Origin of the sequence: Rhodococcus sp. SB1D (genome assembly GCF_048573875.1) — a bacterium.
GTDB lineage: Bacteria > Actinomycetota > Actinomycetes > Mycobacteriales > Mycobacteriaceae > Rhodococcus_F > Rhodococcus_F qingshengii.
This window is the reverse complement of the sequence record NZ_JBMAIQ010000009.1, coordinates 112070-169740: the sequence shown is the minus strand read 5'-3', so window position 1 is coordinate 169740 and position 57671 is coordinate 112070. Positions and strand designations below refer to the sequence as shown.

The window sequence follows — 57671 nt, the reverse complement described above, 5'->3', positions numbered from 1 at the left end:
GTGCTTCCGCTGCGGGATCCGGAATCTCGCCCTCGACTCGCAAGCGTGGTGCATAGTGCAGGGCCGCGTCCGCGAGGTGCGGCAAGGGATCCCGGTGCAGGTCCAACGTCACCGTCGTGTGATCCGGGCTGTTCTTCGACCACTGCTGAGCGAACAGTGCGGTCAGATCACGTGAGGTCGAGTGGTGGAGTTCGGCGGACGAATCGATGAGAAGTAGCTGTGGCATCCCTCATCACTACCAGAGCGCGCTCAACTCTTCTCCGCGGCTAGATCGGATTCCGCCGCGTACTGCGCCAGCAGGACTCGTTCGCGCTCGCGACGCGGATAGAAGAACGTCACCACCGCGGCACCGGCACACACGATGATGATCGCCGCGATGTAGGCGTTTGTATCCCCGTCCAGGAAGGCGTTTTTGGCGGCGGTCATGATTTGCTCCGCGTATTGCGGGTAGCGTTCCGCCAGAACTTCGGCGCTGGAGAAGGATTTGGTGAGCGCGGCCTGAGTTTCGGGAGTCACTTCGGATGCGTTCGGCGAGGACGAGATCGCATTTCCCAACGATTTTGCGTACCCGGCCGTGAGTATTCCGCCGAGAATCGACTGCATGATGGCGCCGCCCAGGTCGCGTTGCAGGTCCGAGGTTCCCGACGCCATACCAGCGCGGTGCACGGGAACGGATCCGGTCAGCGAACGCGATGCCGGTGTGCCGGCCAGACCGACGCCGATGCCGACAAGCGCATAGGCCAACGCGACCTGCCAATACTGTGTGCTTTCGTTCCACAGGAACAGCGCGACGAACAACCCGAGAACCACGAACAGGTAGCCGGCGAGCAGCGTGACGCGGGCGCCGTACCTTTCGATCATGGTCGCCGAGCGCGGCGCAACGATCACCATCGCCAGCGCAGCCGGAATGATCGCCGCACCGGCTGCCAGCGTCGAGTACCCGAGGACGTTCTGCAGGAACTGCTGGCCGATGAACATCGCGCCCATGAGCGAACCGAACACGACCAACCCACCCACCGCCGCGACCCAGAAGGTCGGGCGCGCAGCTACGTGAAGATCGAACAGCGGATTGACCGCGCGTCGCTGTTGCAGGAAGAACCCGATACCCGCGACAACTGCTATCGCCCCGAGCACCAGAGCCAACGTGCCCGAACCCTTCACCGGCGCAAAGTTGATGGACAATACCAGCGCCCCGATGAAGACGATCGACACTATGCCGCCGAGGTGATCGACTCGCTCGGTCGTCTCGTTGACGTGAGCGGGAACCAACACCAGGGAACAGATCAGTGCCACAAGGGCCAAGGGAAGGGTGACGAAGAAGACCGAACCCCAGTGAAACTGCTCGAGCAGCGCCCCCGAGACGATCGGACCGAGTGCTGAAATCGCGCCACCGATTGCCGACCACATGGCAATCGCCTTGGTTCGTGCCGGTCCGGCCCACAACGCCGTGATGATTGCCAGCGTGGTCGGGAACGCCAGACCTGCCGAGACGCCTCCGACTATCCGAGCGAGGAACAGCACTTCGAAGTTCCCGGCGAATCCCGCCACGATCGACGCCGGAATGGACAGCGCCATGCCGGTGACCAGCAACATCTTGCGGCCGTATCGGTCTCCCAAGGCCCCCAGGTAGAGCACCGTTCCGGCCAGGCCCAGCGAGTAGCCGACCGCGATCAGGTTCAGTTGCGTCTGACTGGCGTCGAAAGCCCGCCCGATATCGGGCAAAGCGACATTCGCGACCGAGAGATTGAGGTTCGCGACCGCAGCGACCAGGATGAGCGTCCCCAGGACGAGGGTGGCTCGATCCGGTGAAGCGGACTTGATGTCACTCGCCATGCGCGTGCTCCCATCGAGGTGGGACCCGAACCTGGGAGTTATGTCCGGATCATCCCGAACTCAAGATAGAACCCTCGTCCGGCGCTCGCATAGTGAACGGGTCCCTATTCGGGCACAATTTCAGCCAGGACGCCCTCGGCGCTGCGGGCGGCGACCAGGCAGGCCCGCGAGGTGAACCTGTCGAAGAGCGGATGTCTGGACAACTCGCGCCATCTGCGGACAGCCGCCGTGGCCCGCGCACGCTGCACCTCCGGCGATTCTTCCGGTTCGCAGCCCAACCGGTCACTTGCCCGGATTCCGTAGCCGCCGATCAGTCTTTGCAGTTGTGCCAGGTCGTCGGGTGGCAGATCCGTGTGTACCGAACGAAGACGCCCGAGCAGGCGAAGTTCGTGAAAGCCGTGAACATCGGCAAGCAACCGTTGCGCCTCCGCCGCGATCTGATCGCCTTCCTCGCTCGGATCGGCTTCGAGGATTCTTCCCAGCGTCACCAGCGCCGTGTGCGATTTGAGCTGATCTGCCCGCTGCCCGAATTGAACGTCGATCACCTGACGCAGTTCGTCCAGGCCGCTACGCTCCAACAATTCGGCCGCCAGGGACGGTGAATCGGTCGCCCCCAACTTGATCGACGTCACGGCGAGGCGAATTCCGAAGAGCCCGAACCGATCGGCCAATTGCGCCCGCATCGCCGCGTCGACCGGCAGCGGACTGTCCTGCCTGGCAAAGCGATCCGCGGAGAGCAGTGCAAGGCTCAGATCCTCGGCCGGAACCTGCGCGAGCGCCGAGAAGGCCGCGAACTCGCTCTGCCTCATCGTCCGAGCAGCGAGCGCGAGTAGACCTGCCACCGGAACCACCGACTGGCACAGGCCGGTTCGCTCCAACTCCTCGGCGAATCGCGCCGCGACGTCCTTCGCCGAAGACAACGCGTCGAGCCTGCCTGCGCCGACCTCATCGGCACGCGAGAGCACTCCGATCACTCCGAGTGGCCCGGATTCTCCGCCCACGTGATCCGCGATCTTCCCGAGGAACTGCATGTCACTGGCGTTGAGAGCCCGCAAGAGGTAGACCACTGCATCCGCGCCCGGTGCCTCACCGTCGGGAACGAGCATGTCCCAGGTGCGGGCCGAGACCTCGGTCGAGAGCGACGAGGTGCCCGGTGTGTCGATGATCGTCGTACGAGCCAATGCCGAAGACGGCCAGTCGACGTCGATGCGGTCCACCGAGTCTGCGGTGTACTCGCCCAGATCGAACGTGAGCCTGCCGTCGCGGCGCGTCACCGGCACGTTGAACTCGGCACCGTTCTCGGCCGTCGCGGTCACCTGCGGCGTCGTCCCGTTCCGATACCAGGTGACGACGCGTGTGCATTCCGTCGCGTCGGTAGGCGCTATATCCTGTCCGACAAGCGAATTGAGCAGCGTCGACTTACCCGCTTTGAGGGAGCCGGCGAGCGCCACCCGGAGTGGCTCGTCGAGCCTGGCCGCACATTCTTCCAACTGGGCGCGCGTCTGCGGCTGATCGGCGTAGGCACGTCTGGCGTGGTCGATCAGGGCGTGTGCCGACTCCACTGCGGTCACGGTGGTCGTGGCATTCATGCGTTGGTCACCTTTGCCGAGGCAGGAGCGGGAGTTTCGCCGATCAGCGTTCCGGCAACGGCGTCGAGCTCCGCGACGACGCGCATGTCGGTCTCCAGACGCTTGATCCGAGCGGCATGTTCACTCGATTCCAACTGCGCGGCTTCCTGAGTGGCGCGGAGGGATTCGTTGATCGAGCGCAACGCCTGCTCGGCGATGTCGGTGAAGTGATCACGCAACAGCCGCTGCACCAGGCGTAGGCGATCCTTCGACTCCTTGCCCACCTGGAAGCTGACGTCGTCGGCAAACCGTCGGATGGCCGCTTTCGCCTCAGCGCGACGCTTGAGTACCTGAGCCTGCTTGTCTTCACGATAAGCCTTGGTGCCCAGCAGAACCCCGGCGCCGATGGAGATCGGGTTGACCAGAGCCATGCCCATCATCGTGGTGATCAAGCCGAACATGAGCACGCCGCCGTACGAGCCGCGCATGCCGACCAGGACTTTCTGAGTGATGCCGATACGGCCGGATTCGAGGTCCGCCAATGCACCGACCGGTTCCAGGAAACCGTCGGTGTCGGCGACGTCGAGATGCGGGAGCGCGACGTCACCGGTCTCCGCAAAGTGCTGCGCCACAACTTCTGCCAGCCACTGTGCGCGATCATGCGCCCACACGAAGTTGTCACCGATCGCGGTGGCGATCTCCTGTTCGAGCCACTCCCCCACGACGTCCCAGTCCTTACCGGGATCGCCTTCGTCGACCGTCTCCTCGGCCTGGCGGGTCACCCGGCGCAACCGGTCCCGGAGGTCGTGATCGATGTCGGCGGCGAGGTCTGCGATGCCGTCACCGAGGCTCTGCTGCCACAGTGAGGTCTTCTTGTGCAGTTCCTCGGCCGCTGCCCGGGCACGCTGCAGTCCCGCGACCGCTGCCTGAGCGGTCGACGGATCCTTCAGCGCCGCAAGCTCACTGCCCATCTCCAACGTCAGATGCGCTGCCGCAGAACGCACATCCATCGCAACTGCGCGTCGAGTATTCGATTCGGCACGCGCAACGACGTTGTCCCGCAAGAACTGATAGAGGTCCAAAAATCCGGATTCCGCTTCGAGTTCCTTGTCCCCCAGCCTCAGCGCGTGCGAGCGCAGTACCGAGGAGATCGGAATGAGCGGCAGATCCAACCCGGCACGCTGGAGATGTCCGCGATCGGCGTCGAGGATCTGCCGCCAGTGCGGGTACAGATCGGTCTTGCTGATCAGCCCGGCTACCGCAGGACACAGATTGACGACCTGGCGGATGAATCCCAGCTCCGGTTCGGTGAACTCCTGGCTGGAGTCCGACAGAACCAACACTGCATCGGCCGCAGTGATCAATCCCAATGTTCCTGCAGCATGAGGATTTCCATGACCGCCGACACCAGGGGTGTCGATCAGAACCAAACCGTCGGCCAACAGCGGACTGGGAACACCCACTTCCACACGCAGAACCTCACGCCCTTCGGCGCGAGGCGTGGCCGGGGTGATCCCCATCAGTTCCTCGAGCGGGAGGGGCACCCGAATGGGCGCCGCACCCGGATCGGCGAGAATCAGTTCGGCGACCGCGGTCTCCGCGTACTGAACTACCGTCGCCACGGCAGTGGTCTCGTCGTCACCGACCGAGCACACGTCGATGCCGAGCAGAGAATTGACGAACTGGCTCTTGCCTTGCTTGAGGGGTCCGACCACCACGATGCGAATACGCGGGTCGTTGACTCTCACCTGAGCGTTCTCGAGTCGGCGCACCAGATCCGTGCGCCCGAAATCCTTCGCCACGACGGCTGTTCGTTCGAGCAACGACGCCGTCGACGACGCGACGCGCGCCTTCCGACTGCTTACCTGACTCGCTGAATCACTCATGAGCTACGTTGACCCGCAATTCTTCCCGACTCGAATATCCGGCCCTGCGAACGCATAGCGCACGCAGGGCCGGATTTGTTACATCAGGTCATTTTGACCGATTTCAGTTCCTGCGTCAGCAGATCAGGGATGCAGGTGATCGACAACCGCAACCGGGTCGATGTGATCGACCGGCGCTGCAACCGAATCCTCGGCGAAGAGCGAGTGTTCGGTATCGGCGCTCAGACCCGAAGTGGAACCCGAACCGAAAGCATCGGTCGCATCGATCGACGACCACGGGTTCAGCGCACCGGTCAACGAACTCGTCAGGTCGGACACTCCGCTCACTGCTCCACCGAGGGATCCGCCCAGGTCAGCGACTCCGCCGCCGCCAACGGTACCGCCGCCGTCGACTGTGCCACCGGCAGCTGCGGCTGCGTCGGCACCGATCGAACCCGTCACGTCGGTGACTGCTCCGACAGCCCCGCCGAGCGATCCACCGAGATCGGTGACGCCGTTCAGTGCGCCGCCGAGCGACCCACCCAAACCAGCCGCAGCGTTCGTGGCCGCGTCGAGACCTGCTGTTGCGTCGAGACCTGCGGTTGCGTCCAGCGCGCCGCCCACAGTTGCTCCGAGGTCGCCGGTCACACCGCCGAGGTTCAGGCCTTCTGCCGCGATGCTTCCGAGGTCGACGGAAGGCAGTTCAGCGGAGATCGGGCCGAGGTTCACAGCGCCGAGGTCGACGGAGGGCAAGTCGGCACCGATCGAACCGGTGTCGATTCCGCCGAGGTTCAGTGCCGTGTCCAGCGCTCCACCGAGTGCACCTTCGGCACCGAGAACGCTGTCGAGAGAGCCCCCCAGCCCGAGGCCCGCGCCCAGCGCACCGTCCAGCGCGCCGGTCAGGTCCGTGCCCACGGAACCGACAGCACCCAAGCCGCCTGCACCTGCGAGGGCGGTGTCGAGAGCCGCAGCGACACCGGCTGCCAAGCCTGCTTCACCGCCCAGACCGAGTGCACCACCGAGGTCGATTCCGGTAAGTCCGCCTGCGCCCAGCGCTGCGTCGAGAGCGCCGCCGAGACCGCCCGCGAGCCCGGCATCGACGCCGAGTGCCGAACCGAGAACACCCTCGAGGGCCGTCGACAGATTCGCGCCTCCGCCCAGAGCTGCCGCGAGGTCTGCGCCGAGACCACCTTCGAGGTCGAGTGCTCCCCCGAGCAGTCCACCGAGTGCGCCACCCAGGTCGGCTCCGACCGTTCCGCCGGCACCGAGGGCGCCGGAGAGTGCCGCGCTGAGCTGCGCGCCGAGGTCTGCGCCGCCGCCGAGTACGGCGTCGAGGTCGAGTCCGCCGCCGAGACCCAGTGCTGCGTCGAGTGCGCCGCCCAATGCAGTTTCCAGACCGCCGCCGACGCCGAGTGCTCCGCCGAGGGCGCCACTCAGGGCAGCACCGAGATCGAGGCCGCCCGCGATATCGGTGAGAACGCTGACATCCGTGATCGCGCCGAGGACGCCGCCGAGCGATGCACCCAGATCGGCGCCGATCGTGCCGCCGGCTCCCAGGACGCCCGAGAGCGCGCCGGACAATGCCGTGCTGAGGTCGCCTGTCAGAGCGCCGGCGAGATCCAGGCCGCCGCCGAGTGCAAGAGCGGATTCCAGTGCGCCGGTCAGGCTCGCGCCCAGTTCGCCGCCGATGTCAAGGAGACCGCTGAGGTCTGCTGCGCCGCCGAGGAGTCCACCGAGAGCCAGGCCGAGATCGGCTCCGAGGTCACCACCGATGGCGAAGACGGGTGCGAGAGCTCCGCTGAGCCCTGCCGTCAGGTCGAGTCCGCCGACTGCGCCGATCGCGGCGTCGAGGGCTGCTCCCAGCTCCGCAGTCAGGCCGCCGGTCACACCGAGGGCGCCGCCCAGAGCCGCGCTGAGCTGTGCGCCCAGATCGAGAGCTCCTTCGAGATCGAGTGCGCCGCCCAAACCGAGACCGGCTTCGATCACAGCGCCGAAGGCTGCGCCGAGTTCGGCACTGATCTCGCCACCGATGGCAAGCGCAGCGCTGAGGGCTGCTGCGAAGTCGCCGACCAGGTCGAACTGGCCGCCGAGGGCGCCTCCGACTCCGATTCCTGCACCTGCGCCGAGACCCAGGCTGCCGCCGAGGCCACCACCGAGACCACCGGTGAGTCCACCACCGAGACCACCGCCGAGTCCGAGACCGCCGCCGATTGCACCGGCAGCGGACGCACCGGCGTTGACGATCGCGGACAGGTCGGCGCCGCCACCGGCAAAGAGTCCGGACTCGGCGACCAGCGGAGCGACCGCGACGATGTCGGCGGGGCTGACGTCGCACAGACCGGCAGCATCGAGTGCCGCGGTCGGGTTGGCGCAGTAGTTGGCAGCTGCCTCGTCGTCACGAAGTAGCCCGAGGATGAATTCGAGTACGGCGTTCGTTGCCATGGCGGGTTCTCCTGAAGTTCGTTGACCGGGTTGTTGCCGGTGGGTAGTTGCCGGTGGTCCGGAAACTGGTGCGCTGCCAGAGGTAGCGAGTGGAATCAACGCTAAGAACTTTTGCGACTGGGGCCAACGGGGAGCACCCCCCTCTTCTCCAGGGACAGGTGGGGAAGCCCCCCATTGGGCTACGCCCGGTCGGAATAGGGGATTTGCCCCGATTAGGGGATCGGTCCCCTACTTCGTCGCGACGCCTCCGATCCGGTAACGATCTAGGTCCTGAAACCGACATCGCAGACAACCGCGACAGTCCTTCTGTCGCCCACGACCAGGGGAGTTCGTTCATGGCGGCAGGGCTCGGCATCAGCATCGGTTCGGCCACTCTCGTAGCTGTCACCGACGGCTCGACCGGTGAAACGCAACAGGTCCGCTTACCCAGTGCGCTGCAATTGGACGACGGATCCGTCATCACCGGATTTGTCGAGCGCGTCGGGGACCCGATTCCGATACTTGCCGCCGACGGTACCGAGTACCGCGGCGAGGCTCTCGCGGCGACAGCGGTCGGCGCACTGGTAGACCAGGCAGGCGGTAACGAAGGGCCAACTGTCGTCCTGGCTCACCCGGTGGGGTGGAACCGCCACACAGCACGCACCATGGAGTCCGCTCTGGACGACGCCGGAATTCACGGGGCGACTCTCGTCGCCGAACCCGCAGCCGTCATGGCGTGGCTCGCCGCTTCCGGAACTGTCGTCAGCGACGGTCTGACCGTCGTCTACGACCTCGGTGCTCGCTCGCTCGACGTCACGATGATGTCCACGACCGACGGACGAAGCGAGATATTCGGTAAGCCGCTGCGCAGCGAGGACATCGGCGGCGACGAATTCGATCACCTCGTCACCGTTCACCTGCTCGATGCGGTTTCCGACCAGTTCGCAACCCTTGATCCCTTTGCACCCGAGACGATTGCAGCGCTGGAAACTCTGCGCGAGCATGCCCGCGCAGCCAAGGAGGAACTTTCCACCGAGACGGAAACCGTTGCCCGCGTGGCGCTTCCCGGTGCCGTCAGCGACGTTCGACTCGTTCGTTCCGAACTCGAAGATCTGATCCGGCCCGCCCTCACCGAATCGGTGGCATTGGTTCGCGAAAGCCTGCGATCTGCCGGCGTCGAGTCCAGTGACGTCAATCAGGTTGTCCTGGCCGGCGGAAGCTCGTCCATTCCCCTTGTCGCCGAACTACTGTCGGCGGAGCTTCGTGTCCCGGTGATCGCCGACGCCGATCCAGCGTCGTGCGCGGCGTCCGGCGCCGCGGCCCTCGCACTCGACGCCAGAGACTCGCAAGTACCGGCCGCCGCCACTGCAGTGATTCCCGCCGAGCCGTCTCGCAAGCCCGCACCAGTTCCCGCCTTCTCCACTCCGTTGCTTGCCGAGCCGACCGAAGAAGAGAACACGGCGACTCGACGCTCGTCGAGGGTCGGCGTCGTTGCTGCAGTGGTGGGAGCATTCATCGTGCTCGCCGCAGGCGGGCTCGGAATCGGAACTGCCATGGACAAGATCAACGTTCCGTCCAGTTCGGCGAACACCACCAGCGAGTCCACCTCCTCGACCGCTTCGACCACCGCGGGCTCTACTCCCGGCAGCACCACGGCAGCGGAAGCGGCAGGCACCGGATCCACGACTGCGAACAACGGCACTCAAAGCAATCAGCCCGGTTCTCCTGCTGCCGCAGGCGGCTCGACGACGGCGCCGGGGGCAGTTCCGGTTGCCGGCGCACCGGCGGGATCCTCGCCCGCACCGGGCGAGACCGCTCCGTCGGCGCCTGCACCTGCCGCACCCGGCGCCCCGGCGCCCGCACCTGCTCCCGCCCCGGCACCAGCACCAGCACCCGCACCCGCGCCTGGAGCCGGCGTCGGGACCGGTGTCGGTGACGCTGCGACCGGCATCGGAAACGGAGTCGGCGGTCTGGTCGACGGTGTCGGCAACGGAGTCGGCGGCGTGGTCGGAGGTCTCGGTAACGTCGTCGGTGGTGTCGGAAACGTGGTCGGTGGTGTCGTCGGCGGCGTCACCGCACCGATCCGCTGACCGGCGGTCTTTCGATGAACCGTGACAACGGCACCGAATCGTCGTTCATCGCAGGACTTTTGCGCGACGTCGACCTGACTGCATCGCCACTGCGCCTGTTCGTCACCGGGACCGATGCCAGCGCTCGGCCCCAAGTGACGAGGGTTGTACGGAAGCGAATCGAATCGGGTGACAAGCCCGTGGTCACCGCAGTCACGCATGACGTCCCCGCCGACGCGATTGTGGTGATCGCGGACGCGCAAGCTCTGACCTCCGATGAAATCCGTGCCCTGAAAGAGCTTGTCCAACGTGACGACCTCGGAGTTGTCGTAGCCTCCGATCGGATCGATCCACCACTCGCACCGATCTACTCGAACATCTCGAGTTTCGGCACCGTGTTGCATCTGAACCCGTTGAACCGAAACGATATTCGGAAGATCGCGGCCGAGCGAAGAGTCCCGCTCGACGACCGCGCCGTGGTGGCGCTCGAGCATCTGTCCGGTGGTTCCTTCGGGGCGATCGAAGCGTACTTCGCCGCCGCCTCGGCAGGCCGCCTGGAAATGCCGAACGCCATACGCACACACATCCTCCACCAGGTCACCGCTCTGCATCCGATCGAGCGCGAGATCCTCGAAGTTTCACTCGCCGTCCCGGACATCGACGCCTTCGAGCTCGATCTGGGACAGGAGAAGTTCAGCCTCACAGCTGCATTCGACCGGGCACTGGCGACCGGACTGTTCGGTTCGCGATCACCACTCGTCGCGAGCGTGCTCGCCGAGTCGACGAGCACCGGGCGTATCCGCAGCGAGCTGATCAGAATCGTCGAATCACGCGCACACACGAGAACCCTCGATATCGACACAGCACGAAGACTTTTCGACTCCGGAATCCGCCACCGCGATCTCACGGGTGTACTACGAGACGCCGTCGAGGCGAGCACGCCGGCGGTCGCGGCAGATCTCTTTCGCCGCGTGAATTCGATCGAGCCTCTCGGCGTGGCCGACACGCTGCTGTACGCCCAGGTCTCGGCTCGCAGTGGTGACCTCGACACTGCCTGCCGTCTGGCCGATTCCGTCATCGCCGCACCCGATCTCGACGACGCGAGATTGGCTGCGGCGGTGCGAATCCGCGCAGCTTCGTCCGCAGCATGCGGCCAACTCGGCGCCGCTGCAGATCTCTACACCTGGCTGGGGCCAGGGCGCACCGGAAACGAATCCCCCTTCGCCGCAATCACTTTCCTCGGCATCGGCAAGGTCGATGACGCGAACGCCGCGCTCACCGGGCACACCGGATCACCGTCGAGCTCGACGGTCGGCGCTACCACACTGGCCAACGGACTGATGCAATCGGTCACCGGGAGCGCGCCGAGTGCGCTCAACACGATGTCGCGCGCACTCTCGCTCCCCGGCGGAGCCGACACATCTGAATTCCAGCCTGATTCCGCCCCGGCGCTGGTAGCTCTCGCACTCCTGCACAACGGCGCCCATGAACGGGCCGCCGCTGTCGTCACGGCCGCGATCGCCGCCGACGACGCAAGCAGTCACACGTGGGCACGACTTCACCTTCTCGGCGCCTGGATCGCGATGGTCCGCGGGCAGGACGCGATTCTCGAAGACCTACCGCAGGAGGTAGTCCGCGGCCCCCTCCGCGAGCGTGACGCACTGTTTCTGCATGCTCTGATCGTGGGTCTCGCTCGGCGTTCCGGCGATCTCGCCCAGCTGCGTCGAGCTTGGTCGGGCGCGGCAGGCACCCTCTCGTCCTGCAGCGTTGATCTGTTCAATCTGCTTCCCATCGGCGAACTGTGGCTTGCGGCAGTACGGCTCGAGGAGACCGAGCAGGTCGAGCATCTCGTCGACGACGCGCGCTCACTCCTCCGCGCGCTCGGCGAGCCGCCGCTGTGGTCGTCGCCGCTGCATTGGTACGGCGTCCAGGCGTCGATCCTCTCGCAGTCGCCGGCCGATCTCCTCCCACACGCCCATACACTCGCCGAATCAGCCAAAACTCACACTTACGCAGCCGGTTTGGCGATCGCCGGACGCCAGTGGCTCCTACTCATGCAAGGCAACGTCGACGCAGACGATGTCGAAGCCGCCGCACGAACGCTCAGTCGGATCGGACTCCCGTGGGACGCCGCTCGCCTCGCCGGCGAAGCAGCGCTGCGCACCCCGGACACCAAATCGGCCACGGCACTGCTCCACGTTGCGCGCTCGCTACGCACAACGTCGACGGCCGAGACAAGTGCAACCGATACCGCCACAAGTGCGGCGCCACCGTCGGTGTTGACCGAGCGCGAACAAGAAGTTGCCGAACTCGTCGTCGCCGGACTGACGTATCGGGAAATCGGCGAACGACTCTACATCTCCGCTAAAACCGTCGAGCACCATGTCGCACGCATCAAGCGGCGCGTCGGGGCGCAGTCTCGTTCGGAACTGCTCACCATCCTTCGCAGCATGACACCGTCGAACAAGTAGTTAGCTGCATATTGTCCAGAGGGTTGCGTATATCCGTTTAAGTGATAGTTTTCACAGCAATCAGGACATGCCTGCCGAGCAAAGTTCGGTAACTGTGAAACGGGGATCGCTATGAAGTGGGGAGTCGGACTCGCCGTCGGCAACAAACGAAGCATTGCTGCGATCGCGAGACCTGACTCGGAGCTGGTGACCATCGAACGCGAATCGGTTCTGCACCACGCCCCCGACGGCACCGTGCAGCTAGGCGGAACCGCGGCGGGGTCCACCGGGTTGCGCGGGTTCCTCGGCAGGGTCGGCACCGACGATACCGACAACTTCTCCGAGCACATGACGCGAGGGGAGGAACTGGTAGCGACAGCAATGTATTGCCTGGTCAAGGAAGTCCGAACACTCACCGATCAGAACCTGAACATCTCTGCGGTGATCCCCGCGGGTTGGTCGAGCGATTCCGTCGACGTACTGCGCGGCGCACTCGACAGCATGAATCTCGACGGCGTCGAACTGATTTCAGAAGATGAAGCCTCTGCGGCTTGGCTCGCGGATCCGGACGCCGACGACCGTGCTGCTCGCGGAGCCGCAGCGTTGGCCGCACCCTTCTCGATCACCTCTACCTGTCCCGAACCCCAGCCAACCGAATTTGCCGAGCCAGAGAACACCCCCGAAGAGTTTCCGCCGTTCGTTCTGATCGAACCGGAGCCGGAATCCGGCGTGGAGGCACCGGTCACGAAAGAACCGAGCATCGACGGTTGGCTGAATCGCCAGTGGCGCTCGGAGCGCCGACCGATCATCGCCGCAGCAGCCGCCGCAGTCTTTCTGACGGTGTCTGGTTGCGCGGCAGCGGTCATCATCGGACACACTCCGACCATTTCAGCACCCAGGATTCTCGACGCACAATCTTCCCTGTCCCCCGGGACGGACACAGCTGCCACCCCGACGAGTTCATCCGGGACAGGCACGCAATCAGCGACCTCACCCCCACCGGAAGTACCCGCTCTCGGCGCGCAGCCGACGGCGCAGTCGTGGGCATCCGAAGCGGAATCGACCTCATCCGAATCCCAGCCCATCCCGGTGAGTCCGGGCACCGGTACAGAGAAATCCACTACGGCGAACGTCCCCGCGCAACAGGGATCGCCGATCACCATCCAGATCGATCCCCTTCGGATCGAGAACCTGCCGCCGGTCGTCGGACCGCTGGATCCGGTCGATCCGGATACCCCGGACACTCCCGCCGTGACCGACCCCACTGATACACAGACAACGCCGACGCAGCCGTCCAACCCGACCGACACAACCGATCCGGTGGTTCCGAATCCCGACATGCCCGTCATGCCATTGGCCCCGAGACCCGGAATGCCAAGTTAGACAGAATAATTCGACTTGCCGACAACAGGCACATATTCCTCGTCGAAACTTTTCCCCTATGGTGGGTGCGGTACCTACCGGCTCGGTGCCGGGGACTTGAAGGGATTTCATGCGTAACTCGTTGGCGATCCGCACCGCTGTGGTCGGCGCCTCGGCACTACTGCTCGCAGCTCCATTCACCACGACGGCATCGGCAGAGCCCGCCTCCGACACGCATGTCGAACAGCTCGGGGCAGATCAGCTTCCGGCTGAGCTGGTCGAGGCGATCACACGCGATCTGAAGATCTCCCCACAGGAGTATCTGGACCGCGCTGCCAAAGCTCAGGAACTCGGTGCATACGCCCAGGAATTCAAGTCCGAGCGCCCTGGCGACTACGCCGGCTCGTGGATGGGACTCGACGGTCAACCCGTCGTAGCCGTCACCACCACCGAAGCTGCACGCATCGCGGCCGACGACGGTTACCGCACGCACGTCGCCCCCGTCTCCGCCGACACCCTCGAGAAGACGCTGGCCGACGTCAACGGATGGATTGCCGGGCTGCCCAAGGAAATCTCACGCGCAGTCAATTCGGCGACTATCGACGTCCTGAACAACCAGGTCGTCATCGACGTCGCGAACAGCCCCGTCGGGCAGGCGCTCAATCTTCCGACCCTGCTCGAGAACACCAAGATCGTTCTCAGCCCGGACGGCGGCGGATCGGTTGATCCCGGAGCACTCGGCGGCGACACCTACATCACGTCGACAGGCCCCATTCGCGAGACACCGACCGAGAACATCTCGGTCTGCTCGTTCGGGTTCAACGCCGTCGACGATCAGAACAATGCTCTCAATATCAGTGCCGGACACTGCAATCCGGCCGAGGGTTCGAAGTCGCCCGTCTACCTGCCGAATCACGCGAACGTCGACGACAGTCAGTTGATCGGAGCATTCTCACAGTCTTCCGTCGGCAACAACGCCGGCGATCTCGATTACTCGGTCATCAAGTTCGACCAGTCCGGCATCGACGCGGGCCTCGACCGTGCTGCCGTCCGCGGTGCCAACGGGACCACCCTCGCGATCACGGGAACAGCACGTCCCGTGATCGGCGCTCCCATCTGCAAGTCCGGCCAGACGTCGTCCTTCACCTGTGGTGTCGTGGCAGCCGATCGCGTCGAAACTCAACTGGTCATGGCGGACGGTGATTCACGAACCGTTCGCGGATTCGCCGGCACCGCGTGCACCCTCGCCGGGGACAGTGGCGGCGCCATCGTCTCCGGAACCTTGGCTCTGGGCATCACCAGCGGCTCCAACAGCAGCGGAGCACCCAGTTGCAACGAAGCGAACCTGGTACTGGCGACCTCCGGTGGAACCTCGAATCTGGGTATTCCGGTCGGAGACATCCTCGACGCGGCGGATCGCGCTTCCGGTGGCGGTGTCGGTGCCGGAATCCGCGTCCGCACTGCAGGTTGACCAACCACTGATTCACGCACTGTGCCCGCCGATCCGTTTCGCGATCGGCGGGCACAGTGCTGTTGTCGGTCGGGGTCAGCGCTGTCTGCTCATGTAACGGGTGGGAATAGCGCGTTCGAACCCATATAGTCATGGTCGACTGTGATCGGCTCACCACAAGTCCGTGAGCCGTATCCGTGTGCTCCCAGGGGGGTGGTACGCGGTCAACGAAGTGGAAAGGCCCACATGCGAAGCTCCATCGCACGTCGCGCCGCAGTGTTCGGTTCGGCCGCGCTGCTGCTCCTCGGACCGATTACCGCGGTCGCGAACGCAGAACCGAACGAATCCGGGGTATCCGATCAGGCAGCCCATCTGCCCGTCGAACTCGCCGAAGCCCTACAGCACGACTTGGCGCTGACGCCCGACCAGTTCGTCTCGCGTTCCGAACTCGCGCAGAAGCTCGCGGAGTTCGCCGCCATCGCGCGCGTCCAGTTTCCCGACTCTTTTGCCGGAGTGTGGCTCGACGACCTCGGCAAGGGCATCGTCGCTCTCGCTGACGGTCGCGACAAGGATGCTGCCCGCGAGGCCGCCGAGAAGGCCGGTTTCGAGGTCAAGGACGTCGCGCAGAGCGAGCAGGCTCTGCAAGGTCAACTCTCGGCACTCAACACCTGGCTCGATTCGCAGCCTGCCGAGGTCGCAGACCTCGTGCGTGGCATTGCCGTCGACGTCGTCGGCAACGGAGTCGCCCTCACGGCCGATCCTGCCGCCGGCATCGAATTGCCTGAATTCCTGAAGCGGACCGTCGTCCATACCGCTGCTCCGCTACTGGTTCCCCCGATCGTCGCGGACCTCATCCCCGCAACCGGATCCGCAACCGGCGACGCTGCACTGGGCGGAGACGCCTTCGGCGCAACCTCCGGTAACACTGGACTGCGTTGTTCATTCGGCTTCAACGGCACCGACGGTTCAGGACGCACAGTCAACATCAGCGCCGGTCACTGCGATCCCAACCGTGCCGCTGCCGGCACCTCGAACTCCAGCCAGGTCTTCCCGATGGTGAACAACCAGACCGGGCCCCGCGTCGGGTACTTCGCCAAGAGCAGCTTCGACGGGCGCGACTACTCGATCATCAACATCGACGACAACGCGAAGTACCGCTTCGAGAACAACAGCGTGCGGGTCCCGTTCAACCGCTCGGTCAACATCACCGGTACCGCCGATCCTGTCGTGGGCGCCCCGGTCTGCAAGGCAGGATCGACCACAGGCTTCAGCTGCGGCGTCGTCACCGGCGTCAACCGCGTCGCAAAGGTTTTGGATCACACCCTCGACAACGGCTTCACCACCAACATCTGCGTCCTGCAGGGTGACAGCGGTGGCCCGATCGTCTCCGGAACGTTGGCAGTGGGCATCACGAGTGCGTCCAACGTCGCCACCTCTCCCCTGTGCGAGATCGCTCAGGCAGAGACACTGTTCGGGCAAGAAGCCCCGACCCAGTACGCGACGCCGATCAACGACATCCTCGCCGCCAACCCAGGCCTGAAGGTTCGCGACTACTGATCACACGCATTCCTCGAGACAGCAAAACGGGCGCCACACCTTCTGAAGGTGTGGCGCCCGTTTCGGCGTTCGTGACGTTCTACTGGAAGAGAGTTGTTCCAGCCGGAGCGTTCAGAACCTTGATCAGGTCCAAGCCCGCGACGACGGCGGTTCCGCCGCCGGCGAGGATGGTACCGGCGACTCCACCGATACCGGCCCCTGTGACCATGCCGGGCAGGCAGCCGACGACCAGGCCGGGCAGACCCACGATGCAACCGATGACCGCCCCGACGATCGTGCCGGTGAGGCTACCGATCTGCGTGGCAAGCCCGAGCTGTGACTGGAACTTCTCGATTGCCTTCTGATCCTCGTCAGGCGAAGCAACCGGGGTGAACTCGGCAGCGACCGGCTTCGGCTTGGAGCTGGCCGGGTCCAGGTTCGGCTTGAGGGTGAGGGTCTTGCCGTCCTCACTGACGGTCTCGTCGAACGGGAACTGAACGTCGCCGAGGTTGAACGCGAGCGGAAGACTCACGAGAGTTGCGCCCTGGCTGTTCTGCAAGTCGACGTGAGTTCCGTCGCCCGAGACCCGGAATGCTCCGGCGTCGATGGTGGTGACAACGGCCTGGTCGACGACCTCGGCGGTGTACGAAACGTCGGGTGACGTCTCCGGAGCTGCGTAAGAAGTACCTGCAGCGATGCCCGTAGCGGCAATGGTCATCGCTGCGACGGCCGCAGCTTTTCGAATGAACATTTTTGATCCTCCCCGGGATCGGGCGGGCGTCAGTCGATGACTCACACCACCCGTTTCCCCTGTGCGTGACGGGCGTAACGATAACAGCCGGTCGGTTGTTCTCACCTGCTCGGAACCCGACTTAGGGCTGCCTGACAGATGGACACCTGACGGGCACCGCCTAACGTGACGACCAGACATGTCTGCGTCTGGCCCAGCCCGTCCGACGCAGAAGATCGATCTCTCCAGGCCACGAGCGGTTACCAGCCGGTACCTACAGGCTGGTAATGCTAGTTACTGGCGGGTAACATAACGCAGGTTAGTATCAGTGGGCTGTCCCGAGGTGGCCGACGCGTCGCCCTGAAACGAAAGGCCGCGACATGAATGCCCTGACGATTACGTTGGGCACGATTGGTGCTCTGCTGAGCTTGGTGTGTTGGTACATCTTCCTCTCAGGCGCGCTGAGGATGTTCAACACCGTGCGCATCGGCCAGTCGGCACCCGATCGATGGCGCCCGTTCTTCCCTCGCTTCAAGCAGATGATCATCGAGTTCATCGCGCACACGCGCATGAACAAGTTCCGCAGCGTCGGCTGGGCCCACTGGCTCGTCATGGTCGGCTTCCTCGGTGGGTTCCTGCTGTGGTTCGAGGCCTACGGCCAGACGTTCAACCCCGAATTCCACTGGCCCATCTTCGGTAACACGTGGGCGTGGCACCTGTGGGACGAGATCCTCGGCCTGGGCACCGTCATCGGTATCACCACGCTGATCGTGATCCGTCAGCTCAACCACCCGCGTCTGCCTGCACGCCTGTCCCGTTTCGGCGGCTCCAACTTCAAGGCTGCCTACGTCATCGAAGGCATCGTCCTGCTCGAGGGCCTGGGCATGATCATGGTCAAGGCAGGCAAGATCGCGACCTACGGTCACGCCAACCCGTGGACCGACTTCTTCACCATGCAGGTCGCGAAACTGCTTCCCGCCAGCCCCGTCATGATCTCGGTGTTCGCATTCGTGAAGCTGATGACCGGCATGATCTGGCTCGCGATCGTGGGCCGCAACATCACCTGGGGCGTCGCGTGGCACCGCTTCTCGGCGTTCTTCAACATCTACTTCAAGCGTGAAGACGACGGCACCGTCGCCCTCGGCGCGGCAAAGCCCATGATGTCCAAGGGCAAAGTCCTGACGATGGAGAACGTCGACCCCGACACCGACACTCTCGGCGCCGGAAACATCGAAGACTTCTCCTGGAAGGGCTGGCTCGACTTCACCACCTGCACCGAGTGCGGTCGTTGCCAGTCCCAGTGCCCCGCGTGGAACACCGGAAAGCCGCTCTCGCCCAAGCTGCTCATCATGTCGCTGCGTGACCACGGCTACGCCAAGGCCCCGTACCTGCTCGCTGGTGGACGCAAGGACATGGGCGGCGACGAGATCGGTCTCGTCGACAGCGAAGGCAATGTCAAGGAAGGCGCCCTCGCAGCCATCCCCGAGGCGGCACGCCTCGAGGCCGACCGCAAGCTCGTCGGTGAAACCGTCGAAGGCGAGATGGCCCCGGTCATCGACGCCGAAACCTTGTGGAGCTGCACCAACTGCGGCGCCTGCGTCGAACAGTGCCCCGTCGACATCGAACACGTCGACCACATCATCGACATGCGTCGCTACCAGGTCCTGATCGAATCGGAGTTCCCCTCCGAGCTCGCCGGCCTGTTCAAGAACCTCGAGAACAAGGGCAATCCCTGGGGTCAGAACTCCAAGGATCGCCTCAACTGGATCAACGAGATGGACTTCGAGATCCCCGTCTTCGGCAAGGACGCCGACAGCTTCGAGGACTACGAGTACCTCTTCTGGGTCGGCTGCGCCGGCGCCTACGAAGACCGTGCCAAGAAGACCACCAAGGCCGTTGCCGAACTCCTCGCCACCGCGGGAGTGAAGTTCATGGTCCTCGGCGCCGACGAAACCTGCACCGGCGACTCCGCACGTCGTGCCGGCAACGAGTTCTTGTTCCAGCAGCTCGCGATGCAGAACATCGAGATGCTCAATTCGGTCTTCGACGGTATCGAGCAGAAGAAGCGCAAGATCGTCGTCACCTGTGCGCACTGCTTCAACGCCCTCGGCAACGAGTACCCGGAGGTGGGCGGCGACTACGAGGTCGTGCACCACACTCAGCTGCTCAACCGTCTGGTGCGCCAGAAGAAGCTGATCCCGGTTGCGTCCGTGAGCGAAGACGTCACCTACCACGACCCGTGCTTCCTCGGACGCCACAACAAGGTTTACGACGCTCCCCGTGAACTCATGGAAGCCTCAGGCTCCAAGCTCGTCGAAATGCCGCGTCACGGCGAACGTTCCATGTGCTGTGGTGCCGGTGGTGCTCGCATGTGGATGGAAGAGAACATCGGCAAGCGCATCAACGTCGACCGCGTCGACGAAGCGCTCTCCACCAACCCCAAGAAGATCGCCACGGGTTGCCCGTTCTGCCGCGTCATGCTCACCGACGGCGTCACTGCCCGCCAGGAGCAAGGCCAGGGCGAAGGCGTCGAGGTCGTCGACGTCGCGCAGCTGATGCTGAACTCCGTCACTCGTCTCGATCCCGCCCAGCTCGGCGAGAACATCAAGGTGATCCCGCGCGAGAAGGCACCGGTCGCTGCTGAGGCAAAGGCTGAGACCGTCGAGCAGGATCGGGTCGCCGAAGTCGAGGAAGCTGCCGCGACTCCGGAAGCCAAGGCTGCACCGGCAGGCAAGGGTCTGGCCATGAAGGGACTCGCCAAAGCACCAGGTGCGAAAGCTCCCGGCGCCAAGCCACCCGGCAAGGGGCTCGGAATGGCCGGCGGGGCAAAGGCTCCCGGCGCCAAGAAGGCGGCTCCCGCCGCAAGCGCGGAAGCTCCCGCTGACGAAGCTGCTGCACCGGCAGCACCTGTCGCAAAGCCCAAGGGTCTCGGCCTGGCAGGCGGGGCCAAGGCTCCCGGCGGCAAGGGACTGCAGATGAAGGGCGCCGCCAAGGCACCCGGAGCAAAGGCCGCTGCCGCGCCGGCAGCGGAAGCTCCGGCTGCTGAGGCTGCTGCACCCGAAGCTGCTGCACCCGAAGCCAAGCCGAAGGGTCTGGGCCTGGCGTCCGGCGCCAAGGCACCCGGCGGCAAGGGACTGCAGATGAAGGGCGGGGCCAAGGCTCCTGGTGCAAAGGCTGCTCCTGCTTCTGAAGCACCTGCTGCTGCTCCGGCCGCACCGGCAGAGGCTCCGGCCGCCGAGGCGGAAGCCCCGAAGGCTCCGCCTGCTGCCAAGGCCGGCGGACTCGGATTCAAGTCGGGCGCAAAGGCTCCCGGTGCCCGGAAGGCAGCTCCCGCTGCGGCCCCGGCGCCGGCTGCTGAGGCCCCGGCTCCCGAGGCCGAACCTGTGAAGGCAGAACCCGCTGAATCGCCTGCTGAGGCGTCCGCACCCGCGGAAGCTCCGGCGCCTGCTGCCGCGCCACCCGCTCCCAAGGCTGGCGGACTCGGATTCAAGGCCGGCGCAAAGGCTCCTGGCCGCAAGAAGTAAGCGCACCACAAGCGAATGCCCTCACCGTCACGGTGAGGGCATTCGTGTTTGTGCGGGAGCCTTTGCCGACCGAGCACCCTTTCCCTCGACCCGACACACCGTCCAGCACACGGAAACCGGTGCTCGCCCTATGCAAGTGGTGCTCACTCCCCCGCCAACTCGAGGCCGGCGTGTCAATCGGCGACAAGCATCACCGCACCGCGCGCACGCCCGACGCCCCTTTCCTGCTGCCGGCCGATGACGTATCGTCCCGGAGCGATGCCGGTCGCGCCGTGCTCCGGGTGGATGAGGTACGCGGTCACTCGGGTGTCGAGCATGCCGAGTGCAAGGCCCCGAGCATCTTTCACCGGCGTCGACCACGTGCACTCCCCTTCGTCTGCAACCAGACTGTGGGGGTTCCCTCCCGCCGCACTTCGCAGCAGTTCCACGCCGGAGAGCGGCACTCTCACAGAGCGTGTCCATGGCAGAGGCGCCACGATATTTGCGAGCAGCGAAAACGGGATCACGATGAGATCGCCTTGCGCCTGAAGTCCGTCGATCACAGGAATGGACACTTCCTGGTCCAGGTAGTCGAAGACATCGAGGCCGGTGAGGGTGGTGAGAGCGGACAAGGTCATGTTCGAGTTCATAAGTATCACCCAGGGTTTGAGGATTGAGGGTTCGAGGATTGAGGGTTCGAGATTCAGGTTCGACGAACGAGACGGGAATAGTCGGTACCGGTGATGCCGTAAGTCCATCCGGCGGCATCCAAAGCGGAGGTAAACCATCCGGGTACGTGAAGGCCGTATCGACGCCGATGCCCGTCGCGTTCGAGAGAACCGTTGACCGCGAGGAGAATCCGTCCACTTCGACCCCAGCCCTCCGGCGACGCGTAGAGCTGCAGCAGGCAACCGGCGTTACCGGGATCGTCGGTTTGGTCGACCAGTGTCAGGCCGGCCAGCTCGATGTAGGAATCCCACCCGATCCGCTCGATTGCACATCGACGGATCTCTACATTGCGCTCGTGTGCGATGCGTTCGGCGGTCGGGTCGAGCACCACCCAGTCGGGAACGATCGCTCCGTGCAGAACGAACGCCCTTGTTCCGTCTGCGAATTCGAGTGCCGGGGCATCAGAGTGGTGGAGTCGGCGTTCTCCCCGCGCACTGCCCGGTATCCGCTCCGAGTGCAAGACCCTGGGTCGTTCCGCCATGATGCACACGTCGTCGAACGCCCACCACCACCCGGTCGAGTCAGCCAGTGCGGTCTGCACATCGAGAAGTTCACGGTCTTCCGAGCGGAAGGTCGCAAGACCGTATCGATGGCATGTGTCGTAGTACGCGATTCGATGGGCGTCCTGCTGCCCGTACCAGGTCACTTCCCCGGCCACCGGGGTCGACATCGTTCGTATCGCAGCTGCGACGCCGTCGAACAGCGTGGTGTGCAACGATTCCCGAATGGACGCCCTGATCAGGCGCTCCCCCTGCCGGCGTTCCATCTGCCAGCCAGTTCTCCGACATTCGATTCGCGCGTCCATGCGTCGGCGCGATGCCGCAAACATGCTCGCGATGTACCCGGAAGCGCAGTCGAGGCCGGTGCCGTCCAATGACATCTTGGTCGACAGTCCTTCGGTGACGATCAGGTCCGAACCAGCAGACGGCGACGGGACCCAGACGAACTCCGGTTTCGGGAGCCCGGAGCGCCGATACAGTTGCGCGACAGAGGCTTCTGCGGTGTTTCGATCAGCAGGACGAGTACACAATCCGCGTTCGAGCCACACGTCGCGGATCTTTTCCAGGGCCAGACTGTCTTCATCGAAGAGATTGAAGTTCTCGGGCAATGTCGCTCGATGTGATGCCGACGAGCGAATCGGTGCGGCGCTCACGCGACGGTGGCGGTGTCCGCCTTTCCTGTAGTCATAGTTGAACAGCCTGGCACGTGAACGCTCCGGACGCAAGGGTTTCCTAGAGCGCGACACCGGGAACCTGCCACCGTTTCCCCATGCCGAACACCCTCTCCAGCGACGCGAAACCGGTTCGAACTGTGGACAAGTGGTGTTCACTCACGGCTATCCACACCCCCGGGGTCACGGCTTCCTTTCCATCGCCGGGCGCAGCAAGATCGATCGACATGGGGGAACAGACACATATCATCCGCAGGCCGGACCAACTGTCGATCGGTCGCACCGATGCCGAGATCCGACAGGCCTGCGCTAGTGGAACCTGGGCCAGAATCCATCGGGGTGCGTACGTGGACAGCGGCCACCTGTCCCGCCTCGACGCATACGGACGACATCGATTGCGGGCAGAGGCCGTGGCCTGCGCCGCTTCACCCGGTGCCACTGTCAGCCACGTCTCGGCTGCGGTTCTGCACGGTTTCGAACTCTGGAACACTCCGCTCGAGGTCGTTCACCTGTCCCGGAACCGGCGAGGTGGTGGCCGAAAGTCCGCTCGACGTCACGTGCACTCGACATGGCTGGCGGACAACGAGATCACCGAAGTCGATGGGCTGCGCGTCACGACTCCGGCACGAACAGTTGCGGATCTCGCGAGGACACTCACTTTCGAACAGGCTCTCGTCGTGGGCAATTCAGCGTTGCACCGTTCAAGGTTGACCAAGGACGCGGTTGCAGCCTCGCTGGCACTCAGCCCGAACCATCCGCGCCATCGACATGCGCTCCACGCGCTCACCGCGATGGACTCCCGTATCGAAAGCGTCGGTGAATCACGGAGCCTCGCATTGTTCCTGCACGAACACCTGCCGCTCCCCGAACCCCAGGTCGACATCCACGACGCTCGAGGGTTCGCCGGCCGCGTCGACTTCCTGTGGCGTGAGCAGCGCACCATCGGAGAGTTCGACGGCCGCATCAAGTACGGCCGACTGGTTCCCGCCGGTCGCAGCCCCGAGGACGCGCTCTGGAACGAGAAGCTCCGCGAAGACCGACTCCGTGACGCAGGGTGGGAGGTCGCGAGGTGGACGTGGGCCGACCTGTCGACCCCGTCACTGGTGGCAAGTCGGATCCTGGCGGCCTTCGCGCGCAGCCACAGGGCCGTCAGCTACTGATCGCAGGCTTCCACAGCTCGAGCGTCGGAATGCCGGGTGGAGTGAATCCGAGCACCTGCCCGTAGAAGGACAGCTCGGCGTTGCGTGAGCTGATGATGGTCGACTGCTTGCGGAATCCGTGAGATTCACCCTCGTAGGCCAGGTACGCGTGCGGAATGCCCTTGGCCACCAGAGCATCCCGGAATCGCTCCGCCTGCGAGGGTGGCACGATCGGATCGTCGAGACCCTGGAGAAGCAACACCGGGCAGTTCAACCCGTCGACGTTGTTGAGTGGAGCACGTTCCGCGTACAGGTCGGCAGATTCCGGCAGCGGGCCGATCAAACCGTCGACGTAACGCGATTCGAAATCGTGAGTTTCCTGCACGAACAGGTCCAGTTCAGCCACGCCGAAATAGGAAGCACCACAAGCGAACACGTCGGACGTCGTCAGTGCGGCCAGAACGGTCCAACCACCGGCGGATCCGCCTTCGATGGCAAGGCGGGCCGGATCGGCAAGCCCCTGCTCGGCCAACCCGTTGACGGCGGTGACGACGTCCTGCACGTCGACGACACCCCACTGACCACGCAATCGATTACGGTACTCACGTCCGTAACCGGTCGACCCGCCGTAGTTCACGTCGACGACGCCGATTCCGCGGCTGGTGAAGAAGGCGTAGACGAGGTTGAGGGCCGGTGCGACGTGCGCCGTCGGCCCACCGTGAACAAACGCGACATACGGCGGTCGTTCATCGTCGAGCCCTTTGTATCGCGGACTGCGCGGCGGATACGCAACGGCGTGAACTTCTCGCCCGTGTCCGTGAGCCACGACGGCTCGCGCTTCCGGAAGGTAGGCAGACTCGGGCAATTCTTCGACCGACGAACGGATTTCGGTGAGTTCGCCGGTACCGAGGTCCAGTTCACGTAGCGCGCCCGCCAGTTTCGCGCCTCCCGAGATGAGCAGTAACCGATCGCCGCGAACTTGCATGAGGCCGATGCTGGTGACACCCGGGGTCGCGATGTCGCGCAGTTCCCCCGACGCCGGGTCGAGTACCGCCAGCGTGTCGGTTCCGACGGTGCGTGCGGTGAGAAGGTGCCCGTTGCCGAGTTCGACGAACCAGCGCCCACCGAAGCGCCACTGCGGGCCACCGAAATCCGCGTTCACCGGGCAAATCGGGCTGATCTTGCCGCCGACGCGATAGATGTTCCACCAGCCGCTGCGATCGCTGATTGCGTAGAGTTCGTCGTCGGTGATCCACTCCGGCTGCAGGACGGACTCTTCAAGTCCGCCGATCAGCACGGAATACGCCTGAGCGACGCCGTCGACGAGTGGAGCTACCCGCAGTTCGGTACCGTCCCAGGGCATTTGCGGATGGTTCCATGCGATCCAGGCGATCTTGGTTCCACTCGGCGAAAGCCTCGGTGACGAGAGGAAGTCCGAGCCGCCGACGATCGAGCGGATGTTGCCGGAACCGTCCAGCGGAATCGCGCAGATATCGCGAGTGATCGCCCCGTCCTCCGCGTGCGCTTCCCGAACCGCCCACACCTCGCCGTTCACGATCTGCAGGTCTGCGTATCGCCACGCGGCCGGCGACGCCGGTTCGGGCGTCAGAGCCCGTGGAGTGACTCCTTCGAGGATGTACACCCGTTGATCGGAGAATTCACTGAAGACCAGTTTTCCGGACTCGGTGACCGTCCAGGCGCCACCGCCGTACTCGTGAACCCTGGTTCGCGCGTTCCACGGCGCGGGGAGGATGTCGACGGGTTGGTTGTCGAGACCAGATCGACGGATCGAGGTCCGACCACCCTCGGTCGGACGAAGTTCAGCCCACCAGATCTCGTCACCGACGTATCGTCCACCCTCGACAGGATGCCCACCTGCAGCCAGATCAGCTGCTCCGATCGGAGAAGTCCACGATCCGTACGGGGCTGCAATCTGCTCGCTGGGGGTCATCGCTCGACAATAGCCAACGGGGCGTGCGACACGGTCCCCGACAATGCACTTGCACAGTGGTGGAATCATGTAACTCGTGAGCACACCAGAACCCGTCCGCCACCGTCAGCCGCAGCGCGAGCTGGAGCAGTCGTCGAAGCTCCAGAACGTCCTGTACGAAATCCGTGGACCGGTGCACGCGCATGCCGCCCGGTTGGAGGCGGAAGGACACCGGATCCTCAAGCTCAACATCGGCAACCCGGCACCGTTCGGATTCGACGCCCCCGATGTGATCATGCGGGACATGATCGCCGCCCTGCCCTATGCACAGGGCTATTCGGAGTCGAAGGGCATTCTGTCGGCGCGGCGCGCAATCGTGACGCGTTACGAGCTGGTTCCCGGCTTCCCCGAGCTCGACGTCGACGACATCTACCTCGGCAACGGTGTTTCCGAACTGATCACGATGACCATGCAGGCCCTCCTCAACAACGGCGACGAGGTCCTGATCCCAGCACCGGACTACCCCCTGTGGACTGCGATGACGAGCTTGTCCGGAGGCACGCCCGTCCACTATCTCTGCGACGAGGCCAACGACTGGAATCCCGATATCGCCGATATCGAATCCAAGATCACCGACAAGACCAAGGCTCTCCTCGTCATCAACCCGAACAACCCCACGGGTGCGGTGTACTCGATGGAGGTTCTGCAGCAGTTGGTCGATCTGGCACGCAAGCATCAGCTTCTGCTGCTCGCCGACGAGATCTACGACAAGATCCTCTACGACGACGCCAAGCACATCTCGCTGGCAACACTTGCCCCTGATCTGCTGTGCCTGACGTTCAACGGCCTCTCGAAGGCCTACCGCGTCGCCGGCTACCGCTCCGGCTGGGTGGCGATCACGGGCCCGAAGGATCACGCGGCCGGCTTCCTCGAGGGACTCGATCTCTTGGCGTCGACCCGTCTGTGCCCCAACGTCCCCGGACAGCACGCCATTCAGGTCGCCCTCGGCGGTCACCAGAGCATCGAAGACCTGATCCTGCCCGGCGGCCGCCTGCTCGAGCAGCGCGACGTCGCTTGGGAGCGATTGAACATGATTCCGGGCGTTTCGTGTGTGAAGCCTCGCGGCGCGCTCTACGCGTTCCCTCGTCTGGATCCGAACGTCTACGAGATCCACGACGACGAGAAGTTGGTTCAGGACCTGCTTCTCCAGGAGAAGATCCTGATGGTTCAAGGCACCGGGTTCAATTGGCCGAATCACGATCACCTTCGGATCGTCACCCTTCCGTGGGCCCGAGATCTCGCCGTGGCCATCGAGCGATTCGGCAACTTCCTCACCAGTTACAAACAGTAGATTCTCACGCTGAATCCGGCTGAAATCGAGTAAACAATTCGTTGTACAAATGCCCCGTAAACGTAAAACTGCGGGGCATTTGTGCGACCTTGGTCACATTTTTCGCAAACCATGCGGTTTGATTGACTCTTTAACTATTTAGTGACCTGCCCCGATGTGAAAACGGTCCAACCGGTACGTGATTCGTTGTGAAATTGGTAGTTGGACAACGCGCCAAATCGGTTTGAAATTGGGTACATTAGTTAGCAGCACTTCGGTGCCGCGAGCACCTGGTATCCCTCCCCCCCCTGTGGATACCAGGTTGGTGGCGGGGACAACCCCCCCTGTTCCCCGCCACCCAGCTCGACCAATCCCAGTTTCACAACCCCTCATCGGTAGCACCGGTTTTCGCCGACTCTGCCTTGCAGCGACACTGCCTTTCACCGACACTGCCGTCAGAAGCTGACCATTCGCTTCGGAGCCGATAACATTGCACCGGTGCAAATCCCCAGTCCGACACTCAGTTTCCGATGAGTCACGGCCATGGCCACGGTGGCCCCATTCAGATCGGCCCCACCGCATCACGCGTCGTCATCGGGTTGCTCGTCGTCATCGGCATGGTCGTCGTCGCGGCAGCTGTCGCACTGTGGCCGGACAAGAACACCATTCCCGTCCCACTCCCCTTCCAGAATGCCGACGGCAGCTCGGTGGAAACCGAGGCGGGCACCGTCACGATGCAGGATCTCGGTGACTGCGGAAGTTCCTCCGCCGGAAGGGTATTCGTCGGTGCCCCGCAACCGCCGCCTACCTCCGCCTACCAGTGCCAGCGAAGTATCGTCGATATCGAATCCGGGCCGAATGCCGGAACGAAGACATTGCTCGAGGTCATTCCGGGCGCCGGTCAGCCGGACCTTCGCGTGGGTGACCACATTCGGCTGGTGCGTCAGACCGACCCGAACGGAAACACGCAGTACTCCTTCGAAGACTATTCGCGTGGGCTCCCGCTGGCGTTGATCGTCATCGCGTTCGCCGTCGTCATCATCGCAGTCGCACGGTGGAGAGGGCTGCGCGCACTCGTCGGCCTGGTGATCGCCTTCGGCGTAGTCGTCGGGTTTCTCCTACCCGCTCTGCTCGACGGCAAGCCTGCGATACCGGTTGCGCTGGTCGCCGGGGCGGTGATCTTGTACGCGGTTCTCTATCTGGCGCACGGGGTCTCACTCAAGACCAGCTCTGCTTTGCTCGGCACCCTTGCCGCCATGGTGCTCGCCGCGGTTCTCTCCTACCTCTGCATTGAACTGACACACCTCACCGGTTTGTCTGAAGAGCAGAACACCAATGTTCAGACCTATATCGAGCACATAGACATCACCGGCCTGCTGCTGGCGGGCTTCATCATCGGCTCGCTCGGCGTTCTCAACGACGTCACCATCACCCAGGCATCCTCGGCATTCGAGTTGGCCGAACTCGACAAGCATGCGTCCCGTCGAAAAGTCTTCGGCGGTGCGATGCGGGTCGGACGTGATCACATCGCCAGCACGGTCTACACCTTGGTTCTCGCGTACGCGGGTGGGGCGCTGCCACTGCTACTGCTCTTCAGCGTCAGCGGGCGCCCTCTTCAGGACGTCCTGGTCGGTGACGCCGTCGCAATCGAGATCGTAAGGTCCGCTGTCGGCGGAATAGCCCTGGCGCTTTCGGTTCCACTCACCACTGCCATCGCCGTGATTCTCGCCCGTCCGCCCGGTAGCGCGGTCAAGGTCGGCCCCACGTCAGGTGGCCGACACTCCAAACGCTGAAAGCGAGCCTCAGAGTCCGGGAATCGGTGGGAGAACCGGCAACAGAATCGGCGGAAGCCCCGGGATGTAGATCGCCGGCGGTGGCGGCGCGGGCGCGGGCGGCACGTAAGTGTCCTGCACGACTGGCGGAGCCTCGACGACCGGAGGGGCTTCCTCCGTCGTCGTCGGGGGCGGGGTCGTTGTGGTCGTAGGCGGCGGGGTAGTCGTGGTCGTCGGTGCCGTCGTGGTCACCTCGGTTGCCACGGGTCCGGCGTCCTCGGAATCGAAGACCTTTCCTCCGTAGCCCAATCCCAGCCCCACGATCACGATCGCCGCGATCACACCGGCGCCGAGGCCCGCGAACCGTAGCGGGTTTCTCGGCTCTTTGGATGTCGATTCAACGGGTTGTGTCCCGGCGAGCCAGGACGGGTGTGCGGTTCCTGCCCCGGGTCCCTCGCCTTCGTACATCGCCGAGTACGCCTGGGCGTCAACCATCACGGCCTCGTTGTCTGCGTCACGTTCTGTGCCGAATCCGTCCGTGGCCTGGTCGCTGTCGGCGACCACGAGATCTGCGGCCGGATCGAATCGTTGCTCGTGTCGGTTCGGTCGCGGCTGAGGCAGTTCCGCCGCGTAAGGGCTCGGCACCTGTTCCTGCGGAACGGACTTCGTACCGGAAGCGGCTTCGGACAAGGCATTCGGCCGCTCCGATTCCGCGAGCGTTGCCACCCCTCCGTGGATGAACGCCTGAACCGGAACGGGTACCTCCGCCGGGGTGTGGATCGGATACGGCGCAAAGATCGGCGCTACAGCCGGAACCTGAACCGGGGCAGATACCGCGCGCGCCGATGGCGTCATCGACGACTCCGCGATCAGCGCAGCACCTTGCGCAGTCACGAGTTCCGGCTGCTCGGGCGCGATGAGGGGGCACTCCAGCCACGCGGCGAGGGTCGCCCGCACGATCGGAATGCGTGCACCGCCACCGATCAGGAGAATCGCGTCGGGGTTACGGCCGGACGTTGCGATGACCTCTCGTATCTCGCGTGCGAAGGCCTCCACCGACGTGACGACCAACGAATCGAAAACTTCCCGCGACAGCAGGAGAAGCCCGCCGGGGCCGGGCAGGCACACCGCACTTCGTGAGGACAGCTGTTCCTTCGCGAGTCGGCATCGCGCCTGCAGTTCGGCATCGCCGCCCGGGTCGGCCGGCGTAGCTATACGGCGACGCACGGTCTGATCCGAGTAGACGAGCTCGTCGAAGTGATCTCCACTGACCCGCGTCGACCGGGCGGTGACGACGGTAGACCGCATCTGCCTGTCCACAATGCTGATCGTCGATCCAGAACTACCGATGTCGACGACGACGAGTGTGCTCTGGTCGGTCAACGCACCGGACTCCTCGAGCATTCGAAGCGTCGCGACTACTTCGGGAACCAGCTCGAAGTTGTCGATGCCTTTCTGTTCGAACGCTGTTTGGAGTGCTCCGGCCTGCGCTTGATCCCGGTAAGCGACGACCGTATTGCTGCCGAGGTCGGCATTCTCGGTCAAGGCCACGCCGGTTGCCTCCGCTGCGACTTCCTCGGGAATCTCGCGGCCTCGATCGACCGCTCTGGATCGGAACACCGGACCACTGTGGTCGGGCGTCCCCGGGCGCGCCAAACGCACAGCGCTGGCTCCCACCGTCACACCCAAAACCAAGTTCATGATCCACCTTCGTCGACCGTCGACGGGTTCCGTCACCAGACCCCGTCATTCCCCGGCCGGAAGTCTACCCACTGGGCATGGTCTGCGAGGTTCGCGCATCTCACCTAAGGCCTTCTCGCAGCTATTTTTTCGCTACCTGGACGTTCGACCTACCGCCCCAATCCGCGATAGTTCCAACCGGCGGAGCGCCACAGGTCCGGATCGAGGCAATTTCTGGCGTCAACGATCACCCGCCGCCGAACGAGTGGTTCCAAATCGGCGGGCACGAGTGAGGCGAACTCGTCCCATTCAGTGGCGATCAAGACCACATCAGCATTCCTGCAAGCTTCTGACGTGGAGGTTGCGTAGTGAAGGGTGGGAAACAGTCGGCGAGAATTATCCATTGCCTTCGGATCGAAAACGGTGACCGCCGCCCCGTGCAACTGCATCATTCCTGCAACGTTGAGCGCAGGCGAATCGCGCACATCGTCGGATTCGGGCTTGAACGCAGCTCCCAGCACCGACACGTTAGCTCCCAGCAAACTGCCATCGCAGGCTGCCGTCACCAGTTCCACAGCTTTTGTCCGTCGTCGCATGTTGATGCTGTCGACCTCGCGGAGGAAGTACAGCGCCTGGTCGACACCCAACTCCCCGGCGCGTGCCATGAACGCCCGAATGTCCTTCGGCAGGCAACCACCGCCGAACCCCAAGCCCGCATTGAGGAACCGTCTACCGATCCGAGCGTCGTACCCGAGAGCGTCGGCCAACATCGTGACGTCGGCCCCGGTCGCCTCGCACACCTCCGCAATCGCATTGATGAAGGACACCTTGGTCGCGAGAAACGCATTCGCAGATCCTTTGACCAACTCGGACGTCGCCAGATCGGTCACGAGGAAGGGCACCCCCGCGTCCAGTATCTCGGCATACACCTCGCGAAGAACGCCTTCGGCGTTTCCCGGCCGGTCACGATCGATCCCCAGAACCAACCGGTCAGGGCTCAAGGTGTCCGCGATCGCGTGTCCTTCACGCAGGAACTCCGGATTCCAGGCCACCTCTACCGAGCCACCCGCCGGCGCAGTCGCTCGGAGTCGCTCGCCGAGAGCCGCTGCCGTGCCTACCGGCACCGTCGACTTCCCGACTATCAGCGAAGGCTTTCGCAACAACGGCGCCAACATGTCGATCACCGAATGAACATGACTCAGATCTGCGGCGTACTCCCCCTTCTTCTGGGGCGTCCCCACACCGACGAAATGGATGTCCGCAAAATCCGCGGCATCGGAGTAGGAAGTCGTGAACTGCAGCCGACCCGACGCCAGATTCTTCTCCAGCATGTCGGTCAGACCCGGCTCGAAGAACGGGACCTCCCCACGAGACAACTTGTCGACCTTGGACTGGTCGATGTCGACTCCCAGCACGTCGTGGCCAAGTTCGGCCATACACACTGCGTGGGTCGCCCCCAGGTATCCCGTTCCGAACACGGTCATCTTCATGTGTTGTTGGTATGCGTCCGAACTTTCCGAAACGCGTACGCCAGGTGGGCGCGAAACCAACATCGGGCGTACGACGAGTGCGTCGCGTGTGCAACCTATGCTTCTGCCATGCACGTTCTCTTCGTTTGTACGGGAAACATCTGCCGATCACCCACGGGCGAACGCCTTGCACGTGCTTATGCCGCCGAAGCCGGGGTCACCGGATTCACCGCGTCGAGTGCCGGAACCCGGGCGATGGTCGGACACCCGATCGAGCCGACTGCTGCGAGGGTTCTCGCGGGGCTCGGCGGCGACCCCACGGAGTTTCAAGCCCGACGCATGACAACAGCGCTGGCCTCGGACGCCGACCTCATTCTCACGATGACCGAAAGTCAGCGAGACAAAGTCCTGGCGATGGCTCCGGCGCGGCTCAAGCGCACGTTCACACTTCGAGAAGCCGCACGGTTGGGCTCGCTCGCAGATGCAGGAACTGTCGAGGACCTCGCCGCCGCCAGACCCCGATTTCGTGCCACCGAACCCGAGGACGTCATGGATCCGATGGGTAAGGAAGAGAACGTGTTTCACGAGATCGGACTCGAGATCGCCGATCTCCTCGGCCCGCTGCTCAGCCGACTTCGCTTCGGTGAGCGTTGAGCGCGGGCACCGCGGTCAACTGCGGTAGCGACTTGTCCGACTCGTAGTAGTAGCTGTACTCGTACGCATTGCGTCCGCGAGACGGCGTCATCGTGATGACAGTGCCCAGGACGTGCGCACCCACACTCTGTAGGTTTCCGACCGCGCGCGCCAGTTGATCGCACTTCGTGGAGCCGTGTCGGGCGATCACCAGGGCACCGTCCGACATCGCGGCCAGGACCGCGGCATCCGTGACGGGTAGCAACGGCGAGGCGTCGATGATGACGTAGTCGTATCGCGCCCGCAGTTCCTCGAGAACATGTTTGGCCGTGTCCGTGCCGAGTAGTTCGCTCGGGTTCGGCGGGATCGGTCCGGAGGCGAGCACTGTCAGCCCGTCGAACTCGGTCGGCTGAAGCACATCGTCCAGCGTCGCTTGACCGGAGAGCACCGAACTGACGCCGACACTTCCGAGCAATCCCAAATACTTCGATACTCGCGGCTTCCGGAGGTCGCCTTCCATCAGGCACACTGATTTGCCGGCCTCCGCCAAGACGAGAGCGATGTTCACGGCCGTGGTCGTCTTACCTTCGGAGGGAAGCGAACTCGTGACGACGATGACACGCGGTGGATGGTCCACCTCGAGGAACTGAAGGTTGGTGCGCAACTCACGGAAGGCTTCGGCACTCACGGAACTTCCGTCACTGAAAGCGATCGCGTGATTGACTTCGACGTCCTTGTCGAACGGGATCGTGCCCACCATCGCCGAACCCGCGATCTCTTCTACAGTTCGACGATCTTTCACCGTGTTGTCGAGTCGATCACGAATCAACGCAAGCGCGATCCCCACAACCAGTCCCGCCACCGCGCCGAGCGCGAGGTTGCGCGAAGTCTTGGGTGACACCGGAACAGTCGGCTGTTGAGCCTGCTGTTCGACGACCACACGTGCAGGCGGTGTTCCGCCGTTCTCGGGTGTCTCCAGTTCCTTTGCCAATGCCACGAATTCGGATGAGAGAGTGTTTGCGATCTCGCGTGCGAGTTCCGGTGACGCGTCCTTGACTGCGAGGTCGATCAACACAGTGTCGGGCGCCGACGTCGCAGTGACCTTGGAGGCCAACTCGTCAGCCGACATCCCGCCGACCACCCTCCGTCCCAGTTCGTCGATCGTCCGCTGTGCGAGTGTTCGGCCGGTCAGGAGTTTTGTATAGGACAGAACTCGCTGCTGTGAAAGTTGACTGCCCTGTAGTGCCTCGTTGACCGAGGTACCCGCCGACGTCGAAACGAACAGCCTCGTCGAGGCCTGGTAAACGGGCGTCGAAAGAAGAGAAGCGCAAAGGGCTCCCAGGATTCCGAGCACGGTTACAGCAGCGACTATTCGCCATCTGGCTTGCAATATCTTCAGGTAGTCGACAATTTCCATCTTGATGTCTCCTTCGGCTCACGCATGTCCACTGCGGGTCTGAGCGGTCTTTGCCGGTCGGACCGCGAGGGCGAACCGGGCTTTCTCATTTCGATATAGATCAGCTGCGACGGACGAGACGTCCTGTGCTCACGGGCGTCCCAGTCCGCGGTAGTTCCAACCTGCGCCTCGCCACTCGTCGTGGGAAAGGCAATTGCGCCCGTCGACGATCACTTTCTTGCGAACCACCGAATCGAGATCGGACGGCTGCAACTTCAAGAATTCGGGCCACTCGGTCAATACCAGGACGACATCGGCACCTTCGCAGGCCTCCAATGCATTTGCCGAGTAGGTCAGCGTCGGGAACAGCGCGCGCGAATTGTCCATGGCCTTTGGGTCGTACACGTTCACTGCAGCACCTTGGAGCTGAATCCGACCCGCGACGTTGAGCGCCGGCGAATCACGAACGTCGTCCGAGTCCGGTTTGAACGCGGCACCCAGAACTGCGACTCTCGCACCGAGAAGCGATCCGCATGCCTCCCGCGCCAGTTCGACCATGCGTGTACGTCTGCGCATATTGATGTTGTCGACTTCGCGCAGGAACGTCAGTGCTTGATCGGCACCGAGTTCACCGGCGCGAGCCATGAAGGCGCGGATGTCCTTCGGCAAACACCCTCCGCCGAAACCAATTCCCGCGTTGAGGAATCGACGTCCGATCCGAACGTCGTGCCCGATCGCGTCGGCAAGCACTGTGACGTCGGCGCCAGCGGCCTCGCACACTTCGGAGATGGCGTTGATGAACGAGATCTTGGTGGCCAGGAAAGCGTTCGCTGACGCTTTCACCAACTCCGCCGTCGCAAGGTCCGTGACGAGAAACGGAATCTCCGCATCGATGAGCTCTGCATAAACTTCGCGCGCAACAGATTCCGCTCGACCGCGGACATTTCGATCGACTCCGAGCACAAGTCGGTCCGGGTGCAACGTGTCCTGGACGGCAAATCCTTCACGCAGAAACTCGGGATTCCACGCGACTTCGACGCTGTCACCGATCGGTGCCAGTTCCCGCGCGCGCTTACCGAGCCGTTCCGCGGTTCCCACCGGTACCGTGGACTTGCCGAAGATGACCGCGGGCTTGGTGAGCAGCGGCGCCAAAGTCTCGATCACGGCATCCACGTAGACCATGTCCGCGGCGAACTCACCCTTCTTCTGCGGCGTCCCGACCCCGAGGAAGAACACGTCCGCAAATTCTGCGGCTTCCTCGTACGACGACGTGAACTTCAGTCGCCCTCGATCGATGTTGTTTCGTAGGACCTCGCCCAACCCTGGCTCGTAGAACGGAACTTCACCTGCTGCCAGTTTCTCCAGCTTTGCCGCATCGACATCCACTCCGAGGACCTCGTGACCGAGTTCGGCCATACAGGCCGCGTGTGTCGCGCCCAGGTATCCCGTGCCGAATACTGCTATGCGAGTGCTCATGTTGCTCGATCTGCTTTCTCGAGAGTGTGCGAAGTGTGTTGATGGGAAAAGTGATTCAGGTACGTACGGCACCGATGTTGTCGCGGTACCACGAGATCGTCGACGCGATTCCTTCGCGCAATCCGATTGTCGGCCGCCATCCGAGTTTCCGAATCATGCTCACGTCCAGCAGTTTCTGCATCGTTCCGTCCGGCTTCGAGGTGTCCCACCGCGTCTCTCCGGTGTATCCGACCTCCGTGGCGACTATCGAAGCGATCTCACGAATTGTGTGGTCCTCGCCGGTTCCGACGTTGACATGCGATGCACCGTCGTAGTTGTCGAGCAGATGCAGACACGCCGACGCCAAGTCGTCGACATGCAGGAATTCACGTCGCGGATTGCCACTCCCCCAGTTGACAACCGACTGGACTGCCGACGACTGCGCCTCGTCGTAACGCCGAACGAGGGCGGGAAGTACGTGCGATCCGTGCGCCGAAAAATTGTCTCCCGGGCCGTACAGGTTGGTGGGCATAGCTGAGATCCAGGGGCGACCATGCTGCCGCCTGGCAGCTTGAACATGGAGTAATCCCGCGATCTTTGCTATTGCATAGGCGTCGTTGGTCGGCTCGAGATGCCCGGTGAGCAGGTATTCCTCCTTGATCGGTTGCGGTGCCAATTTCGGGTAGATGCAAGATGATCCGAGGAACAGGAGACGCTCGACGCCGTGTGCGAGGGCAGCGTCGAGCACGTTCACCTGGATGCGCAGATTCTCCGACAGGAAGTCGACGAGGAAAGTGCTGTTCGCCGCAATCCCCCCAACTTTTGCTGCTGCGAGGATCACGTTGGTCGGCTTTTCGCGGGCGAAGAAATCGAAAGCAGCTTCCCGGTCACGTAGATCGAGTTCGGCCGACGTCTTTCCGAGCAACCTGGTGAAGCCCGCAGATTCCAGGTGTCGCCACACCGAAGAGCCGACCAGACCTCGGTGGCCGGCCACGTAGAACGGTGCGCCTCGATCGAGTGGTCGCGCTGCGAATGAATCACTCATCGCGTCGCCGACCAGTCGGGAAGTGCCGGAGTGTCGATCCACGGTCGCCCTTCGTGTTCGAGCGCTTCGATGTCTGCCTCGACCATGATCCGGGCCAGTTCGGGTGTGTGCACGCCGGCCTTCCAACCGAGTTTGCGCTCGGCATGACTCGGATCCCCGATCAGTGCGTCCACCTCGGTCGGCCGAAGATACCGTTCGTCGAATCGAACGTGGTTTTCCCAGTTCAGACCTGCATGTTCGAACGCGACGGTCAGGAAGTCGCGCACCGAGTAGTTGCCACCGGTGGCGAGCACAAAATCCTCAGGCTCGTCGACCTGCAGCATGCGCCACATTCCCTCCACGTACTCCGGCGCATATCCCCAGTCGCGAATCGCATCGAGATTGCCCATGTACAGATGATCCTCGATACCTGCCTGGATGCGTGCGACCGCGCGCGTGATCTTCCGCGTCACGAATGTCTCACCACGCCTCGGGGATTCGTGATTGAACAGAATTCCGTTCACAGCGAAGATCCCGTATGCCTCACGATAGTTCTTGGTGATCCAGTACGAGTACACCTTCGCCGCACCGTAGGGCGAACGTGGGTAGAACGGTGTCTCCTCGTTCTGCGGTGGCGGTGTGGCACCGAACATCTCGGAACTCGACGCCTGGTAGAACCGGCAGTCGAGTCCGGCCATCCGAACCGCTTCGAGTAGTCGGATCGACCCGACGCCAGTGGTGTTCCCGGTGTGTTCGGGTTCGTCGAAGCTGACCCTGACGTGAGACTGCGCAGCGAGGTTGTACACCTCGTCCGGCTTGATCTGCGCGAGTAGTGTCACCAGGCGCGCTCCGTCACTGAGGTCACCGTAGTGAAGAAAAAGTCGAGCATCCGCATCGTGCGGGTCAACGTAGATGTGGTTGATCCTCGAAGTGTTGAACGTCGAGGATCGACGGATCAGTCCGTGAACCTCGTAGCCTTTGGAGAGCAGCAACTCGGCAAGGTAAGAGCCGTCCTGCCCCGTGATTCCGGTAATCAGTGCGCGTTTCATCCTGCGTTCCTTCCGTTGCGGGACAGCCCGCCTGATAGTTGCGAAACCACGGTTGTGCGTAGTCCTCCGAATCGCTCGGCAGTCTTGATCTCGCTCATGCGCGTCCCCCCAAACGGCCGAAGACTTTTCGTATGTCACGTGATGCCAGCCGTATGAATGTCGAGTTACCGAACAGGTAGCGCCGCCACAGACGTTTGGGTTCGGATACAAGTCGATACAACCACTCGAAACCCGAGTTCTGGACGAAAGATGGTGCCTCCGAAACAGTTCCGGCCAAGAAGTCGAAGGCCGCGCCGACACCGACGGCCACGTAGTCGGTTCGATCCGCTATCGCCTTCGTGACAAAGTCCTGCTTCGGCGCACCCAGACCGACCCACACGATGTCCGGTGACGTCGGATCGATCTTCGTGATGATGTCGTCGACGAACTCCTTGCTGAACGCGGCAAACGGCGGGGCATATGTGCCGGCCACCTTGATTCCCGGGTACAACTCCTCGACTCGATCCGTCAAGAGATTCAACGTCTCTTCTGTCGTGCCGACAAAATGGTGACGAAGGCTGTAGCGGCGTCCCTTGTCCAGGGTGGCCTCGAAGAACGACGGACCCCGGACTGGTCGAACACCGACGTGATCGGCGGTGCCGCCGATCAGGCGCATCACCCAGCTGACCGGGGTTCCGTCTGCGAAGTTCACACCCGGACCCTTCAAAACCGCGGAGTAGTCGCGATCACTGTGCGCCGCCGACACGCAGTAGGAATTCGACAACCTCACGGAGACTCCGGTTCCTGCTCCCTCTCGTCTGTCGTTGACTACCCAATCGGTAGCTCTCTCGAGATTGGTCGCGGCAAACGGAATGCCACCCACCTCGATGACCTCGAACGGACTGCTCATCTGTCTCACCACTTTTCCGAGTTCGTATGTCGACGTTCATTGCACTGGCCGTAGCTGCGCGACAAGACCGATTTCAACCGGGACCGAGTCCAATCACGCTGCGGTTCAAAGAGAGAAAGCTCGGTCTCGACAATCGATCGAGCGATACGAGAGGAGAGAGTCGACGCCGGAGCAACCTGGATCGTCACGGCGTTCCTACCTGCCAGTGTCGGCACACCGCCGAGATCCAAACAGACCACCGGCAGGCCCACCGCAGCCGCTTCGGCCGCCACCCAGCCGCCCGAATCGTGCATGCTCGGGAAGAGCAGAGCGGAGGAGGCCCCCATCTCGCTTACCACTTCCGATCTGTCGCGCCATCCGCGAAGCGTGACCTGACCGCGCCGATACGGAAGCGACTTCTCGATCCGCCCGCGGGCGGGTCCGTCCCCGACAAAGGTCATGGACCAATCGGTGCCCAGCTGCTCGAGCGCATCCAGAATCAGGTCGATTCCTTTGTATTGCAACAGTCTTCCTACGAACAAGAGTCTTCGTTTCGGTCTGGGTACCGCTTGCTTCTCGATTCCGTCGTAGTCCAGAACACAATTGGGTTGGACGACGACATTGCGTGCCCGCGGTGCGCCTCGTCCGCTGTCGGAGTTCATCGCGATGAAAGTGTCGACTCGTCCGGACATGAAGATGTGTGTCAGTGACCGAACGGCTTTCGTCGAGCAGGTTCGAACTACCGTGGATGCCAGATACCGCATACCGATGCGCTTGGCGAGCCGCATCGGCGGGTAGGTGTTGCCCCCAGCAGGCCCCCATACCAGTCGTACTCCGCCGGCTCCACCGAACAGCACCGGTGGGGGCAGCCAGTCGGAGGCGAAAGTTGCATGGTGCAGGACGTCGAAGTTTGCCGCTTCACGCCGAACGAACAGTGAAGTGTGCCAGAGCCATCGGAGGTATCGACCGTACGATCCGGCTTCTTCCGCGGGCAAAGTCGCTATTCGCACGACACGAACTTCGCAACCGAGCTGTTCACACTCTGATTCCAATGCGGGAGCCTCACCGGAGCGAGTCACCACCGTGATCGACTCACACAGTTCGGAAGCTGCCGAGAGAAGCGCCCAACCCGCACCGGACTCACTCCCCTGATTCGGATCGCAGGCGTATGCCGTCATCAACAACCGTGTCATCGCGCTACCACCAGCCTCTGTGCGCGCGGCGTCCGAGAATCGCTGCGGCTGAATCGCTCTGAGAACCAACCGATGTTGCGTGCACCGTTGTCGAGAACCACGCGCTTGATCCGTGGACTGATCAAGGCAACGGGGATCAACGTCGCCGACGCGAGGACGAGCAGAGCGCGTTTGGCACTCTGAGCCGCCAACAGTGGCAGCTCGAGCTGTCCCTGACAGACCGCGAGGATTCGTCCGTTGTTGACATACCGGGCGAAGAGCCAGGAATCCCGACGCCGATCCTCGCCTACGGGTTCGTACGCAAGCGCCTCGTCGCACCACAACAACCGGACACCGCCGGCGCTCATCCTGAGCGTGAACTCGGTGTCCTCGCCGCCAGGTAGATCCCAGTCGTCACTGAAGTTCAAGCCGTTCAAAGCCTTCAGGTCCAACAACAGATTTCCAGCGCCTGCAGACGCAACCGGGGTGCCGGTCGAATGGCGAACGCGAGTGTGCAATGGAAGTTCCGAGGCAGGCAGACCCACCGGAATCACAGGACCGGCCACAGCACCTGCGTCGAAATCTGCGGCGCAGGTGAGGAGATTCGACAGCCAGTCGACATCGACGTACTCGTCGTCGTCGACGAAGACGATGTAACGACGATCTCGTGCACGGGCGAGATCGACCAGCGCACGTCGCGCCGGAGATACCCCGCCGAATCCGAGATGCAGTCGTTCGATCCCGTCGGCAACATACGTCGGCGTGGTGGATTCCGGATCGTTGTCGCCTACTACGACCTGGGCGGAGGCACCGGAAGCCTGGATCGATGCCCGGACGCTGTCGATGCAGACAGCCAGTTCCGATTCACGACGGAAGGTCAGAATCGCCACTACGACGCCGCTGGGATTCTTCATGAGAGGTCAACTTTCGGTCGGGCGTCACGGTTCATCGAAACCAGAAGTGCGACGCTCGCGCTGACGCACGCCGACGCGGCCAATGCTCCTGCGACGGGTACGGCGCTGTCGGTCAGTCCCGCCCCGAGAACGATCAGAAACTGCAGAGGTAACAGCAAGGCGCGAAATCTGTTGAGGTTTCCCGTCTTGTCCACGACGCGGATCGACGTGCCGACTCCCAGCAGAATCCCGTTGAACGCCACCGCCAACCCGCACAGCAGAATGACCGGTATCAAGTTCGGAAAGTGCGACCCGACCAGATGATCCATCAATCGCACTCCCGAGAATCGAATCTCGAGCGTGAGACAGATCAGCGAAACGCAGATGATCGAAACCCAGAAGATCTGCAAGCCCACTCGGCGGCCGAGTGCCATGCACTCGCTCGGGCTCATCGCTTCGACACCACTGCCGAACTTACGCATCAGAATTGGCGAGATGCCCGCGAACATCAAGGACAGCGGACCGAGCAGTGTCTGGGCAGTTCTGATCTCACCGATCATCGAGATCGACGCCACCACAGTGAGTATCAAGAACATCGCCTGCTGCGCAGCTGATCCCATCAATATCTCGATCGCAAACGGCACGGATCTATATCGGTGAGTGCGCGAGTACCTGATCGACGGTACCGGCGGTACCAGACGCATGGATGCGTGACCGAGAGCGAGCGCGACGAAGACACCGACCGTATAGGTCACGAGTGCAAGTGTCAGATTCTCGACCAGGAAAGCTGCAATAAGGACGAACGAGAGTGTCACGATCTGTATCGACACAGAGATCCAACTCGCACCGTCGTGCATCAGCATCGTGCGTATCACGTCCAACACCACGAAACCAGCTGCAGCCAAGGCGTATACCGTGAGATTCATCGAGTCCGAGCCGGCGATCACGAACAGTGCCCACACCGATGTCACCGATACCGCCGCCAGCACGATCGTGGGCGCCAACGCCGGTCCACGCTCGTCAGACCCCGCCCCTCGCGACAGCCAGACGTCGACGCCGATCGCTCTCCCCAGTGCCAGTGCCAACAGACCCGCCGATTGAATCACGGCAACCTGGCCGACTTCGATCGGACCACCGAGTCGTGCCACCGAGGTGAGAACGACAAAAGTGAGGACGCTCGAAAGCCCTTGATCGGCCATGAATGTCACATGCCGAGTGCGATCTTTCACGATCTCACCTCGTCGATGAGCTCACGCATCGACGTCGCCGCTTTGCGCGATGTGAAGCGATTCGAGTAGTGACGATAAGCAGATCTGCGTATCGCCGATCGATCGTCCGCTCCGAAGATTCGATCGAGGGCCTCGCGTATCGACGACTCTTCCAAGGTATGGAGAGGCGTTCCGCCCGGTCCGACGATGTCCGCGAGTGCACCGTTGGTTGCGTAGATCACCGGGGTGCCAACCGACATCGATTCGATCGCAACGCGTCCGAACGGTTCTGCCCATTGAGACGGCACCACGGACGCCGCACTGTCGCGAAGTATCTCGATCACATCTTCGTGCGAAGTGAATCCGGCCAGCGTGACGTTGTCGAGAGCTGCGCTTATGCTGGAGATCTCGCCGTACTGCGGTCCGTCACCGAGAACTGTGAGCGAGGGACTTCCAGCGCCCTGCGGCCAGTTGCGCACCAAATCCAGGACGCCCTTCTCCGGTGTCAGTCGGCTGACGCACACAACCGAATCAGTGCTCCGAAACTCGGGTTCATTTTCTTCGAATCCGAAGTTCGGACGAACCACGACGCGGCCAGAACTGATCAGTCGTCCTTCGACCAGACGTGCTGTCATCGCGCTCGTTGCGACGAACCTGTGCTGCTTCCACCCCAAGACGCTCAGCTTGACCGCCGTAGCGCTCAGGTAGCAGACAAGGCTCTGCAGTCGGCTGTTTCCGTAGCATCCGTTGCGGACACAACTCGTGAAGTATTTGGTGGAACCGCATTCGGTGCACGTGCCATCTGCGCGCAACTTGGCTGACGGTGTGGCGAGGCGATAGTTTCGAACCGCCTGCAACGTAGGAATTGCGGCGGCTCTTGCGGCCACGAGCAACGAAGCCGAGAACGCCGGCCAGAGATTGTTCACGTAGATGACGTCGGGGCGCTCCGAACGGATGATGCGCAACGCATCGACGAGTACGCGAGGACTGAACACTGCGGTGACTGCCGCCCACGGTCCCCGGGAGATCTTGGAATTCTCGGTGGTGCACTGAACCGTCTCGTATCCGATCGATTTCAGGAGCTTGGATTCGTTGGCGAAGCTCTGCTCCTCACCACCCGGATTCCGATAGATCGCATGGAACATCAAGGCTTTCAGCGGCGTGAATCCACCGGCGGACGTCGGGTTCACTTCGGGCTTCGAACGCGCTACATCGAACGACTTGTACATCTCAGTGACCTCCTCTTCGCTCCGGAGCGAACCTGTACGCGTCGTTCTTGTCGGCACGAACCCCACGGATCGACAACTCGGCGTTGCCCGCATTGTGGGAGCGGTGGGTCGAGGGTCCGTACGGCGCCAGGAAGACCCATGCGATCAGCCACATGGCGCCGAAGAAGAGCGTCGACTCCGTCAAGTCCATCGAGAAGACGAGAGCCATGATCGCGACGACGGCGATGTACTCCGTTCTGCTGCGGGCTCGCCCGAGCGCCGTGCTCAGAAGCAGGTAATAGCCGGCCAACAGCAGCAGGAATCCGATCCAACCGATCTGCAGCCGAATGTCGAGCATTCCGTTGTGTGCGCTGGTCGCCGGAAAGGACAGCTTTGACCGAATCATCTGCCCCACTGCACTGTCCGGCGCCCACACCGAGCCGAAGCCCCATCCGAGCAGAGGCCGCTGTTCGGCGTAGTAGTCGGATACCGTCCAGAGATGTAACCGGCCGGTCAGCGTGACATCTCGCGAGAGTAGCGCCGCGACATCGGGTCCGAGCACCTTCATCGCGCCGGACACCCCGAGGTACAGGCCGATGATCACAGTCGAGGCGAGGTGAGCGTTCGGTGTCCGTCTAAAGCACCTCAGAGCAAGCATTGTCGCCAGCGCAATCCCTGCAGCGACGAGACCGGTCTGGCTCCGGGCCTCGAACAACACGATGCCGGCGACAGCAAGCGCCGCCACCCACGGAATACGCTTGACGTCGGGAAGCATGAGCATGACACCGACAAGTACAACTTCGATGGCAGCCATTCGTCCCAAAGTGTTTTTGTGCGTGAAGATTCCGCGATAAGCAACGGCGCGGGTGTCCACGTCGATGCCAGTCGAAGGATCGAGGAACACGACCATCAACGACAGCACGAGAAGTACCAGCAAGGTGAGGGCAACAGTCCGCACTCGCACCGCGAAGGTCAACTCACGGGCGACGATGATTCCCGTGATCGCCAGGCACACGACGACGATGCCGGCGACGGCGGAGTTCCGGGGCAGTGTCGACCAGTACCAGCTGGTTGCCGGGACGCCGGCCGAGATCATAAGCGTGAAGACAGGCCACGTCGTATTGCGTGAGTATCGCCGGTCGAGGAAGTAGACCAACGCAAGTGTCGCCGAAAGAACGGCCGAACCGTGTACGAGCAACGATCCGAGCGCTGTCCTCTGCGTGTACGCCTGAAAGGCTCCGCTCGCGCCGATGACCGCGATCACCAATGCCGTTCGCAAGATCAGCGGATTGTTCGGCGCCTCATTTTCGCAAGGCGCCGGTACCGCCTTCTTGTCAGTAGGCGCCATCACTTCCCACCACCGCCTTGAGCGTCTTCGCGACGATCATGAGGTCACCCATCATCGACCAGTTGTCGACGTAGGAAAGATCAAGGCGGACAGTGTCTTCCCACGAAAGATCAGAACGTCCACTGACCTGCCACAGGCCGGTGACACCGGGCTTGACCAGTAGCCGACGACTGACCGCGTCGTCGTACATCTCGACCTCGCGCCGAAGCGGTGGCCGCGGTCCTACAACACTCATCTCTCGCCGGAGGACATTGACGAACTGGGGCAACTCGTCGATCGAGTATCGGCGCATGAATCGACCTACCGTCGTCACACGCGGATCGTCTCGCATCTTGAAAAGCACTCCGGCGCCTTCGTTCTCCTTCATCAGTGCCGTGACCTGTGAATCCGCATTCTGGACCATCGAGCGGAACTTGAGCATGGGGAACGGCTGACCGTCCAACCCCATCCGCTCCGACTTGTACAGAACCGGACCCTTGCTCGTGAGCTTGACGGCGATCGCAGCCGCCAGAAGCACCGGACTGATCACGGCGAGCACGAGCGCCGCGAAAGCAACGTCGAAGGTCGTCTTCGAGAACTTCTGTGCGCCGTGATAGCGCGGACGCTCGACATGAATCAGCGGAAATCCTGCGACCGGTCGCATCGAGAGCCTCGGCCCGGACACATCCAGAATCCCCGGTGCGACAACAAGGTCCACATGATCGCGCTCGAGATCCCAGGCCAGCTTGCGCAGCCCTTCCGGTCCGAGTCGCTCCGACGCCGTCACCGCCACCGTGTCGGCACCGACCTGTTCGAGTGCGTCGGTGACACTGTGCTCGTCTCCGAGCACCGGAATGTCCCGGCCGTTCACTGTGACAACTTCGCCCGCTTCTCCTCCGTAGCCGGGTACGCAGACTCCGACAACTCGGTATCCATGGGCATCGTCGCGCTCGAGGTTGCGTGCAAGATCGACAACCGCCCCTCGCACACCGACCACGAGTACGGCAATTCGAAATTCACCTCGGGCTCGCTCACGAGCAATCACCCGTCGCCAGATCCAACGACTCGCGATCAAGGCGGTCAATCCCATCGGAAACGCCACGGCGAGGTACAGGCGCGCGATCTCCAGGTGAAGGAGAAGGCTGGCGATCGCAATCAGTCCGAACAGGCGGAGCGTTCCGACAGCGATCAATCGGTACTCTTCAGGGCCGCTTCCGATCACGCGAGGAGATCTGGTCCGAAATACCCTCAGTACGGCAAACCAGCCGATAATCAGGGCGAAAGACAGTGCGGTGTAGCTGAAATGGCCGAACGCTTCACCGTCGACGACATCCGCGTCGCTACCGAATCGCCACCATTGAGCCAGAAACACAACTCCCGCAACGATGACCGTGTCGGTGATCGCCAGACGACGAAGATACGCAGATTGCCATTTCCTACGTGCGGAAACTCCACCGGCCCTCTCCGGCGCTACTCGTCGGTGTTGTTGTGGCCGCTCTTTCGTGGGCGCGGCCATCTCGAGAACCGTCATGTGTTCAGAAACCTTTCCCCATGCACAGAATTCGGCCTGAAGATGTTCACCGGCCGAGGTCCATCGGACCGCCTTGCCGAATCCCGAAACTTCGACAGCGAAGCAACTGCTCCGCATTGCTGCGTTCAGTGCGAATGGTCGCATTACGTGCGCCTTGCAGTTAACCCGGCGACTATTGTCAGGCCTCAGCCCAACTGTCGATTATTGCGGCATTGCCGCAGCTCACACCCCATGATTGAAGCAGAGTCCACTAACGACCCAAACACAGGACGATCGGCGATTTCTCCTCGCCCGCTGACGTCGCCGGCCTCGATATTGCCAGGACTCACATCTTGGCAACTATTCGGCTAGCTGGTCAGTACCAGTGAGGAGTTTGCCACATTCCGGACAGCGTGGCAATAGCGCTTTCCGAAGTTCTTCCCGATGCCAGCATTGACGTCAGTTATTCACCCTCCGACAAGACGGAGCAAACATTGCTCACCATTACCATTGCGTACCTATAGTTTTCATCGCCTAGCCGATTTGGGCTCCGCGTTTGGACGGAAACCAGCACACAGTTGGTGAACACTCTGCAATCCATACTTTGATGCGCTCAGCGTCGACTCAGCCCTGGACGATTGTTCGGCACTTCGCCTCTGGGCGTCTTACCTACTCCTAGCCGGCAATGCGCGAACCTACGATCGGGCGACACCGAGAATTCAGACATACAAAAGGAGGAGTGTGGACCGCCAGCGATCGCCGGTGATGTCCTGAAATAGTTGCAGCACAGCCTAATTAGGGACATGCGAGTTGCGCAGCCGCTCGGCTGCAAAGCGAGGCGACCGCTACCGATGTCTATGTCTATGGCCATGGCAAGCGTGTGTGGCCGTGTAGGGTCAACGGACGCTCGACACGCTCGTTCGCACCCAGTAGCGGAGCGTGTCTCTCGAACAACCGACATTGCGGGACAACTGATCAGCTGGGCGCACGCTCTCGAGTAAACCCCCGCACACTTCGATTGTCTTACGCGAAACCGGGTTCCTTTCGTCGCAGGTAACCAGGACGCGACTGAGCCCCACCGGGTCGCCGACATACGCGAGCGCCTCACCCAGAGCAGTCGACGCTATCCCTTTCCGGCCCTCCGACCGACGGACCCGTGGCCGATATGACCACCGACATCGGCCAAGAACTCGTTCATGCTGAGTCGCAGCTGGCCGACAACCCCCGCACCCGCTGTCCAAATCCATCGAGGGATGCCAGATCGACATCTAGGCGTTGCGAAACTCGCGAGGCCGAATCGGGCTGGTCCGCTTGCGGTCCGCCACACTCGCTACGCGATTCCAACCAAGACGCCCAAGGCCCCGTCGGGCGCAACCAGATCGACAGTCATAGAGGCGCTGGTCAAGCAGGGACAGCTCAGACCGCAGCGTCACATCCCGCATGCCCGTGCCTACCCAATTACTGCGACGGCCGATGAACCCGTATTCCGCACTGCGCGTCGCAGACTCAGAGGACCCGACTAGAGAATTGCGTCCGATTCACCACACAGAGAAGGGCCCTCGAGCTTTGCTCGAGGGCCCTGTGAGGCGTCGGGATTTACCGTACGACCAGGTCAGATGACTGTCGACGTAACCTTTCGTTCGCCGACTGGATTGCTGTCCACGGACCCTTCCACGGCCACGTCAGCGACAACCGGATCGGAATCGTAGTAGTACTTGTACTCGTAGACACCACGACCGTTCAGCGGGGTCATCGTGATGACAGTACCGAGAATCGTCGCGCCCACACTGTGGAGATTGCCGACCGCCCTGCTCAGCTGTTCCCTCTTCGTCGTGCCGTGACGAGCAATCACTAGCGCACCGTCCGCCAGCGCTGAAAGAACTGCAGCATCCGTAACCGGAAGCAACGGCGAGGCGTCGATGATGACGTAGTCGAACCTTCTGCGGAGATCGGTAAAGACCGCATGGGCAGTGTCAGTGCCCAGAAGTTCGCTCGGGTTCGGGGGAATCGGACCTGAGGCAAGAACCGTCAGGTCAGCATTGCTCGTGACTTGAAGTACGTCGTCGAGATCTGCTTGCCCGGCCAGGACCGAGCTCAGACCAACGCTTCCGATAAGTCCCAGATACTTCGAAACGCGAGGCTTACGGAGGTCACCTTCGACGAGACACACCTTCTTGCCTGCCTCGGCCAACACGAGTGCGATGTTCACCGCAGTCGTGGTCTTTCCCTCGGAGGGAAGAGAACTCGTAACGACGATGACACTCGGTGGGCGATCCACGGCCAGGAACTGCAGATTGGTTCGCAGCTCGCGGTACGCCTCGGCACTTGCGGAGTTGCCCTCGTGGAAGTTGATCGCTTGATGAACTTCGCGTTCCTTGTCGAACGGAATTGTTCCCACCATCGCCGCGCCGGCGATGTCTTCGACCACCTTGCGCTCTTTGACGGTGTTGTCCAGGCGATCACGCACCACAGCCAACCCGATCCCCAGCAGAAGCCCGATCGCGGCACCGAGCGCCACGTTCCGCGAAGTCTTCGGCGACACCGGTTCCGCGGGAGTTTGTGCTCGCTGTTCGACAACGACGCGCGCAGGTGCTGTGCCACCATTTGCGGGCGTACCCAGATCTTTGACCATCACGACAAACTCGTCCGAGAGCGCATTTGCGATTTCACGTGCCAGTTCAGGCGACGCATCTTGCACGCTCAAATCGAGCAGTACTGTATCCGGCGCCGATGTGGCGGTCACCTTGGACGAAATCTCCGCAGCGGAAAGCCCGCCGAGTCGATCGGGCCCGACTGAATCGATCGTTCTCTGTGCCAGTGTCTCGCCGGTAAGGAGCTTGGCGTAGGAAGTGACCAACTGCTGTGAGAGCTGGTTACCTTGGTAAGCCTCGTTCACGGTTGTTCCGGTAGAAGTCGACACGAACAGGCGCGTGGAAGCCTGGTAGATCGGCGTGGCAATCAACGAGGCGCCCAATGCGCCCAAGATCACGACCACAGTGACGACAGCGACTATCTTCCACCGTGCCTGCAAAATCTTCAGGTAGTCCCGTACATCCATCGTCGAATCTCCTTCGGCTCGAACACGTATCACGTCTTCGAGTAGTAATCGACAGCCGCTGTCGAGCCGCTGCACTCAATGCAGGCTGAACGAGGCAGCCAATCTTCTATCGCGTGTCCCTGCGTCACAGCGCGAGGTATTTGCCGAAACAGCCAGGGGGGAGAGGCCTTCACGGCATCTCACACATCTCACTTCCTGGCCGATGCATGATCGGGAAGTGGCGAACACGCGACACTGACAAACCCGCGACACTGACATCGGGCCCACTCACACATCGCGCAGAGCAGACACAACGTGCAGCCAGGCTGAACTCTACTGCGTCATTGGTCTTTTCACCACCGCAACGGAGCCTCGAAACTTCCTAGACATCGTCAGTCGACTGTGCCGACCATGAAAGGGTCACATACCACAGCGGGCCGTAGGACCAACGTCCGTCGACGACCAACTACGCAACTTGCCGCCGGAAGTTGATGCATACCAACCGAACAAGGCAACATGCCCCTCACCCTGCGATGCACGAGCGGCTATCCCAGCATCTCCCCCGGCCACAGCTCGCTCGCTGACGGACTTTGGTCCCGGGCACACGGCCACTTCCCCTCGATGCCTACAACACCCACCCTCCGTGAAGGTTTCACCGGTTTACGGCCTTCCGAGACCTCGGTAGGTCCACCCTGCGTCACGCCAGGTGGTCGGTTCCAGACAGTTACGTCCGTCGATGATGACCTTCTTGCGGACGACAGGTTCGAGGTCCGACGGCAACAACTTTCGAAACTCGGCCCACTCGGTCAGAACCAAGACGACATCAGCGCCTGCACACGCTTCAAGTGCGCTCGAAGTGTAAGTGAGGGTGGGGAACAACGCCTTCGAGTTTCCCATCGCCTTCGGGTCATAGACATTGACGGCAGCGCCTTGCAGCTGAATCTGCCCGGCAACGTTCAGCGCAGGTGAGTCGCGCACGTCGTCGGAGTCAGGCTTGAAGGCTGCACCGAGAACCGCCACATTGGCTCCGAGTAGAGAACCACACGCTTCTCGCGCCAGTTCGACCATCCGAGTACGACGACGCATGTTGATATTGTCGACTTCGCGTAGGAATGTGAGTGCTTGATCTGCTCCCAGCTCACCAGCACGTGCCATGAAAGCACGGATGTCCTTCGGTAAGCAGCCCCCACCGAAACCGATTCCGGCGTTGAGGAATCGCCTACCAATTCTCTCGTCGTGGCCGATGGCATCGGCAAGAACGGTCACATCCGCACCTGAAGCCTCGCACACCTCCGAGATCGCATTGATGAACGAGATCTTCGTTGCCAGAAATGCATTGGCTGATGCTTTGACCAACTCCGAAGTCGCAAGGTCGGTCACAACAAAGGGAATACCTTCGTTCAAGAGTTGCTCGTACACCTCACGCGCAATCGATTCCGCACGTCCGGGTCGATTGCGGTCGACCCCGAGCACAAGCCGGTCCGGGTGAAGCGTGTCTTTCACCGCGTAGCCTTCCCGGAGAAATTCCGGGTTCCACGCCACCTCCACGTCTTGTCCGGCAGGCGCCAGTTCCCGTGCCCGCGCACCCAATCGCTCTGCTGTACCGACTGGCACAGTTGATTTCCCGAAGATTACGGTCGGCCTGGTCAAGAGGGGTGCGAGTGTCTCGATCACCGAATCGACAAAACGCATGTCGGCCGCGAACTCCCCCTTCTTCTGCGGCGTACCGACGCCGAGGAAGTGGATGTCGGCGAACTCTGCGGCCTCCTCGTAGGAAGCCGTGAATCGAAGACGTCCCGCGGCTATGTTGCGGCGCAGTACTTCCTCGAGTCCCGGTTCGTAGAAAGGAACCTCCCCAGCTTCGAGCATAGCGAGCTTGTTCGGATCAACATCCACCCCGAGAACCTCGTGACCCAACTCGGCCATGCAAGCTGCGTGTGTCGCCCCGAGGTAGCCTGTGCCGAATACCGCAATACGAGAAGTCATAACGATGTCTGCCTGTCGAAGTCGAGTTTACGTCGAATAATGCTGTAGTACTTCATGTCCTGATCGAATCGACGTTCTGTCGATACCACTCCACGGTCGATGCGATCCCCGCACGAAGATCAATCTTGGGCTGCCACCCCAAATCTCGAAGCTTCCCGATGTCAAGCAACTTCCGCGGCGTCCCGTCAGGTTTCGAATGATCCCATTCGATCTCGCCGTCGAACCCGATCTCGTCCGCCACGATCGCAGAGATCTCCGCGATGCTCTGGTCCTCGCCTGTACCAACATTGACGTGTTCTGCTCCGTCATAGTGGTCGAGCAAATGAAGGCAGGCATCCGCCATGTCGTCGACGTGGAGAAACTCGCGCCTCGGCGTCCCGCTGCCCCAGTTCACGACTGAAGCAGCTCCATCACGGCGCGCGTCGTCGAAGCGTCTGATGAGGGCTGGCAGCACATGAGAGCCCTTGGCAGAGAAGTTGTCACCCGGGCCGTAGAGATTGGTCGGCATCGCGGAGATCCACGGACGCCCGAACTGCTTTCGAACAGCCTGTACCTGCAGGATTCCCGCGATCTTGGCGATGGCATATGCATCGTTCGTCGGTTCCAAATGACCGGTCAGCAAATATTCTTCGCGAATCGGTTGAGGAGCGAATTTCGGGTAGATGCAGGATGATCCGAGGAACAGCAGGCGATCTACGTCGAACTCGGCCGCCGCGTCCATCACGTTCACCTGGATGCGAAGGTTGTCGGAGATGAAGTCCACCGGCAGTGTGCTGTTCGCCAGTATCCCGCCCACCTTGGCTGCCGCGAGGACCACGTTCTTCGGCCTCTCGGCGGCGAAGAACTCGAACACGGCACCGCGGTCGCGAAGATCGAGTTCGGCGGACGTGCGACCGACAAGGCGATTGAAACCGTCGGCCTCCAAACGACGCCAGATCGCTGAACCCACGAGTCCACGATGGCCCGCGACGTACACCGCATCGTTCCGATCGAGGGACTTCTGCGCGTACTCCCCCGTCATCGGGCATGCTCCCAATCCACCAGGTTCGGGCGGTCGATCCAGGGCTTGCCCTCACACTTCAGAGCCTCTATGTCCGCATCGACCATGATTCGAGCCAGCTCGGGGGTATGTACAGTCGCCTTCCAGCCGAGCTTCTGCTCCGCCTTACCTGCATCTCCGATCAACGCGTCTACTTCCGTCGGCCGCAGATAGCGCTCGTCGAAGCGCACATGATCTTCCCAGTTCAGACCCGCGTGCTCGAAGGCCACCGTCAGGAAATCCTTGACCGAGTAGTTACCGCCTGTCGCGAGCACGTAATCGTCCGGCTCGTCGGCCTGAAGCATCCTCCACATTCCCTCCACGTACTCCGGCGCGTAGCCCCAGTCGCGGATTGCATCGAGATTACCCATGTACAAATCGTTTTCCAGGCCGGCCTTGATCCGCGCCACCGCTCGCGTGATCTTGCGAGTTACGAATGTTTCGCCTCGCCGCGGAGATTCGTGGTTGAACAGAATTCCGTTCACGGCAAAGATCCCGTACGCCTCGCGGTAGTTCTTGGTGATCCAGTACGAGTACACCTTCGCCGCACCGTACGGCGATCGCGGATAGAAGGGAGTCTGCTCGTCCTGCGGAGGCGGTGTCGCACCGAACATCTCGGAGCTGGACGCCTGGTAGAACCTGCATTCGAGACCAGCCATCCGGACTGCTTCGAGCAGCCTGATCGACCCGATTCCCGTCGTGTCACCGGTATGTTCGGGCTCGTCGAAACTTACCCGTACATGGGACTGCGCTGCGAGGTTGTAGACCTCGTCCGGGCGTATCTGTGCGAGAAGAGTGACCAAACGCGCCCCGTCGCTGAGATCTCCGTAATGAAGGAACAGTTTTGCATCCGGCGTGTGGGGATCCACATACATGTGATCGATTCGAGCCGTATTGAACGTGGACGATCTACGAATAAGTCCGTGGACCTCGTATCCCTTGCTCAACAACAGCTCGGCCAGGTATGAACCGTCTTGGCCTGTAATTCCGGTAATCAGTGCACGTTTCACTTGAAACTCCGTCCTCGAAGCAGATACTTGTCTGCGAGTAGTCATCGGCCGAATTGTGTTGTGTGGGAGCAGCGAACCCACAACCAGAACTGAGAAACCCTCACGGCATTACTGCCTCCTTGATCCGCGATCTCAGATCCTCCAGTTCCGCGGCAGCGGAGTCCATTCCGCGAGAGATTCGGGTAGATTCGTCGTGCCCTAGATTCAAGCTGCCACCCGTCGCATCGTCCATCCAGGAGGCCTGCGGTGCGAGTACCGGTTCCAGCGAATCCCTCAGCTTCGGTACCGAACTACTACCCGACATCACCGGTATCGATCCGCCTCGAGCGCTCAGGATCAAAACATGGAGGCGGTCACTGACGGTTACGGCGGCGCGCTCGTACAGGGCGCGGACAGCCGACTCCTGTTGCCGATGGGTCGTGTCATCGTCCCATCCCACGTAGGGAATACCCAGCGTCGCAGCAACTTCGCGGTTGTGGCTGTCGTCCTCGACAACCTGGCAACAGGCCATCAAATCCAAACCATTTGCCGAGAACTGACTTTGGATCGACCGAAGGGACGCGTAGTTCACCGGTCGGTCATGCCGAAGTGAAAGCAAGGCTATTTCTCGGCGCGCAGATTCTCGGCCAGCAGACTTCGCTCCGTCGGATACACCGGCCCCGAACGCGAGATCGGGATAGAACCGACTCTTACCTCGCAGGTACTCACACGTCCTTTTGTCACGTGCCGCGTAGACGTCGGCTACGCCGACGAGGATCTTCTCGGGTACTGCCGCCATTGGGCTTCGTACCTCGATCGACCGTCCCAAAACGAGGACTCGTGTACCGAACATGCGAAGCACCGCAAAGACTGTCACCAACAACGAGTGCTTGACGACGCTTGCTGCTGATGCCCCCAGAACCGCCGGCCCAGGTGCCATCACGATCACTGCCCGCTTTCGGCGCACTGTATCGGACAAAATCGCTCGCCAGAAGTTGATACCCGAATCCATCACCTCGTCGGTTGGTTCCCAATCGAAGGCATCGACGTACTCCGCGCTCATACTGCCCGAAAATACAACGGGTCTGAACCCCAGTTCACGCATGTAGTCGACTGCTGTTCGGCGTATCTCGATGTCACCCAGATTGCCCTGAGCTGCTGCGATACTCATGAAGAACCTACGCATGGGGATCCCTCCTCATTGCAACGACAACGACACAGGTCAGCAATGCGGTTTGAAGTACATAGCTGAGCGAGAGCGACCACCCCGCTCCGAGCGCCCCGTAACGGGGGGCAGCCAGCACGATTCCGACGAGGCAGATCAAGGTGCTCACAACCGTTATGTAGGAGACGATTTCAACTCTGCCCGTACCTTGCAGGATCGCATTCAATTGGGACGAGATCGCTGCGAAGATCAAACTGAAGCAGACGACCTGCATTACCGGTACCGCGTCTACGTACGCATCGCCCAAAATCGGTGGAACGAGTACAGGGATGACAGCTGCGATCACACCGAAGATCACCGCGCTTGCGATGCATACGTACATCGCGGGTCGCAGAATGCCCTGGGTGATTCGCCCGGTCGTCGAGCGCGCCGCCGCAGGCATGAGAACTGCCGCAAACGATGTGGGAATCAGCCGCAACGGAGTGGTGATACGACTCGTCACGCCGTAGATTCCGGAGACGGCCGGTGACGTGACAAGTCCAACCAGCAGTACGTCGAAGTTGCGCGTCTGAGTAGCAACGGAATTCAACCAGAAGTGCGAGGACTTGCCGATGATCGACTTGTACGAGCGTCTCGATCTGACACGAGTGATCGCCGGTCCGAGCCGAATGGCCACGAAGACAGCGATCATCGAAGAGAACGCGAGGCCCACGGAATACCAGAACACTGCGTCGACTCCTGCGAGCCAAGCGGCCGCAACAAAAACGAGAGCAAGTGCTCGCCGGAGGAGCAACGACACCGCGTTCTGCCAGGTATTCCCGTCAGCGAGTGGTAGCGAGAGCAGCGTCTCGACGTAATTGTCCAGAACAACCCAAGCTGTCAACGGCACTACGAACCAAAGCTTCGGCTCGAAGACCGCGGCTACCGCCGCGGTAAATGCCAGCAATGCACCGACGGCCAGGTTGGCGCGGCGCGAGAACTCCAAGGTCGACGCGATGAGGGGTTCCTGGTCACCCAACGCACGGATCCGAACCAGAAATGGGGTGAACCCGAAGTTCAGAATGGTCTGAAGCACCAGTCCGACACCATAAGCCGCAGCGAAGATTCCAAAGCCGGACGGACCGGAGATACGCGCGAGTAGGACCATACTCAGTGCCTGAATCAACGCACCGACAAGACGTCCGCCGGCGATTCCCGTGAACTGAACCACCAAGGGGTTCGTCATCACCTTCATGTTCCACCACCCGGGCACTCGAACGCGTGCGGAACCCCGGCGCAGCGCGGTCGTGCGCCCTTCATGGTCGTCCGATCGACGAAACCGGGGCGCGGACGATCGAACTCGCCGGAACATCGGATGTAACAAGGCAATTTGCGCCGATAACCGAGTGGTCACCGACCGACGTGCCGCGGAGAATTGTGGACCTGGCCGCAATCCACACTCCGTTGCCGATGACGATCGGCCCGTTGTCGAACTCGAAAGTCCGTGACTGTCTGCTGTGACTGCCCGCGCACAGAAAGACGTCCTGCGAGACACAACTGTTCGACCCGATACTCACCGGTTCGAGATTGAGGATCCATGCTCCCTCACCCACCCAAGTGTTATCACCGATCGACAGTTTCCACGGCCAATGGATCTTCACGCCGTGCCGAATCAGGACTCCATCACCGATCTCAGCGCCGAACAGTCTGAGAATGGCAACTCGTATGCGTGCCGGCACGAACCAGGCCCGGAACAGTGGTGCCACCGCGAGCCAGGCGACCTGCACTGATGCCGGACGTCCCTTGTCGTATCCTGCCCCGGTGAATTCGCCGAGGGAGAGCTGCGGGTGTGTCATCGCGCTCGGGCTTGCGTCGGTCGAGTCGGCAAACTGTCTCGATTGATGAGTCCGTCGAAGAGGTCACCGAACGCGGTGGTGGCAGAGCCGGGAGACAAGGTTTCGTGCACGTACTCCCCCCCGTTTCGCGCGAGTTGAGCGGCACGGACGGGGTCGGAAACCAGCATCTCTATTTCACGTACCAATGCTTCCGGATTTCCGGCGTCAACACGTACTCCCGCCCCGGACAGGGCGATCTCCTCGCCGGAGGCACTGTCCGAAGATGTAGCCGCGACGACAGGTACCCCTGAAGCGAAATACGATGTAAGTTTGCTCGGAACGGCCATACTGCGAAGATCGGCCAACTCGTTGAGAAGTAATGCGTCCGCTGCTCGCAGCACATCGGTGAAGTCCTCGCCGCCAACAGGATCCATGAATTCGATCCCGGTGCATCCCTCGGACAGCTCTTCGAGATGGGCCCGCTGATTCCCATCCCCCATCAGTACGAATTTGATGTCGGACTGGCGCGGCCCAAGTAAATGCGCGGCGTTCACCACGTTCTCGAGCCCTTGCTTTGCACCCATATTGCCGGCATGCAGAACTATCTTCTGTTCCGGCCCCCAGCCCAATCGCTTTCGCGAATCTTCTCGGGTGCAGGCAGACTCGGAGAGATCCAGGTGGGTCCAGTTCCTGATGACTGTGACGCTGCTCGAGTCGACTCCGAGGTTGTCCTGCGCATGCTTCGCGAACCGCGGGTGGATCACGACGACGTGATCGGACTTTCGCAAGATCCAGGATTCGGCTCGATCGACGAGAGACGACAGGCCTCCGCTCAGCTGACCGGTCTCGGACGCGCCCAGTCCGTAGAAGTCCTGCACCCACAGCACCACGGGTGTGCGCGATCGAAGGAGCCTGGTCCTGATGACAAATGCCGCCGAGGACAAAAGTGTAGGACTTAAACACAGTATGAGGTCTGCTCGATGGAAAAGAGTCGCCCAGGTCGCCCTCAAAGCGAAACTTGCCTCCATCAGAATTCTTCGCAGGAAGCTGGGATTCCGGGGGATGTAATGACGAAGTCTTTGAACCGTCAGATTTTCTGACTGCTCTACGGAAGACAGACCTGAGAAGCCATCCATCTTTCGCCAGAATGGATAGTGCGGATACCCTGTCACTACCCTGACGTCAGCACCGGCATCCGCTATCGCATTTGCCAAACCCTCCGTGTACGGAGCGATACCGGTTGGCTCAGGAGAATAGTTGATTCCCACGATCAGGATTTTATTTCCCTGATTATCCATCGTGCTCATTTCCCTTTTCAGCTAACTCAGGACGGCAGTCCGTGCACAGCTTGCAGGTGTGCACTTCTCTGCGTGTCACTCTCGAATCGTTCGGCGACTTTCCGTGCCGGAACTCCGACATTCACCGAGAAACTCTCGACGTCGTTCGTCACGACCGAACCGGCTCCGATAACCGCACCGTCACCGATCTTCACACCGCTCAATATCACCGAACAGGCGCCTATCCATACGTCTGTTCCAATTTCGACAGAATCGCGTGCACCAGGCTGACGGTCCCCCACCCACGTCGACGCGAGCATCGGAATACCCACCTCGTCGATCGCGTGGTCTTCGCGCCCCACGATGTAGACGTTCATTCCGATCATGACGTGGGATCCGATGGAGCCGTCTACCTGAATAACGGTTCGGGGTCCGACGCTGACATTATCGCCGATATTCAGCCGGTGAGGCGCACTGATGATGGCTCCACGGCCGGCGTTGAAGTCGCGCCCTACTGAAACATTCCCGTTCGATATTGCGAGTCCATTCATTATTCCGCGAAGGGCTCGCCTGACACCTGACGGTAGGCGTGATCGGTTGCTCATCGTACGACC

Annotated in this window: 42 protein-coding genes (2 of these 42 running past the window's edge); 10 read left to right on the top strand and 32 right to left on the bottom strand. The window is 62.2% G+C overall.

Annotated elements, in window-relative coordinates:
* From ACN50D_RS20535 to ACN50D_RS20515, 5 genes are all read right to left on the bottom strand, one after another.
* A protein-coding gene (locus ACN50D_RS20535) for an FMN-dependent NADH-azoreductase (RefSeq protein WP_054187124.1) crosses the window boundary here: on the bottom strand, positions 1-226 show its 5' end (the start). Its footprint begins 419 nt before the window's first position; 226 of the gene's 645 nt are visible here — the first part of the coding sequence; its start codon is at positions 224-226; the stop codon falls past the left edge of the window.
* 23 nt (positions 227-249) lie between these two features.
* Positions 250-1833 (bottom strand): MFS transporter, encoded by a 1584-nt coding sequence (locus tag ACN50D_RS20530; protein ID WP_054187123.1) that lies wholly within the window; start codon positions 1831-1833, stop codon positions 250-252.
* A gap of 104 nt (positions 1834-1937) precedes the next feature.
* On the bottom strand, positions 1938-3422 hold the full coding sequence (locus ACN50D_RS20525; RefSeq protein ID WP_042452229.1) for a dynamin family protein: 1485 nt from the start codon (positions 3420-3422) through the stop codon (positions 1938-1940).
* A complete protein-coding gene (locus tag ACN50D_RS20520; RefSeq protein ID WP_007726689.1) occupies positions 3419-5287 on the bottom strand; it encodes a dynamin family protein in 1869 nt (622 codons plus the stop codon). The genes ACN50D_RS20525 and ACN50D_RS20520 overlap by 4 nt, the downstream gene beginning before the upstream one ends.
* A gap of 123 nt (positions 5288-5410) precedes the next feature.
* Complete coding sequence (locus ACN50D_RS20515) at positions 5411-7708, bottom strand: IniB N-terminal domain-containing protein (protein WP_042452232.1); 2298 nt, start codon at positions 7706-7708, stop codon at positions 5411-5413.
* Positions 7709-8043: 335 nt separating this feature from the next.
* Here ACN50D_RS20515 and ACN50D_RS20510 point away from each other — a divergent pair, with 335 nt between their 5' ends.
* The 5 genes from ACN50D_RS20510 to ACN50D_RS20490 all read left to right on the top strand — a co-directional run bounded on the left by ACN50D_RS20510 (position 8044) and on the right by ACN50D_RS20490 (position 16575).
* The gene (locus ACN50D_RS20510) at positions 8044-9777 is read left to right on the top strand and encodes an Hsp70 family protein (protein ID WP_212633959.1); all 1734 of its coding nucleotides are present in this window, start codon (positions 8044-8046) and stop codon (positions 9775-9777) included.
* 14 nt (positions 9778-9791) lie between these two features.
* On the top strand, positions 9792-12227 hold the full coding sequence (locus ACN50D_RS20505; protein WP_212633958.1) for a LuxR C-terminal-related transcriptional regulator: 2436 nt from the start codon (positions 9792-9794) through the stop codon (positions 12225-12227).
* 111 nt (positions 12228-12338) lie between these two features.
* Positions 12339-13589, top strand: a complete 1251-nt coding sequence (locus ACN50D_RS20500; RefSeq protein ID WP_212633957.1) for a hypothetical protein — start codon at positions 12339-12341, stop codon at positions 13587-13589.
* A gap of 109 nt (positions 13590-13698) precedes the next feature.
* Positions 13699-15039 carry a S1 family peptidase gene (locus tag ACN50D_RS20495; RefSeq protein WP_042452237.1) on the top strand — a complete coding sequence of 447 codons (1341 nt, stop codon included), beginning with the start codon at positions 13699-13701 and terminating at the stop codon, positions 15037-15039.
* A 225-nt stretch (positions 15040-15264) separates the two neighbouring features.
* Entirely contained in the window at positions 15265-16575 is a 1311-nt protein-coding gene (locus ACN50D_RS20490) for a S1 family peptidase (RefSeq protein ID WP_054187117.1), read from the top strand.
* Between the two features lie 79 nt (positions 16576-16654).
* Here ACN50D_RS20490 and ACN50D_RS20485 read toward each other — a convergent pair whose 3' ends face one another.
* Positions 16655-17305 (bottom strand): glycine zipper family protein, encoded by a 651-nt coding sequence (locus ACN50D_RS20485; RefSeq protein ID WP_003943407.1) that lies wholly within the window; start codon positions 17303-17305, stop codon positions 16655-16657.
* 359 nt (positions 17306-17664) lie between these two features.
* Between ACN50D_RS20485 and ACN50D_RS20480 the strand changes: the two genes are divergently transcribed.
* A complete protein-coding gene (locus ACN50D_RS20480) occupies positions 17665-20808 on the top strand; it encodes a (Fe-S)-binding protein (protein WP_212633956.1) in 3144 nt (1047 codons plus the stop codon).
* Positions 20809-20981: 173 nt separating this feature from the next.
* On the opposite strand, the gene ACN50D_RS20475 is transcribed toward ACN50D_RS20480, so the two are convergent.
* Positions 20982-21437, bottom strand: coding sequence for a hypothetical protein (locus tag ACN50D_RS20475; protein WP_029254716.1), 456 nt, complete (start codon positions 21435-21437; stop codon positions 20982-20984).
* A 53-nt stretch (positions 21438-21490) separates the two neighbouring features.
* The gene (locus ACN50D_RS20470) at positions 21491-22669 is read right to left on the bottom strand and encodes a DUF6745 domain-containing protein (protein WP_212633955.1); all 1179 of its coding nucleotides are present in this window, start codon (positions 22667-22669) and stop codon (positions 21491-21493) included.
* A gap of 245 nt (positions 22670-22914) precedes the next feature.
* On the opposite strand from ACN50D_RS20470, the gene ACN50D_RS20465 reads away from it, so the two are divergent.
* Complete coding sequence (locus ACN50D_RS20465) at positions 22915-23847, top strand: hypothetical protein (RefSeq protein ID WP_212633954.1); 933 nt, start codon at positions 22915-22917, stop codon at positions 23845-23847.
* Here the strand turns inward: ACN50D_RS20465 and ACN50D_RS20460 are convergent.
* Positions 23837-25777, bottom strand: coding sequence for a prolyl oligopeptidase family serine peptidase (locus ACN50D_RS20460; protein WP_042452248.1), 1941 nt, complete (start codon positions 25775-25777; stop codon positions 23837-23839). The two genes, ACN50D_RS20465 and ACN50D_RS20460, sit on opposite strands and share 11 nt — an antisense overlap.
* Before the next feature lie 76 nt (positions 25778-25853).
* On the opposite strand from ACN50D_RS20460, the gene ACN50D_RS20455 reads away from it, so the two are divergent.
* Together ACN50D_RS20455 and ACN50D_RS20450 are read left to right on the top strand one after the other, a co-directional pair.
* Positions 25854-27107, top strand: coding sequence for a pyridoxal phosphate-dependent aminotransferase (locus ACN50D_RS20455; protein WP_003943683.1), 1254 nt, complete (start codon positions 25854-25856; stop codon positions 27105-27107).
* Between the two features lie 509 nt (positions 27108-27616).
* Positions 27617-28879: a YibE/F family protein gene (locus ACN50D_RS20450; protein WP_064689383.1), complete on the top strand. Its 1263-nt coding sequence runs from the start codon at positions 27617-27619 to the stop codon at positions 28877-28879.
* 9 nt (positions 28880-28888) lie between these two features.
* Here the strand turns inward: ACN50D_RS20450 and ACN50D_RS20445 are convergent, their stop codons facing one another.
* Both ACN50D_RS20445 and ACN50D_RS20440 read right to left on the bottom strand, forming a co-directional pair.
* On the bottom strand, positions 28889-30559 hold the full coding sequence (locus ACN50D_RS20445; RefSeq protein ID WP_249343229.1) for an Hsp70 family protein: 1671 nt from the start codon (positions 30557-30559) through the stop codon (positions 28889-28891).
* 149 nt (positions 30560-30708) lie between these two features.
* A complete protein-coding gene (locus ACN50D_RS20440) occupies positions 30709-32028 on the bottom strand; it encodes a UDP-glucose dehydrogenase family protein (protein WP_007726649.1) in 1320 nt (439 codons plus the stop codon).
* Positions 32029-32136: 108 nt separating this feature from the next.
* Here ACN50D_RS20440 and ACN50D_RS20435 point away from each other — a divergent pair, with 108 nt between their 5' ends.
* Positions 32137-32661 (top strand): protein-tyrosine-phosphatase, encoded by a 525-nt coding sequence (locus tag ACN50D_RS20435; protein WP_058038968.1) that lies wholly within the window; start codon positions 32137-32139, stop codon positions 32659-32661.
* On the opposite strand, the gene ACN50D_RS20430 is transcribed toward ACN50D_RS20435, so the two are convergent.
* The 21 genes from ACN50D_RS20430 to ACN50D_RS20330 form a co-directional block, all read right to left on the bottom strand.
* Positions 32633-34057: a polysaccharide biosynthesis tyrosine autokinase gene (locus ACN50D_RS20430; protein ID WP_116057103.1), complete on the bottom strand. Its 1425-nt coding sequence runs from the start codon at positions 34055-34057 to the stop codon at positions 32633-32635. The two genes, ACN50D_RS20435 and ACN50D_RS20430, sit on opposite strands and share 29 nt — an antisense overlap.
* A 129-nt stretch (positions 34058-34186) precedes the next feature.
* Positions 34187-35512, bottom strand: a complete 1326-nt coding sequence (locus ACN50D_RS20425) for a UDP-glucose dehydrogenase family protein (protein WP_212633952.1) — start codon at positions 35510-35512, stop codon at positions 34187-34189.
* 55 nt (positions 35513-35567) lie between these two features.
* Complete coding sequence (locus ACN50D_RS20420; RefSeq protein WP_204856255.1) at positions 35568-36536, bottom strand: GDP-L-fucose synthase family protein; 969 nt, start codon at positions 36534-36536, stop codon at positions 35568-35570.
* Positions 36533-37564, bottom strand: coding sequence for a GDP-mannose 4,6-dehydratase (gene gmd, locus ACN50D_RS20415; protein WP_007726640.1), 1032 nt, complete (start codon positions 37562-37564; stop codon positions 36533-36535). Before gmd (ACN50D_RS20415) ends, ACN50D_RS20420 begins: the two co-directional genes overlap by 4 nt.
* Positions 37565-37658: 94 nt before the next feature.
* The gene (locus tag ACN50D_RS20410) at positions 37659-38453 is read right to left on the bottom strand and encodes a WecB/TagA/CpsF family glycosyltransferase (protein WP_042452261.1); all 795 of its coding nucleotides are present in this window, start codon (positions 38451-38453) and stop codon (positions 37659-37661) included.
* A gap of 5 nt (positions 38454-38458) precedes the next feature.
* Positions 38459-39625 (bottom strand): glycosyltransferase family 4 protein, encoded by a 1167-nt coding sequence (locus ACN50D_RS20405; RefSeq protein ID WP_212633951.1) that lies wholly within the window; start codon positions 39623-39625, stop codon positions 38459-38461.
* Positions 39622-40518, bottom strand: a complete 897-nt coding sequence (locus tag ACN50D_RS20400; protein WP_003943644.1) for a glycosyltransferase family 2 protein — start codon at positions 40516-40518, stop codon at positions 39622-39624. Before ACN50D_RS20400 ends, ACN50D_RS20405 begins: the two co-directional genes overlap by 4 nt.
* Positions 40515-41726, bottom strand: a complete 1212-nt coding sequence (locus ACN50D_RS20395; protein ID WP_058038963.1) for a hypothetical protein — start codon at positions 41724-41726, stop codon at positions 40515-40517. The genes ACN50D_RS20400 and ACN50D_RS20395 overlap by 4 nt, the downstream gene beginning before the upstream one ends.
* Positions 41723-42934 (bottom strand): glycosyltransferase family 4 protein, encoded by a 1212-nt coding sequence (locus ACN50D_RS20390; protein ID WP_212633950.1) that lies wholly within the window; start codon positions 42932-42934, stop codon positions 41723-41725. Before ACN50D_RS20390 ends, ACN50D_RS20395 begins: the two co-directional genes overlap by 4 nt.
* A gap of 1 nt (position 42935) precedes the next feature.
* Positions 42936-44261: an O-antigen ligase family protein gene (locus ACN50D_RS20385; protein ID WP_212633949.1), complete on the bottom strand. Its 1326-nt coding sequence runs from the start codon at positions 44259-44261 to the stop codon at positions 42936-42938.
* Positions 44248-45771 carry a sugar transferase gene (locus ACN50D_RS20380; protein ID WP_212633948.1) on the bottom strand — a complete coding sequence of 508 codons (1524 nt, stop codon included), beginning with the start codon at positions 45769-45771 and terminating at the stop codon, positions 44248-44250. The genes ACN50D_RS20385 and ACN50D_RS20380 overlap by 14 nt, the downstream gene beginning before the upstream one ends.
* A 1591-nt stretch (positions 45772-47362) precedes the next feature.
* The gene (locus ACN50D_RS20375) at positions 47363-48808 is read right to left on the bottom strand and encodes a polysaccharide biosynthesis tyrosine autokinase (protein WP_007726623.1); all 1446 of its coding nucleotides are present in this window, start codon (positions 48806-48808) and stop codon (positions 47363-47365) included.
* A gap of 639 nt (positions 48809-49447) precedes the next feature.
* Positions 49448-50773 (bottom strand): UDP-glucose dehydrogenase family protein, encoded by a 1326-nt coding sequence (locus ACN50D_RS20370; protein ID WP_007726621.1) that lies wholly within the window; start codon positions 50771-50773, stop codon positions 49448-49450.
* Positions 50774-50825: 52 nt separating this feature from the next.
* Positions 50826-51794: a GDP-L-fucose synthase family protein gene (locus tag ACN50D_RS20365; RefSeq protein ID WP_054187555.1), complete on the bottom strand. Its 969-nt coding sequence runs from the start codon at positions 51792-51794 to the stop codon at positions 50826-50828.
* On the bottom strand, positions 51791-52822 hold the full coding sequence (gmd, locus tag ACN50D_RS20360) for a GDP-mannose 4,6-dehydratase (protein WP_181991934.1): 1032 nt from the start codon (positions 52820-52822) through the stop codon (positions 51791-51793). Before gmd (ACN50D_RS20360) ends, ACN50D_RS20365 begins: the two co-directional genes overlap by 4 nt.
* A gap of 100 nt (positions 52823-52922) precedes the next feature.
* Positions 52923-53987: a polysaccharide pyruvyl transferase family protein gene (locus ACN50D_RS20355; RefSeq protein ID WP_064443238.1), complete on the bottom strand. Its 1065-nt coding sequence runs from the start codon at positions 53985-53987 to the stop codon at positions 52923-52925.
* On the bottom strand, positions 53980-55191 hold the full coding sequence (locus ACN50D_RS20350; protein ID WP_158170310.1) for a lipopolysaccharide biosynthesis protein: 1212 nt from the start codon (positions 55189-55191) through the stop codon (positions 53980-53982). The genes ACN50D_RS20355 and ACN50D_RS20350 overlap by 8 nt, the downstream gene beginning before the upstream one ends.
* 70 nt (positions 55192-55261) lie before the next feature.
* Positions 55262-55801 (bottom strand): DapH/DapD/GlmU-related protein, encoded by a 540-nt coding sequence (locus ACN50D_RS20345; protein ID WP_064443236.1) that lies wholly within the window; start codon positions 55799-55801, stop codon positions 55262-55264.
* Positions 55798-57078, bottom strand: a complete 1281-nt coding sequence (locus tag ACN50D_RS20340) for a glycosyltransferase (RefSeq protein ID WP_249343236.1) — start codon at positions 57076-57078, stop codon at positions 55798-55800. Before ACN50D_RS20340 ends, ACN50D_RS20345 begins: the two co-directional genes overlap by 4 nt.
* A gap of 26 nt (positions 57079-57104) precedes the next feature.
* Positions 57105-57443 carry a DapH/DapD/GlmU-related protein gene (locus tag ACN50D_RS20335; RefSeq protein WP_024487404.1) on the bottom strand — a complete coding sequence of 113 codons (339 nt, stop codon included), beginning with the start codon at positions 57441-57443 and terminating at the stop codon, positions 57105-57107.
* Positions 57444-57658: 215 nt separating this feature from the next.
* A protein-coding gene (locus ACN50D_RS20330) for a glycosyltransferase (RefSeq protein WP_082661466.1) crosses the window boundary here: on the bottom strand, positions 57659-57671 show its final stretch. The gene runs 1163 nt beyond the window's last position; the window shows 13 of its 1176 coding nt (coding positions 1164-1176); the start codon falls outside the window, past its right edge — the gene reads right to left on this strand; its stop codon occupies positions 57659-57661.

Bases quoted from the DNA above. Each gene is read 5' to 3' on its own strand.
- ACN50D_RS20530 (WP_054187123.1), bottom strand. From the start codon at position 1,833: ATGGCGAGTGACATCAAGTCCGCTTCACCGGATCGAGCCACCCTCGTC.
- ACN50D_RS20525 (WP_042452229.1), bottom strand. From the start codon at position 3,422: ATGAATGCCACGACCACCGTGACCGCAGTGGAGTCGGCACACGCCCTG.
- ACN50D_RS20520 (WP_007726689.1), bottom strand. From the start codon at position 5,287: ATGAGTGATTCAGCGAGTCAGGTAAGCAGTCGGAAGGCGCGCGTCGCG.
- ACN50D_RS20515 (WP_042452232.1), bottom strand. From the start codon at position 7,708: ATGGCAACGAACGCCGTACTCGAATTCATCCTCGGGCTACTTCGTGAC.
- ACN50D_RS20510 (WP_212633959.1), top strand. From the start codon at position 8,044: ATGGCGGCAGGGCTCGGCATCAGCATCGGTTCGGCCACTCTCGTAGCT.
- ACN50D_RS20505 (WP_212633958.1), top strand. From the start codon at position 9,792: ATGAACCGTGACAACGGCACCGAATCGTCGTTCATCGCAGGACTTTTG.
- ACN50D_RS20500 (WP_212633957.1), top strand. From the start codon at position 12,339: ATGAAGTGGGGAGTCGGACTCGCCGTCGGCAACAAACGAAGCATTGCT.
- ACN50D_RS20495 (WP_042452237.1), top strand. From the start codon at position 13,699: ATGCGTAACTCGTTGGCGATCCGCACCGCTGTGGTCGGCGCCTCGGCA.
- ACN50D_RS20490 (WP_054187117.1), top strand. From the start codon at position 15,265: ATGCGAAGCTCCATCGCACGTCGCGCCGCAGTGTTCGGTTCGGCCGCG.
- ACN50D_RS20485 (WP_003943407.1), bottom strand. From the start codon at position 17,305: ATGTTCATTCGAAAAGCTGCGGCCGTCGCAGCGATGACCATTGCCGCT.
- ACN50D_RS20480 (WP_212633956.1), top strand. From the start codon at position 17,665: ATGAATGCCCTGACGATTACGTTGGGCACGATTGGTGCTCTGCTGAGC.
- ACN50D_RS20475 (WP_029254716.1), bottom strand. From the start codon at position 21,437: ATGAACTCGAACATGACCTTGTCCGCTCTCACCACCCTCACCGGCCTC.
- ACN50D_RS20465 (WP_212633954.1), top strand. From the start codon at position 22,915: ATGGGGGAACAGACACATATCATCCGCAGGCCGGACCAACTGTCGATC.
- ACN50D_RS20460 (WP_042452248.1), bottom strand. From the start codon at position 25,777: ATGACCCCCAGCGAGCAGATTGCAGCCCCGTACGGATCGTGGACTTCT.
- ACN50D_RS20450 (WP_064689383.1), top strand. From the start codon at position 27,617: ATGAGTCACGGCCATGGCCACGGTGGCCCCATTCAGATCGGCCCCACC.
- ACN50D_RS20445 (WP_249343229.1), bottom strand. From the start codon at position 30,559: ATGAACTTGGTTTTGGGTGTGACGGTGGGAGCCAGCGCTGTGCGTTTG.
- ACN50D_RS20440 (WP_007726649.1), bottom strand. From the start codon at position 32,028: ATGAAGATGACCGTGTTCGGAACGGGATACCTGGGGGCGACCCACGCA.
- ACN50D_RS20435 (WP_058038968.1), top strand. From the start codon at position 32,137: ATGCACGTTCTCTTCGTTTGTACGGGAAACATCTGCCGATCACCCACG.
- ACN50D_RS20430 (WP_116057103.1), bottom strand. From the start codon at position 34,057: ATGGAAATTGTCGACTACCTGAAGATATTGCAAGCCAGATGGCGAATA.
- ACN50D_RS20425 (WP_212633952.1), bottom strand. From the start codon at position 35,512: ATGAGCACTCGCATAGCAGTATTCGGCACGGGATACCTGGGCGCGACA.
- ACN50D_RS20420 (WP_204856255.1), bottom strand. From the start codon at position 36,536: ATGAGTGATTCATTCGCAGCGCGACCACTCGATCGAGGCGCACCGTTC.
- gmd (WP_007726640.1), bottom strand. From the start codon at position 37,564: ATGAAACGCGCACTGATTACCGGAATCACGGGGCAGGACGGCTCTTAC.
- ACN50D_RS20410 (WP_042452261.1), bottom strand. From the start codon at position 38,453: ATGAGCAGTCCGTTCGAGGTCATCGAGGTGGGTGGCATTCCGTTTGCC.
- ACN50D_RS20405 (WP_212633951.1), bottom strand. From the start codon at position 39,625: ATGACACGGTTGTTGATGACGGCATACGCCTGCGATCCGAATCAGGGG.
- ACN50D_RS20400 (WP_003943644.1), bottom strand. From the start codon at position 40,518: ATGAAGAATCCCAGCGGCGTCGTAGTGGCGATTCTGACCTTCCGTCGT.
- ACN50D_RS20390 (WP_212633950.1), bottom strand. From the start codon at position 42,934: ATGTACAAGTCGTTCGATGTAGCGCGTTCGAAGCCCGAAGTGAACCCG.
- ACN50D_RS20385 (WP_212633949.1), bottom strand. From the start codon at position 44,261: ATGGCGCCTACTGACAAGAAGGCGGTACCGGCGCCTTGCGAAAATGAG.
- ACN50D_RS20380 (WP_212633948.1), bottom strand. From the start codon at position 45,771: ATGACGGTTCTCGAGATGGCCGCGCCCACGAAAGAGCGGCCACAACAA.
- ACN50D_RS20375 (WP_007726623.1), bottom strand. From the start codon at position 48,808: ATGGATGTACGGGACTACCTGAAGATTTTGCAGGCACGGTGGAAGATA.
- ACN50D_RS20370 (WP_007726621.1), bottom strand. From the start codon at position 50,773: ATGACTTCTCGTATTGCGGTATTCGGCACAGGCTACCTCGGGGCGACA.
- ACN50D_RS20365 (WP_054187555.1), bottom strand. From the start codon at position 51,794: ATGACGGGGGAGTACGCGCAGAAGTCCCTCGATCGGAACGATGCGGTG.
- ACN50D_RS20355 (WP_064443238.1), bottom strand. From the start codon at position 53,987: ATGCGTAGGTTCTTCATGAGTATCGCAGCAGCTCAGGGCAATCTGGGT.
- ACN50D_RS20350 (WP_158170310.1), bottom strand. From the start codon at position 55,191: ATGACGAACCCCTTGGTGGTTCAGTTCACGGGAATCGCCGGCGGACGT.
- ACN50D_RS20345 (WP_064443236.1), bottom strand. From the start codon at position 55,801: ATGACACACCCGCAGCTCTCCCTCGGCGAATTCACCGGGGCAGGATAC.
- ACN50D_RS20340 (WP_249343236.1), bottom strand. From the start codon at position 57,078: ATGGATAATCAGGGAAATAAAATCCTGATCGTGGGAATCAACTATTCT.
- ACN50D_RS20335 (WP_024487404.1), bottom strand. From the start codon at position 57,443: ATGATCGGAATGAACGTCTACATCGTGGGGCGCGAAGACCACGCGATC.